The organism is Rhodococcus sp. HM1 (genome assembly GCF_023218075.1).
Classification (GTDB): domain Bacteria; phylum Actinomycetota; class Actinomycetes; order Mycobacteriales; family Mycobacteriaceae; genus Rhodococcus.
Genome location: NZ_JALPTB010000006.1, coordinates 1 through 57671 on the forward strand (window position 1 = coordinate 1; position 57671 = coordinate 57671).

The 57671-nt window shown below is 68.7% G+C and carries 48 protein-coding genes (1 of these 48 running past the window's edge); 25 read left to right on the top strand and 23 right to left on the bottom strand.

Features of this window, described 5'->3' with window-relative positions; translation table 11 throughout:
- Window positions 1–183 precede the first annotated feature (183 nt).
- Window positions 184–1926, bottom strand: coding sequence for a proline--tRNA ligase (locus M1M07_RS05120; protein ID WP_248673486.1), 1743 nt, complete (start codon window positions 1924–1926; stop codon window positions 184–186).
- A 53-nt stretch (window positions 1927–1979) separates the two neighbouring features.
- Between M1M07_RS05120 and yaaA the strand changes: the two genes are divergently transcribed.
- The 3 genes from yaaA to M1M07_RS05135 all read left to right on the top strand — a co-directional run bounded on the left by yaaA (window position 1980) and on the right by M1M07_RS05135 (window position 6493).
- On the top strand, window positions 1980–2723 hold the full coding sequence (yaaA, locus tag M1M07_RS05125) for a peroxide stress protein YaaA (protein ID WP_197255447.1): 744 nt from the start codon (window positions 1980–1982) through the stop codon (window positions 2721–2723).
- A 66-nt stretch (window positions 2724–2789) separates the two neighbouring features.
- Window positions 2790–3671, top strand: a complete 882-nt coding sequence (gene ppk2 / locus M1M07_RS05130; protein ID WP_197255449.1) for a polyphosphate kinase 2 — start codon at window positions 2790–2792, stop codon at window positions 3669–3671.
- A gap of 35 nt (window positions 3672–3706) precedes the next feature.
- Complete coding sequence (locus M1M07_RS05135; RefSeq protein WP_248673487.1) at window positions 3707–6493, top strand: cation-translocating P-type ATPase; 2787 nt, start codon at window positions 3707–3709, stop codon at window positions 6491–6493.
- Between the two features lie 12 nt (window positions 6494–6505).
- On the opposite strand, the gene M1M07_RS05140 is transcribed toward M1M07_RS05135, so the two are convergent.
- From M1M07_RS05140 to mqo, 3 genes are all read right to left on the bottom strand, one after another.
- Window positions 6506–7927 (bottom strand): MFS transporter, encoded by a 1422-nt coding sequence (locus tag M1M07_RS05140; RefSeq protein WP_231611331.1) that lies wholly within the window; start codon window positions 7925–7927, stop codon window positions 6506–6508.
- An 83-nt stretch (window positions 7928–8010) separates the two neighbouring features.
- A complete protein-coding gene (gene cobA, locus M1M07_RS05145) occupies window positions 8011–9261 on the bottom strand; it encodes a uroporphyrinogen-III C-methyltransferase (protein WP_197255454.1) in 1251 nt (416 codons plus the stop codon).
- 90 nt (window positions 9262–9351) lie between these two features.
- Window positions 9352–10881, bottom strand: coding sequence for a malate dehydrogenase (quinone) (gene mqo, locus M1M07_RS05150; protein ID WP_308200776.1), 1530 nt, complete (start codon window positions 10879–10881; stop codon window positions 9352–9354).
- Between the two features lie 240 nt (window positions 10882–11121).
- On the opposite strand from mqo, the gene M1M07_RS05155 reads away from it, so the two are divergent.
- Together M1M07_RS05155 and mtr are read left to right on the top strand one after the other, a co-directional pair.
- Window positions 11122–12168: an alpha/beta hydrolase gene (locus M1M07_RS05155; RefSeq protein WP_248673488.1), complete on the top strand. Its 1047-nt coding sequence runs from the start codon at window positions 11122–11124 to the stop codon at window positions 12166–12168.
- Window positions 12165–13538, top strand: a complete 1374-nt coding sequence (gene mtr / locus M1M07_RS05160; RefSeq protein ID WP_197255458.1) for a mycothione reductase — start codon at window positions 12165–12167, stop codon at window positions 13536–13538. The genes M1M07_RS05155 and mtr overlap by 4 nt, the downstream gene beginning before the upstream one ends.
- Window positions 13539–13583: 45 nt before the next feature.
- On the opposite strand, the gene M1M07_RS05165 is transcribed toward mtr, so the two are convergent.
- The 3 genes from M1M07_RS05165 to M1M07_RS05175 all read right to left on the bottom strand — a co-directional run bounded on the left by M1M07_RS05165 (window position 13584) and on the right by M1M07_RS05175 (window position 16726).
- A complete protein-coding gene (locus M1M07_RS05165) occupies window positions 13584–14150 on the bottom strand; it encodes an alpha/beta fold hydrolase (protein WP_248673489.1) in 567 nt (188 codons plus the stop codon).
- A 27-nt stretch (window positions 14151–14177) separates the two neighbouring features.
- Entirely contained in the window at window positions 14178–15035 is an 858-nt protein-coding gene (gene map, locus M1M07_RS05170; protein ID WP_248673490.1) for a type I methionyl aminopeptidase, read from the bottom strand.
- 65 nt (window positions 15036–15100) lie between these two features.
- On the bottom strand, window positions 15101–16726 hold the full coding sequence (locus tag M1M07_RS05175) for an AMP-binding protein (RefSeq protein WP_197255464.1): 1626 nt from the start codon (window positions 16724–16726) through the stop codon (window positions 15101–15103).
- Window positions 16727–16881: 155 nt separating this feature from the next.
- Between M1M07_RS05175 and M1M07_RS05180 the strand changes: the two genes are divergently transcribed.
- On the top strand, window positions 16882–17757 hold the full coding sequence (locus tag M1M07_RS05180; protein ID WP_248673559.1) for a LuxR C-terminal-related transcriptional regulator: 876 nt from the start codon (window positions 16882–16884) through the stop codon (window positions 17755–17757).
- Window positions 17758–17790: 33 nt separating this feature from the next.
- Window positions 17791–19170 (top strand): APC family permease, encoded by a 1380-nt coding sequence (locus tag M1M07_RS05185; protein ID WP_248673491.1) that lies wholly within the window; start codon window positions 17791–17793, stop codon window positions 19168–19170.
- Between the two features lie 21 nt (window positions 19171–19191).
- Here the strand turns inward: M1M07_RS05185 and M1M07_RS05190 are convergent, their stop codons facing one another.
- The 5 genes from M1M07_RS05190 to dxr form a co-directional block, all read right to left on the bottom strand.
- Entirely contained in the window at window positions 19192–21030 is a 1839-nt protein-coding gene (locus tag M1M07_RS05190; RefSeq protein WP_197255468.1) for a penicillin-binding transpeptidase domain-containing protein, read from the bottom strand.
- Window positions 21031–21112: 82 nt separating this feature from the next.
- Window positions 21113–21949 carry a GNAT family N-acetyltransferase gene (locus M1M07_RS05195; protein WP_197255470.1) on the bottom strand — a complete coding sequence of 279 codons (837 nt, stop codon included), beginning with the start codon at window positions 21947–21949 and terminating at the stop codon, window positions 21113–21115.
- 93 nt (window positions 21950–22042) lie between these two features.
- The gene (ispG, locus tag M1M07_RS05200) at window positions 22043–23197 is read right to left on the bottom strand and encodes a flavodoxin-dependent (E)-4-hydroxy-3-methylbut-2-enyl-diphosphate synthase (protein ID WP_197255472.1); all 1155 of its coding nucleotides are present in this window, start codon (window positions 23195–23197) and stop codon (window positions 22043–22045) included.
- Window positions 23198–23242: 45 nt separating this feature from the next.
- On the bottom strand, window positions 23243–24463 hold the full coding sequence (locus M1M07_RS05205; RefSeq protein ID WP_248673492.1) for an RIP metalloprotease: 1221 nt from the start codon (window positions 24461–24463) through the stop codon (window positions 23243–23245).
- A gap of 15 nt (window positions 24464–24478) precedes the next feature.
- Complete coding sequence (gene dxr / locus M1M07_RS05210) at window positions 24479–25642, bottom strand: 1-deoxy-D-xylulose-5-phosphate reductoisomerase (RefSeq protein WP_248673493.1); 1164 nt, start codon at window positions 25640–25642, stop codon at window positions 24479–24481.
- 147 nt (window positions 25643–25789) lie between these two features.
- Here dxr and M1M07_RS05215 point away from each other — a divergent pair, with 147 nt between their 5' ends.
- A complete protein-coding gene (locus tag M1M07_RS05215) occupies window positions 25790–26035 on the top strand; it encodes a DUF2631 domain-containing protein (RefSeq protein WP_197255478.1) in 246 nt (81 codons plus the stop codon).
- Window positions 26036–26102: 67 nt separating this feature from the next.
- On the opposite strand, the gene M1M07_RS05220 is transcribed toward M1M07_RS05215, so the two are convergent.
- The 5 genes from M1M07_RS05220 to M1M07_RS05240 all read right to left on the bottom strand — a co-directional run bounded on the left by M1M07_RS05220 (window position 26103) and on the right by M1M07_RS05240 (window position 31135).
- The gene (locus tag M1M07_RS05220) at window positions 26103–26537 is read right to left on the bottom strand and encodes an HD domain-containing protein (protein ID WP_248673494.1); all 435 of its coding nucleotides are present in this window, start codon (window positions 26535–26537) and stop codon (window positions 26103–26105) included.
- A 103-nt stretch (window positions 26538–26640) separates the two neighbouring features.
- On the bottom strand, window positions 26641–27771 hold the full coding sequence (locus M1M07_RS05225) for a glutamate--cysteine ligase (RefSeq protein ID WP_197255482.1): 1131 nt from the start codon (window positions 27769–27771) through the stop codon (window positions 26641–26643).
- A gap of 126 nt (window positions 27772–27897) precedes the next feature.
- Entirely contained in the window at window positions 27898–28665 is a 768-nt protein-coding gene (locus M1M07_RS05230) for an enoyl-CoA hydratase/isomerase family protein (protein WP_197255484.1), read from the bottom strand.
- Window positions 28666–28682: 17 nt separating this feature from the next.
- Window positions 28683–29927 carry an acetyl-CoA hydrolase/transferase C-terminal domain-containing protein gene (locus M1M07_RS05235; RefSeq protein WP_248673495.1) on the bottom strand — a complete coding sequence of 415 codons (1245 nt, stop codon included), beginning with the start codon at window positions 29925–29927 and terminating at the stop codon, window positions 28683–28685.
- 38 nt (window positions 29928–29965) lie between these two features.
- Window positions 29966–31135, bottom strand: coding sequence for a CaiB/BaiF CoA-transferase family protein (locus M1M07_RS05240; protein ID WP_197255488.1), 1170 nt, complete (start codon window positions 31133–31135; stop codon window positions 29966–29968).
- A 111-nt stretch (window positions 31136–31246) separates the two neighbouring features.
- Here M1M07_RS05240 and M1M07_RS05245 point away from each other — a divergent pair, with 111 nt between their 5' ends.
- From M1M07_RS05245 to M1M07_RS05265, 5 genes are all read left to right on the top strand, one after another.
- Window positions 31247–32830: a class I adenylate-forming enzyme family protein gene (locus tag M1M07_RS05245; RefSeq protein ID WP_248673496.1), complete on the top strand. Its 1584-nt coding sequence runs from the start codon at window positions 31247–31249 to the stop codon at window positions 32828–32830.
- Window positions 32831–32918: 88 nt separating this feature from the next.
- Window positions 32919–33665 carry an SDR family NAD(P)-dependent oxidoreductase gene (locus M1M07_RS05250; RefSeq protein ID WP_197255526.1) on the top strand — a complete coding sequence of 249 codons (747 nt, stop codon included), beginning with the start codon at window positions 32919–32921 and terminating at the stop codon, window positions 33663–33665.
- A 157-nt stretch (window positions 33666–33822) separates the two neighbouring features.
- Window positions 33823–34806, top strand: coding sequence for an MDR family oxidoreductase (locus M1M07_RS05255; protein ID WP_197255490.1), 984 nt, complete (start codon window positions 33823–33825; stop codon window positions 34804–34806).
- 13 nt (window positions 34807–34819) lie between these two features.
- Window positions 34820–36016, top strand: a complete 1197-nt coding sequence (locus M1M07_RS05260; protein WP_248673497.1) for a MaoC family dehydratase N-terminal domain-containing protein — start codon at window positions 34820–34822, stop codon at window positions 36014–36016.
- A gap of 25 nt (window positions 36017–36041) precedes the next feature.
- Window positions 36042–37745 (top strand): class I adenylate-forming enzyme family protein, encoded by a 1704-nt coding sequence (locus tag M1M07_RS05265; protein ID WP_248673498.1) that lies wholly within the window; start codon window positions 36042–36044, stop codon window positions 37743–37745.
- A gap of 23 nt (window positions 37746–37768) precedes the next feature.
- Here M1M07_RS05265 and M1M07_RS05270 read toward each other — a convergent pair whose 3' ends face one another.
- The 5 genes from M1M07_RS05270 to M1M07_RS05290 are packed head-to-tail and all read right to left on the bottom strand — an operon-like array spanning window position 37769 to window position 42984.
- The gene (locus tag M1M07_RS05270; RefSeq protein ID WP_248673499.1) at window positions 37769–38866 is read right to left on the bottom strand and encodes an acyl-CoA dehydrogenase; all 1098 of its coding nucleotides are present in this window, start codon (window positions 38864–38866) and stop codon (window positions 37769–37771) included.
- Window positions 38863–40059 (bottom strand): acyl-CoA dehydrogenase family protein, encoded by a 1197-nt coding sequence (locus tag M1M07_RS05275; RefSeq protein WP_248673500.1) that lies wholly within the window; start codon window positions 40057–40059, stop codon window positions 38863–38865. Before M1M07_RS05275 ends, M1M07_RS05270 begins: the two co-directional genes overlap by 4 nt.
- Entirely contained in the window at window positions 40056–40865 is an 810-nt protein-coding gene (locus M1M07_RS05280; protein WP_248673501.1) for an enoyl-CoA hydratase/isomerase family protein, read from the bottom strand. The genes M1M07_RS05275 and M1M07_RS05280 overlap by 4 nt, the downstream gene beginning before the upstream one ends.
- The gene (locus M1M07_RS05285; RefSeq protein ID WP_248673502.1) at window positions 40862–41815 is read right to left on the bottom strand and encodes an acyl-CoA dehydrogenase family protein; all 954 of its coding nucleotides are present in this window, start codon (window positions 41813–41815) and stop codon (window positions 40862–40864) included. The genes M1M07_RS05280 and M1M07_RS05285 overlap by 4 nt, the downstream gene beginning before the upstream one ends.
- Window positions 41812–42984 carry an acyl-CoA dehydrogenase family protein gene (locus M1M07_RS05290; protein ID WP_248673503.1) on the bottom strand — a complete coding sequence of 391 codons (1173 nt, stop codon included), beginning with the start codon at window positions 42982–42984 and terminating at the stop codon, window positions 41812–41814. Before M1M07_RS05290 ends, M1M07_RS05285 begins: the two co-directional genes overlap by 4 nt.
- Window positions 42985–43105: 121 nt before the next feature.
- Here M1M07_RS05290 and M1M07_RS05295 point away from each other — a divergent pair, with 121 nt between their 5' ends.
- The 11 genes from M1M07_RS05295 (at window position 43106) to M1M07_RS05345 (ending at window position 56416) form a co-directional block, all read left to right on the top strand.
- Window positions 43106–43900 (top strand): FCD domain-containing protein, encoded by a 795-nt coding sequence (locus tag M1M07_RS05295; protein WP_197255506.1) that lies wholly within the window; start codon window positions 43106–43108, stop codon window positions 43898–43900.
- A gap of 338 nt (window positions 43901–44238) precedes the next feature.
- Window positions 44239–45828 carry an SMP-30/gluconolactonase/LRE family protein gene (locus M1M07_RS05300; RefSeq protein ID WP_248673504.1) on the top strand — a complete coding sequence of 530 codons (1590 nt, stop codon included), beginning with the start codon at window positions 44239–44241 and terminating at the stop codon, window positions 45826–45828.
- A gap of 5 nt (window positions 45829–45833) precedes the next feature.
- Window positions 45834–46679: an SDR family oxidoreductase gene (locus M1M07_RS05305; RefSeq protein WP_248673505.1), complete on the top strand. Its 846-nt coding sequence runs from the start codon at window positions 45834–45836 to the stop codon at window positions 46677–46679.
- A gap of 29 nt (window positions 46680–46708) precedes the next feature.
- Window positions 46709–48088, top strand: coding sequence for an SRPBCC family protein (locus M1M07_RS05310; RefSeq protein ID WP_248673506.1), 1380 nt, complete (start codon window positions 46709–46711; stop codon window positions 48086–48088).
- 32 nt (window positions 48089–48120) lie between these two features.
- Window positions 48121–49947 carry an NAD(P)/FAD-dependent oxidoreductase gene (locus M1M07_RS05315; protein WP_248673507.1) on the top strand — a complete coding sequence of 609 codons (1827 nt, stop codon included), beginning with the start codon at window positions 48121–48123 and terminating at the stop codon, window positions 49945–49947.
- A 39-nt stretch (window positions 49948–49986) separates the two neighbouring features.
- Window positions 49987–50937: an SDR family NAD(P)-dependent oxidoreductase gene (locus M1M07_RS05320; protein WP_248673508.1), complete on the top strand. Its 951-nt coding sequence runs from the start codon at window positions 49987–49989 to the stop codon at window positions 50935–50937.
- Window positions 50927–52633: a thiamine pyrophosphate-binding protein gene (locus M1M07_RS05325; RefSeq protein WP_197255518.1), complete on the top strand. Its 1707-nt coding sequence runs from the start codon at window positions 50927–50929 to the stop codon at window positions 52631–52633. Before M1M07_RS05320 ends, M1M07_RS05325 begins: the two co-directional genes overlap by 11 nt.
- A gap of 81 nt (window positions 52634–52714) precedes the next feature.
- The gene (locus tag M1M07_RS05330; RefSeq protein ID WP_248673509.1) at window positions 52715–54145 is read left to right on the top strand and encodes an aldehyde dehydrogenase family protein; all 1431 of its coding nucleotides are present in this window, start codon (window positions 52715–52717) and stop codon (window positions 54143–54145) included.
- A gap of 45 nt (window positions 54146–54190) precedes the next feature.
- Complete coding sequence (locus M1M07_RS05335) at window positions 54191–55018, top strand: TauD/TfdA family dioxygenase (RefSeq protein WP_248673510.1); 828 nt, start codon at window positions 54191–54193, stop codon at window positions 55016–55018.
- On the top strand, window positions 55015–55758 hold the full coding sequence (locus M1M07_RS05340) for an SDR family NAD(P)-dependent oxidoreductase (RefSeq protein WP_248673511.1): 744 nt from the start codon (window positions 55015–55017) through the stop codon (window positions 55756–55758). The genes M1M07_RS05335 and M1M07_RS05340 overlap by 4 nt, the downstream gene beginning before the upstream one ends.
- The gene (locus M1M07_RS05345) at window positions 55742–56416 is read left to right on the top strand and encodes a carboxymuconolactone decarboxylase family protein (protein ID WP_248673512.1); all 675 of its coding nucleotides are present in this window, start codon (window positions 55742–55744) and stop codon (window positions 56414–56416) included. Before M1M07_RS05340 ends, M1M07_RS05345 begins: the two co-directional genes overlap by 17 nt.
- A 34-nt stretch (window positions 56417–56450) precedes the next feature.
- Here M1M07_RS05345 and dapA read toward each other — a convergent pair whose 3' ends face one another.
- Window positions 56451–57395 (bottom strand): 4-hydroxy-tetrahydrodipicolinate synthase, encoded by a 945-nt coding sequence (gene dapA / locus M1M07_RS05350; RefSeq protein ID WP_248673513.1) that lies wholly within the window; start codon window positions 57393–57395, stop codon window positions 56451–56453.
- 70 nt (window positions 57396–57465) lie between these two features.
- Between dapA and M1M07_RS05355 the strand changes: the two genes are divergently transcribed.
- Window positions 57466–57671 carry the 5' portion of a LysR family transcriptional regulator gene (locus M1M07_RS05355; RefSeq protein WP_197250263.1) on the top strand. The gene runs 691 nt beyond the window's last position, so 206 of the gene's 897 nt are visible here — the first part of the coding sequence; its start codon is at window positions 57466–57468; its stop codon lies off the right edge, out of view.

The following is a 57671-nucleotide window of genomic DNA, read 5'->3' on the forward strand; positions in this document are numbered from 1 at the left end:
CACCATGGTGGGTGGGGGCGGGTTGCCGGCCGTCGTGTGAAGCGGTGGTCCCGGGGCGGGAGACCCCGCCCCGGGACCGGCGCTGTGGTTCGCGGTCGCGGACCTTCGGCTATTTCGCAACAGCCCGTCAGCCGAGCGAACGGTACGTTCGCTCGGCTGAAGGCGAGAGCCGAAGGAGAGGGATCAGCCGCGCACGGCCGCGAGGATCTCCTGCAGCGCCGACTCGACCGGCACTTCGCGGGATTCGCCGGTGAAGCGGTCACGCAGCTCGACGTTGCCTTCGGCCCATCCGCGTCCGACGACGACGACGAGCGGCACACCCAGCAGTTCGGAGTCCTTGAACTTCACACCCGGCGACGCCTTGCGGTCGTCGAGCAGAACCTCGACGCCCGCCTTGTCGAGATCGGCGGCCAGGCCCTCGGCGCCCTCGCGGGCCGCGTCGTCCTTGTTCGCGATGACCAGGTGCACCCCGAACGGCGCGACCTCGGCAGGCCAGCGCAGGCCCTTGTCGTCGTGTTGCTGTTCGGCGATCACCGCGACCAGGCGGGAGACGCCGACGCCGTACGAGCCCATGGTGGGGCGCACCGGCTTGCCGTTCTCGCCGAGGACGTCGACCGCGAACGCGTCGGTGTACTTGCGGCCGAGCTGGAAGACGTGGCCGATTTCGATGCCGCGCGCCGAGACGAGCGGGCCGGCGCCGTCCGGCGACGGGTCCCCGTCGCGGACCTCTGCAGCCTCGATGGTGCCGTCGGGGGTGAAGTCGCGGCCGGCGACGAGCCCGAAGACGTGCTTTCCTTCTTCGTCGGCGCCGGTGATCCAGCTCGTGCCGTCCACCACGCGCGGGTCGACGAGGTAGCGAACACCGTTGTCCAGCAACGCCTTCGGGCCGATGTAGCCCTTGACGAGGAAGGGGTTGGCGGTGAAGTCGGACTCGCCGAGCAACTCGACCTCGGCGGGTTCGAGCGAGGCTTCCAGGCGCTTGTCGTCGACCTCCCGGTCGCCGGGGATGCCGATGCCGAGCAGTTCCCAATCGCCGCCCGGCTGCCGGACCTTCACGAGGATGTTCTTGAGGGTCTCGGCCGCGGTGACCTCACGCCCGAGGACTTGCGAGGCGGAGGCGACGAGGGATTCGATCGTCGGGGTGTCCGGGGTGTCGTGCACCACGGCGTCGGGCAGGCCGTCGAACGGGATCGGCTCCGGCGCGAGCGTCTTCACCGCCTCGACGTTCGCGGCGTAGCCGGATTCGAGGCAGCGCACGTAGGTGTCCTCACCGGCGTCGGACTCGGCGAGGAACTCTTCCGACGCGCTGCCGCCCATCGCCCCGGACGTCGCGGAGACGATCACGTACTTCACACCGAGCCGCGCGAAGATCCGCTCGTAGGCGTCGCGGTGGGCCTGGTAGGACCGGGTCAGCCCCTCGTCGGTGAGGTCGAAGCTGTAGGAGTCCTTCATGACGAATTCGCGGCCGCGCAGGATGCCGGCGCGGGGTCGTTCCTCGTCGCGGTACTTCGTCTGGATCTGGTACAGGGTGACCGGGAAGTCCTTGTAGGAGTTGTATTCGCCCTTGACGGTGAGCGCGAACATCTCCTCGTGGGTGGGTCCGAGCAGGTAGTCGCCGCCCTTGCGGTCCTGCAGCCGGAACAGGCCGTCGCCGTACTCGGTCCACCGGTTGGTGGTCTCGTAGGGATCGCGCGGCAGCAGCGCCGGCAGCGAGATCTCCTGCGCGCCGATGGCGTTCATCTCCTCGCGCACGACGCGCTCGACCTGCCGCAGCACCTTCAGGCCCAGCGGCAGCCACGAGTAGACGCCCGGCGCGATGCGCCGCACGTAGCCTGCGCGAACGAGCAGTTTGTGGCTGGCGACCTCGGCATCGGCCGGGTCGTCGCGGAGCGTGCGGAGAAACAGATGCGACATGCGGGTGATCACGGAGTGGCAGCCTACCCGCAGGCCCGGAACCGGCCTCGGTACGGTTACCGGTTGTGCTGGTGCTTCTGCCTCCTTCCGAAACCAAGTCCGACGGCGGCAACGGCGCGCCCCTCGATCTGGGCGAGCTGTCGATGCCTCAGCTCACCGACACGCGCGAGATGCTCGTCCAGGCGCTGGTGGATCTGGCCGCCGACAGCGAAGCGTCGATGCGGGCCCTCGGTCTCGGCGCCACCCAGGCCGACGAGATCGAACGCAACGCCAAGCTGTGGGTCTCGGCGACCCGGCCCGCGCTCGAGCGATACACCGGGGTGCTGTTCGATGCGCTCGACGCGTCGTCGTTCACCCGGGTGCAGCGCGAGAAGGCATACCGACGGCTCGCGATGGGGTCGGCGCTGTTCGGTGCGGTGCGCGCGGGCGATCCCATTCCCGCCTACCGGCTCTCGGGCGGCTCCAAGCTGCCGGGCTTCGGCACCCTTCAGGCGCTGTGGAAACCGGAACTGACCGACGCGCTGGTGGCCGAGGCCGCCGGCGATCTCGTCGTCGACCTGCGGTCGGGGGTCTACCAGCAGCTCGGTCCGGTGCCCGGCGCGGTGACCGCGACCGTGCTCACCGAACAGCCCGACGGCACCCGCAAGGTCGTGAGCCACTTCAACAAGCACCACAAGGGTCTGCTGGCCCGGGCGCTGGTACTCACCCGCGCGGAACCGTCCGACGTCAGGTCCGTGGCGCGGGTGGCCGCGAAAGCCGGTCTGCGGGTCGAGGTCGCGTCGCCCACCGAGCTGATCGTGCTGACCTGAGTTTTCCGCCGAAACCGCTGGTCCTGCCGTATAGTTCTGGTCTCGACGGCCGACCCGGGAGCGCCCATGGGGAAGAAGTCCAAGGGAAGCAAGGCAGGGCACGAGGCGGGGACCGATTCCCGCACCCACACGGGTGAACTGCGCCCACCGCCGACCGGTGGCGCTCCCGACCTACCGCCGATGAAGAACAAGGAGTACCGGCAGCACCTGAAGTCGCTGCACGCCGAACTCGTCGCGATGCAGGAATGGGTCAGATCAACCGGTGCGAAGGTGTGCATCCTGTTCGAGGGCCGGGACACCGCGGGGAAAGGCGGTGTCATCAAGGCGATCACGGAACGCGTGAGCCCCCGCGTCTTCCGCGTCGTGGCGCTGCCCGCCCCGACCGAGCGGGAGAAGTCGCAGATGTACTTCCAGCGGTACATGCCGCACCTGCCCGCGGCGGGTGAGGTCGTCATCTTCGACCGCAGCTGGTACAACCGCGCCGGCGTCGAGCCCGTCCTGGGGTTCTGCACCCAGGAGCAGACCGACCAGTTCCTGCAGCTCGTCCCGGCGGTCGAACGCGCGATCCAGCAGTCCGGGATCATCCTGATCAAGTACTGGCTCGAGGTGAGCCAGGAGCAGCAGACGTTGCGGCTGCAGAGCCGCATCGACGATCCGCGCAAGATCTGGAAGCTGTCGCCGATGGACCTCGAGTCGTACAGCCGCTGGTACGACTACTCGCGGGCCCGCGACGAGATGTTCCGGCTCACGCACACCGGATGGTCGCCGTGGCACGTCGCGATCAACGACGACAAGAAACGCGGCCGGCTCAACATCATCAGCCACCTGCTCAGCCGGGTGCCCTACGAGCCGCTGGAGCTTCCCGCCGTCACGCTGCCCGAACGACAGAAACCGGGCGGTTATCGCGATCCCGGCGTGGTCGTCGACTGGATTCCCACACCCTACTGACGATGCGCCGCACCGGAACGAGGAGGTCCGCGAGCATGCTCGGTCAAAGATCCGTATCCGGTGACACCCGGGCCCCCGACTCCCCCGACGACGCGCGCGCGTGGCACGCCCTGAGCCCCGCGGACGTGGTGGCGGCGCTGTCGACCGACGAGTCGTCCGGGCTGACCAGCGCCGCCGTGGAGGAGCGTCGCGCCCGCTACGGCGCCAACGTCATCGCCTCCGAACCCCCCCCGTCGATCTGGGCTGTCGCGCTTCTCCAGCTCACCGATCCGATGAATGTGATGCTGGTGGCGGTCGTCGTCGTCAGCGTGGTCATCGGCCAGATTCCCGTGGCGCTCACGGTCGCCGGCCTGGTGGTGCTCAACGTCGTGCTGGGGACCCGCCAGGAGTTGAAGGCCCGGGCCAGCGTGGATGCGCTGGCGAAGATGCAGGTGCCGCAGGCCCGGGTGACCCGCAACGGCACCCTGGCCGCGATCCCCTCCACCGAGCTCGTACCGGGCGACATCGTCAACCTGGAGGCCGGCGATCTGGTGCCGGCGGACGGACGGATCCTCGTCTCCGCCACGCTCGAGACCCAGGAAGCGGCGCTGACCGGGGAGAGTGCTCCCGTCGCGAAGGATGTGACGACCCTCGACTCCCCCGACGTGACGCTCGGCGACCGCAGCAACATGCTGTTCCAGAACACCTCGGTCACCCGCGGCACCGCGACGATGGTGGTGACCGAGACGGGGATGCAGACCCAGATGGGTCGCATCGCGTCGATGCTGTCGGCGGTGGCTCCGAAGAAGTCTCCGCTGCAGCGCGAACTGGGTTCGCTGACCAAGGTGCTGGGCATCGTCGCCTGGGGTGCGGTCGCGGTCATCGTGGTGATCGGGCTGCTGCGCGGCCAAAGCGTCACCACGGTTCTGCTGCTGGGCATCTCGATGGCCATCTCGGCCATCCCGACAGGCCTGCCGACGTTCGTGCAGTCGATGCTGTCGTACGGCGCCAAGCAACTGGCCGACGCAAAGGCCGTCGTCAAGAACCTCAACGACGTCGAGACGCTCGGCGCGACCAGCGCGATCAACTCCGACAAGACCGGCACCCTCACCATGAACCAGATGACGGTCCGGTCGCTGTACTTCCACGGGCGCTGGTTCACCGTCGAGGGCGAGGGCTACGCCAAGACAGGTGCGGTGCGGCACGTCGCCGGTGCGGAGGTTCCCGACTTCACGCGGCTGGCGTACGGGCTGTGCCTCGACAGCGACGCCACCGTGTCCGACAGCGGAGTCGTCGTCGGTGATCCCACCGAGGCGGCGCTGGTGGTGCTGGCCGCGAAGCTCGGCGTCGACGCGGAGGAGACCCGGCGCGCCTACCCGCGCGTCGCGGAGGTGCCGTTCGATTCGGCGTACAAGTTCATGGCGACCTTCCACCGGCTGCCGCTGGACGGCGGCGACACGTTCGTCGAACTGGTCAAGGGCGGGCCGGACGTGGTGCTGGCACGCTGCTCGACGGCGTTCACCGAGACCGGGCCGGAACCGATGGACGTGATGCGCGACCAGATCCTCGCGGCCAACCGCAGCATGTCGGAGAAGGGGCTGCGGGTGCTGGCGTTCGCGGCGCGCCTGCTGCCGGGCCGGGAGAGCGAGGTGATCGCCGATCCGATGTCGTTCGTCGAGGACCTGACGTTCGTCGGCATGGTGGGCATCATCGATCCGCTGCGGCCCGAGGCCGTGGAGGCCGTGCGCACCGCGCACGCCGCGGGCATCGAGGTGCGCATGATCACCGGCGACCATGCGATCACCGCGTCCGCGATCGGTGCCGAACTCGGCCTCGGTCCGGGCGCGATCAGCGGTCCGGAACTGCAGGCGCTGTCCGACGACGAACTGGCCGCGGCGCTGCCGAACCTTCACGTCTTCGGCCGGGTCACCCCGCAGGACAAGCTGCGCCTGGCCGAACTCATGCAGCGTGGCGGCGCGATCGTCGCGATGACCGGCGACGCCGTCAACGACGCGGCAGCCCTCAAGCAGGCCGACGTGGGTGTCGCGATGGGGTCGGGCAGCGAGGTCACGAAGCAGGCCGGGAACATGATCCTCACCGACGACAACTTCGGGACGCTGGTGACCGCGATCAGCCTCGGGCGCAGCATCTACGACAAGATCGTCGCGTTCATCCGCTGCCAGATGGCGAAACTGTTCTCGCTGATCCTGTTGTTCCTGGTCGCGAGCGTGTTCGATATCAACGACGGTGTCGCGCTCACGCCGCTGATGGTGCTGTTCCAGAACTTCTTCATCACCCTGTTCCCGGTCATCGTGATCATGCACGACCCCGCACCGCCGAACCTGATGAACAAGCCACCGCGCGACCCGGCCGTGCCGATCACCAATCCGCTCGCCGTGTGGCAGTGGGTCTTCTACGGCGCCGTCGAGTTCGCGGTCGCGCTGGCCGCGCTGTTGCTGGCGCCCGGTGAGATGAGTTCGACCGTCGCGAACGTGCCCATGACGATGGCGTTCGTGGTCATGTCGTTCGGGTCGATCCTCGGTGGGCTGGTGATGCGGCGTGATCCGGACACGGGCCTGGCAGCGCCCATTCTGGGAGCCGTGAAGATCCTGGCGATCCCGACGGTCATCACCGTGCTCGCCGTCGAACTCGACTTCCTGCAGCGGCTGCTGATGACGACCTCGCTGACCGGTGGCCAGTGGCTCGCGTGCATCGGACTGTCGGTCGTCGTGCCGATCGTGATCGAGGCCGAGAAGGCAATCCGGCGCCGCCGCGCCACGGGCCCGCAGGCGCCGATCCCGGCCTCCACCGCGGTGGAGCCGCAGCGGGCCCGCGTGGCGTGACGGCGGCCCGCCTCAGGCGTTCTGGGCGGCCTTCTCGGCTTCCTGTGCCTGCGCGACCTGCTGCGGGCTGAACCGGATGAACAGCGCGGCGATACCGGTGATCACCGCGCACACGGCGCAGCCGACCAGGGCGAACATGTAGCCGGCGCCCTGCGCGGACAGCTGCGCCTCGGTCATGTCGGCGACCGCACCGGACGTCCCGCCCAGCGACATGGTCCGCGACGTGGCCATCGCCCCGATCACGGCCAAGCCGATCGGACCGCCGAGGGTCTGCGCGACCTGGGCGATCGCCGACAGCGGCCCGATCTCGTGGGTACCGACCCCGGCGATCGCGCACAGTGGCAGCGGCACGGACGCCAGTCCGACGCCGAACCCGACGACGAGCACCAGCACGAACAGGGTCGGCAGGTACTGCACCGTCTCGTCCATGGTCGAGCCGAAGAGCAGGCTCACACTCATGATCAGCGCGCCCGCGACCACCAGCCAGCGCGGCTGCACCCGGACGACGAGCTTCGAGGCGACCGCTGCGGCACCGCCGAGACCGAACGCGAACGGCACGAACGCCAGACCCGCCTGCAGCGGGGTGTAACCGAGGATGTCCTGCACGAACAGCGCCACGAACGCGGCCAGCGAGAACATCACCGACCCCGCGAAGAAGATCGCCACGAAAGTGGCGACCCGGTCACGGTCGCGGAACAGCACGAACGGCAGCAGCGGGTTCTCGGCGCGCCGCTCCACGAGCAGGAACAGCCCGAGGACCACGACACCACCGATGAGCGCCCCGATCACGACCGGGCTGCCCCAGCCCATCTCGGGTCCCTCGCTCAGACCGAACACCACACCGGTGCAGCCGAGGGTTGCCAGCACCGCGCCGGGCACGTCGAGCGCGAGGCGCTCGGTCGCGGTTTCCCGCAGCACCAGGGTCGCGGCGACGGCGATGAGCACACCGATGGGAACGTTGATGAGGAAGATCCAGCGCCAGGACACCTGTGTGAGCGCGCCGCCGAGGATCAGTCCGGCGATCGAGCCGACGCCGGTCATCGCCGCGAACACCGCGATTGCGCGGTTGCGGGCGGGGCCCGGCGCGAACGTCGTCGCGACCAGGGCGAGCGCGGTCGGCGACGCGACTGCGGCGCCGACGCCCTGCAACGCGCGGGCCGCGATGAGCATGGCCTCGCCGGTCGCGAGGCCACACAGCAACGACGCGAGGGTGAACAGGCCGACCCCGGCGACGAACATGCGTTTGCGGCCGAAGCTGTCGCCCAGCCGGCCACCGAGCAGCATCAGACCGCCGAACGCCAGCGCGTACGAGGTGAGTACCCAGTTGCGCCCGGCGTCGGACAGTCCCAGGTCGGCCTGCAGCGGCGCGAGCGCCAGGTTCGCGACCGTGCCGTCGAGCACGACCATCAACTGCAGCCCGCTCAGGACGAGCATGGCCGCGCCGAGAGCCCGGGCGGTCGCGGAACGGGCGGCGTTCGAGGGGTCCGGCACGGCGTCGACGTTACCCAGCATCCGATTCACTCGGAATCCGCGGTGAGACCGGCGACCGGTCCGATCACGATGATCGCGGGCGGCCGGATCTGCTCGTCGCGCACTCGCGCCGCGACGGTCTGCAGCTCGGCGCGCAGAACGCGCTGGGTACGGCGCGTGCCTTCCTGCACGACGACGACCGGTGTGTCCGCGGGACGGCCCCCGGCGAGCAGGGCGTCGGCGAACTGCTGGATACGTTCGACTGCCATGAGCAGCACCAGCGTGCCGCGCAGCTTCGCAAGTGCCGACCAATCGGTCAGCGAGTCCGGATGGTCGGGGGCGACGTGTCCGCTGACCACCACGAATTCGTGCGTGACCCCGCGATGGGTGACGGGAACGCCGGCCGCCGACGGCACCGCGATCGCGCTGGTGATACCGGGAACGACCGTGACCGGGACGCCCGCGGCGGCACAGGCCTGCAGTTCCTCGAAGCCGCGGCCGAAGACGTACGGGTCGCCGCCCTTGAGGCGCACGACGAACTTGCCGGCCTTGGCCCGGTCGATCAGGGTTTCGTTGATGGCCTGCTGCGCCATCGCCCGGCCGTAGGGCAGCTTCGACGCGTCGATGACCTCGACGTGCGGGCCGAGTTCGTCGAGCAGTTCCTGCGGGGCCAGGTGGTCGGCGACGACCACGTCGGCGCGACCGAGCAGGCGGCGACCGCGCACGGTGATCAGATCCGGGTCGCCCGGGCCGCCGCCGACGAGCGCGACCCCGACCGGGGCCGGCGCGGTGTCGGCGACAGCGGCGCCCCCGGCGAGGGATTCCCGGATCGAGGTGCGCACCGCCGCGGACCGGCGGTGGTCGCCGCCGGCGAGGACACCGATGGACAGACCGTCGTAGGTCGCGGTGGCCGGGGTGACGGCGCTGCCGCGGCGGGCGTTGTCGGCGCGCACGCAGAAGATGCGGTTGCGTTCGGCTTCGGCGACGACCGCCGCGTTCGTCTCCGGCTCGTTCGTGCAGGCCATGGCGTACCAGGCGCCCTCGAGATCACCGTCGCGGTAGTCGCGCAGTTCCAGGGTGATGTGGCCCTTGGTGGCCATGCTCTCGACGGCGGGCGTCGCCTCACGGGTGACGACGTGCACCGCGGCACCCGATGCGACGAGCAGTCCGAGCCGCCGCTGGGCGACAGAACCTCCGCCGACCACGACGACCCGGCGACCGGACAGATTCAGGCCGACGAGGTAGCTGGACTCGTCTGCCCCGTTGGTGGACGACTCGTCTGCAGGATTGGTAGGCACCGGGTTCCCCACTTCTGGTTGGCCTCGTGACACAGGCCGGTCCGCGGCGTGCGGGCCGGCCTGTGACGGGGTCGGGTCGTGACGGTCGGATCAGACCGACGCGGGCTCGATCGGGGCGGTGGTCTCCGCCACGGAGGTGACGTCGAGCTGCAGCGACTTGGTGCTCCACTGCCACACCTTGTCGAACAGCGCCTGATCGTCGGACAGCTTCGTGCCGAGGGACGGCACCATCTCGTGAAGCTTGCCCTGCCAGCCGGTCCACTGCTTCGGGAAGCAGCGTTCGAGAACGTCGAGCATCGCGGGCACGGCGGTCGAGGCGCCCGGGGAGGCACCGAGCAGACCGGCGATGGTGCCGTCACCGGCGCTGACCACGGCGGTGCCGAACTCGAGGACACCGCCGATGCCCTTGCGCCGGATGACCTGGACGCGCTGACCGGCGACGATCAGCTCCCAGTCCTCGAGCTTGGCGTTGGGCGCGAACTCGGAGAGGGTGACGATCCGGTCGCGGGGCGACTGGGTGAGCTCGCCGACCAGGTACTTGACCAGGCCGAGTTCGGTGGCGCCGACGCCGAGCATCGACATGATGTTGTTGGGCTTGACCGACTTCGGCAGGTCCAGGACGCCGCCCTGCTTGAGGAACTTCGGCGACCAGCCGGCGTAGGGGCCGAACAGCAGGCCCTGCTTGCCGCCGATGACGCGGGTGTCGAGGTGCGGAACCGACATCGGGGGCGCACCCACGGCGGCCTTGCCGTACACCTTCGCGCTGTGCTGCGCGATGACGTCGGGGTTGGTGCAGCGCAGGAACGCACCGGAGACGGGGAAGCCGCCGAAGCCCTTGGCTTCGCTGATCCCCGACTTCTGCAGCAGGTGCAGGGCACCGCCGCCGGCGCCGACGAAGACGAACTTGGCGTTGACCTTGCGGCTCTCGCCCGTCCGGCGGTTGCGGACCTTGACGATCCAGCTGCCGTCGGACTGCTTCGACAGGTTGGTCACCTCGTGACCGAAGAACACCGTGCCCCCGGAGGCGGCGACGTTGTTGATGAGCTGCTTGGTGAGGGCACCGAAGTCGACGTCCGTACCGGTCGAGGTCCAGTTGAGGGCCACCGGGTCGGAGAAGTCACGGCCCGCGGCCATGAGCGGGAGACGCTCGGAGAACAGCTCGGGGCTCTCGGAGTACTCCATGCCCGCGAACAGCGGGTGGCCGGCCAGCGCGTCGTAGCGGGCGCGCAGGTACTTCACGTCGTCGGCGCCGTGCACGAAGCTGACGTGCGGAATCGGGTTGATGAAGTCCTTGGGGTCGGACAGGATCCCGTTGTCGACGGCGTAGGCCCAGAACTGGCGCGAGACCTGGAACTGCTCGTTGACGTTGATCGCCTTGGTGATGTCGACGGTGCCGTCGGCCTTGGCCGGGGTGTAGTTCAGCTCACACAGCGCGGAGTGGCCGGTACCGGCGTTGTTCCAGGGGTCGCTGCTCTCCGCGGCAGCGGCGTCGAGCCGCTCGAAAGCGGTGATCGACCAGTCGGGCTGCAACTGGCGGAGCAGCGCACCGAGGGTAGCGCTCATGATGCCCGCGCCGATGAGCACTACATCGGTCTTCGCCTCTAACACGTTGTCTGACACTGGAGGATCGACTTCCTTGTCTGTTCGCACGCGCCGCAGAATCCGCAGGGATCGCGTCGCGAGGGTGTCCCGTGCACGTCCGTGGTCCCGCTCCACTTCCGTTCGATCACGAACCGGATCTGGGAACCACCACAGCCGCGCCGACTGCGACGAATAGGTTACCCGCACGTCGCTCGGCGTTTCCTTCCCCCCAATTGTGCCCCGACCACGATCCGGCATGAACACCAATACAGTGTGATAGTGACTACTTGGCAGCCCGACATCCTCGGTGACGGCTATCAGCAGCTCGTTCTCCCCCTCGGCACCGATCCCGACGGGGAAGGTGAAATCAGCGCGACCCTGGTCCGCTATCAGCCCGCCGGCGACGCTCCGCGCCGAGCGGTGCTCTACGTGCACGGGTTCACCGACTACTTCTTCCAGCAGCACCTCGCGGAGCACTTCGCGGCGCAGGGGTACCGGTTCTTCGCGCTGGACCTGCGCAAATGCGGCCGTTCACGCGCCCCGGGCCACACTCCGCACTTCGTCACCGACCTCTCGTACTACGCCGCCGAGCTCGAGGAGGCGTTGCGGATCGTGCGGGCCGAGACCGGCGGGGATGTGCTGCTGGTCGCGCATTCGACGGGCGGGCTGGTGTTGCCGTTGTGGCTCGACCGGCTGAACAAGCGTCCAGGCGGTACCGCGGGCGCCGGAATCCGCGGGGTCGTCCTCAACAGCCCCTGGTTCGACCTGCAGGGACCGTCCTATCTGCGCAACGTCGGCACCCTCGCGATCGATCTCCTCGGGCGGATCCGGCCCAAGGACGTCATCCCACTGAAGAAGCTCGACACGTACGGGATGAGCCTGCGCACCGGCGGCTGGAACTACAACCTCGACTGGAAGCCGCTGACGGGATTCCCGCTCACGTTCGGCTGGCTACGGGCGGTCCGGCGCGGGCACGCGCAGCTGCATCGCGGCCTCGACATCGGGGTGCCGTCGCTGATCCTCCGGTCCACGGCGAGCCGGTCCGCACCGAAGTACGACCCCGCGATCGACACCGTCGACGCGGTCCTCGACGTGCGGCAGATCGCGCGCTGGGCGGGTTGCCTGGGCGACCGCACCACGATCGTGCCCATCGACGGAGCCCGCCACGACGTGTTCCTGTCCACCCCCGGTCCGCTCGCCGCGGCGTTCCGGGAATTGGACCGGTGGCTGGAGGGGTTGGACAACCACGACAGCAACGACGACACCGCCGACATCCGCACGGCCGCCGGCAACGTGCGGACACGAACCGCAGGAGACCCCGCGTGACCCATTACGACCTCGCGATCATCGGCACGGGATCGGGCAATTCGATCCTCGACGAACGCTACGACGGCAAGAAGGTGGCGATCCTCGAGGAGGGCACCTTCGGCGGCACCTGCCTCAACGTCGGCTGCATCCCGACGAAGATGTACGTGTACGCGGCCGAGGTCGCGCACACCGTCCGCACCGCGGCGAAATACGGCGTGGACGCGAGTGTCGACGGGGTGCGCTGGAACGACATCGTCGACCGGGTGTTCGGGCGGATCGACCCGATCGCGGCCGGCGGTGAACGGTACCGGCGCGAGGACTGCGCGAACGTCACGGTGTACGGCGGGCACGCGCGGTTCGTCGGCGAGCGCACTCTCGACACCGGCACGGGCGAGACGATCACCGCCGATCAGGTCGTCGTCGCGGCCGGATCCCGCCCGATCGTTCCGCAGGAGGTCCTCGACAGCGGCGTCAAATACCACACCAACGACGACGTGATGCGGCTGCCGAAGCTGCCCGAGTCGATGGTGATCCTCGGATCCGGGTTCATCGCGATGGAGTTCGCGCACGTGTTCTCCGCGCTCGGGGTGCGGGTCTCGATCCTCGCGCGCAGCAGCCGGCTTCTGCGTCACCTCGACACGGACATCGCCGAGCGGTTCACGCGGATCGCGCAGGAGAAGTGGGACGTGCATCTGTCGAATCCGGCCAAGGAGTTCCGCCCGGTCGGGGACGGCGTGGAGGTCGTGCTCTCCGACGGCACGGTCGTCGCGGGCGACGCGCTGCTGGTCGCGGTGGGACGGCAGCCCAACGGCGACCTGCTCGACGCGGCCGCCGGGGGCCTGGAACTGGACGAGCAGGGCCGCATCGTCGTCGACGAGTTCCAGCGCACCACCGCGCGCGATGTGTTCGCGCTCGGCGACGTGTCGTCGCCCTATCAGCTCAAGCACGTCGCCAATCACGAGATGCGGGTGGTGCAGCACAACCTGCTGCAGGATGCGTGGGGCGACGACACGTCGGCGCTGCGGCGCACCGATCACCGGTTCGTGCCGGCGGCGGTGTTCACCGACCCCCAGATCGCCGAGGTCGGGCTCACCGAGGAGCAGGCCCGCGCGCAGGGATACGACATCTCCGTGAAGATCCAGAACTACGGGGACGTCGCGTACGGCTGGGCGATGGAGGACACCGAGGGCATCTGCAAGCTGATCGCGGACAGGTCGACCGGTCTGCTGCTCGGCGCGCACGTCATGGGTGCGCAGGCGTCGACGGTGATCCAGCCGCTGATCCAGGCGATGAGTTTCGGTCTGACCGCCCGGGAGATGGCGACGGGCCAGTACTGGATCCATCCGGCGTTGCCAGAGGTCGTGGAGAACGCGCTGCTCGGACTGTGACAGCGTCGGCGGCGCCGTCCGGCCGGGACGGCGCCGCCGTGTCCGCTACCAGCTGCCGGTACGCAGGGCGATCGCCGAGGCGAACTCGGCCGGAGCCTGCGCCGGGACGTTCTCGATGCCGTCGAGTTCGACGACCCGGAACTCCCCGGTGACGTAGCGCATGGATGCGTCGGCCTCGGCGCGCCGCGCGCCGCTGCCGACCACGACGGTGGTGGGCACCTCGGCTGCAGGGGCCGACGCGTCGCGCACGGTGCCGTCGGCGTCGGGAACGGCCGGGTGACCGCGGTCGGCGACGACGAGACTCGCGAACCGGCCGAATCTGCCGGCTGCGACGGACCAGGCGAGTTCCGCGCCGGCACCGCTGCCGGCCAGGTGCACCCACGGCAGTTTCAGTTCGTCGAGCAGCGCGAATATCCCGGCCGCATCGAGGTTTTCGATGCTTTCCGCGACGACCGTCCGCAGGTCGGAATTGTGCAGGCGTTCGCACACCGCGTCGAACACGTCGGCGCTCTCCCCCGCTCCCGGCAGCAGCAGCACGGTGTGCCTGCTCTCTGGTCCGTCGATCCGTACCCGGACGGTGCCGCTCGCGGTGCTCACGTCAGTCGATTCCATGCCGCAGAACGGTACGCGATCACACGGTCACGGCAGTGTCAGGATCTCGCATCCGCTGTCGGTGACGACGATGGTGTGCTCGAACTGCGCGGTCCACTTGCGGTCCTTGGTGACGACCGTCCAGCCGTCGTCCCAGATCTCGTAGTCGGGCGTGCCCAGGTTGATCATCGGTTCGATGGTGAAGACCATGCCGGGCTCGATGACCGTCTCCACGGACGGCTGGTCGTAGTGCAGGATGACCAGGCCGTTGTGGAAGGTCTCGCCGATGCCGTGGCCGGTGAAGTCGCGGACGACGCCGTATCCGAACCGATTGGCGTACGCCTCGATGACCCGGCCGATGACGTTCAGGGCGCGGCCGGGCGCGACGGCCTTGATGGCCCGCTGGGTCGCCTCACGGGTGCGTTCGACGAGCAGGTGGTGCTCCTCCGAGACGTCACCCGCCAGGAACGTCGCGTTGGTGTCACCGTGCACCCCGTGGATGTAGGCGGTGACGTCGATGTTGACGATGTCGCCGTCCTCGATCACCGTCGAGTCGGGGATGCCGTGGCAGATCACCTCGTTGAGCGACGTGCAGCAGGACTTGGTGAAGCCCCGGTAGCCGAGGGTCGACGGGTAGGCGCCGTGGTCGCACATGTACTCGTGTGCGATGCGGTCGAGTTCGTCGGTGGTCACACCGGGGGCGACGGCCTCGCCGGCCACGGCGAGCGCCTGCGCGGCGATCCGGCACGCCTCGCGCATCTTCTCGATGGTCTCCGGGGTCTGCACCCACGGCTCGTTGCCTTCCTTTGCGGTCGGCTTCCACACGTACTCGGGTCGTTCGATGAGCTTGGGAACCGAACGGATGGGGGTGGGCGTGCCGGGAACGAGAGCTGTGCGCACAGACATGACGACCAGAATATGCCCACCGGCCCGCGGGCGATGCCTCCGAGGCATCACCCGCGGGACGCGGGTCAGCGCTGACGGAGGAGGAAGCGCTGGACCTTGCCGCTGGGGGTCTTCGGCAGGTGCGGCACGAAGTGCACCGCCCGCGGGTAGGCGTGCGCGGCGAACTTCTTCTTCACCAGCTGCTGCAACTCGGCCTCGAGTTCGTCGGTGCCCTCGACGCCCTCCCGCAGCACCACGAACGCCTCGAGCACCTCGCCGCGGAGCTCGTCGGGCAGACCGACGACCGCGGCCTCGACCACCTGCTCGTGCATCACGAGCACGCTCTCCACGTCGAACGGCCCGATCCGGTAGCCCGCCATGATGATCACGTCGTCGTCGCGGGAGGAGAAGAAGTAGAAGCCGTTCTCGTCGACGCGGCCCGCGTCGCCGGTCAGGTACCAGCGGCCGTCCTCGCTGAAGCGTTCGGCGGTCTTCTCCGGAGCGTCGACGTAGCCGGTGAACCACAGCAGCGGGCTGGCCTGGGTGTCGATCGCGACGCGGCCGACCTCGTTCGTGTCCGCGAGTTCGTCGCTGTCCTCCTTCAGCACCGCCACCGACCAGCCCGGCAGCGGCTTGCCCATCGAGAGCGGCGGCACGTCCTCGCGCAGTCCGTCGGCCCACGCGTTGACGACGAACATGCCGTGCTCGGTCTGCCCGTACTGGTCGTGGACGACGACACCGAACTTGTGCTCGGACCAGGTCAGCACGTCCGGGGTCAGCGGCTCACCGGCCGACGACGCGCGGCGCAGCGGGATCTGCGGTCCCTCGCCGGAGTCGGCCCGCAGGCTGCGGTACACCGTGGGTGCGGCGGCGAAGTTGGTGACGCCGAACTTCTCCATCACCTGCCAGGTCAGCGCCGGCGAGAACCCGGCGTGCAGCAGGATGCTGCGCCGGCCGGCGGCCATGGGACCGAGCAGCGCGTAGTACAGCCCGTACGCCCAGCCGGGGTCCGCGGCGTTCCAGAACACGTCGTCGGGGCGCACGTCGAGGCCGAAGTCCATGTACGCGTGGAACGAGGCGAGCGCCCGCACCGGAACCGGCACGCCCTTCGGGGTCCCGGTGGTGCCGGAGGTGAACAGCTGCACGAGGCCACCGGAGCCACCGACGGCGACCGCGGCACCGCGCGGATCGTCGCCGGTGTGGGCGGCGAGCAGGTCCGCGAAGTGCAGCCCGATCCCGGCGTCACCGGAGTCCCCCGCGACGACGATCTGCCACGGCGCGTCGGCCGGGATGTCCTCGCTGGGCGCCAGCTTGCCGAGCTGGTCGGCGTCGGAGACGACGACCTTCGCGCCGCTGGCCTGCAGCCGGAACGCGATGGCGGGCGGCGCGAACGCGGTGAACAGCGGCACGTGCACGGCGCCGCGCCGCCAGATGCCGAGCAGCGCGACGACCAGGTCGGCGGACTTGCCCATCAGCGTCGCGACATGGTCCCCGGGCTCGACACCGAGGTCGTTCAGCGCGGCCGCGAAGCGGGTCGACTGCTCGCGCAGGTACCCGTACGTCAGATCGGTCGAGGAGAGATCGGACTCGACGACGGTGAACGCGACAGCGTCGGCGGGATGGTCGTCGCACAAAAGGTTCGCAGCGCATCCGTCCGCGGTGTCGTAGCGGTCCAGCAGTTCGCGGACACGGGCAGCGAAATCGGCAGCCATCGATCCGTCCTCCTCGTCGAGCGTTCACAGGGTTGTCTGCATTCACAGGGGGTGTCTGGGCGGCACGCCGCGGGGATGCGCGTCACCCGAACGTACCGCCACCTCTATGATCCGAGTCACAGAATCTTCTCGATACCCCCGGAAAGGGGTGGGTGATCGTGCCGGCTTCCGGTCCCTCGTCTCTCCTCCGTCCCCGCGACGGCGACGCGCTGCGCGCCGAGTTGCGACGCACTGCCGCCGACGCGCAGGTCTCCGTCGTGTTCGCCGGGGAGGTCCGCAGCGGCCATCTACAGCTGAGCGAGTTCCTCGGTACCCGCACCAACGGGCTCGAGGGAGTGATCGTGCCGCCGAAGGCCGGGCTCGGTGGACTGGTCGTGGACCGGGCCAAGCCGCTCACGGTCGCGGACTACGGGCGGTCGTCGTCGATCACCCACCACTTCGATCGTCCGGTGCTCGGCGAGGGTCTGCGCTCGATCCTCGCGGTGCCGGTGCTCGTCGGCGGGGCCGCGCGGGCGGTGCTGTACGGGGCCATCCGCGAGTGTGCGCCGCTGGGTGATCGCGCGGTGGGGGCGTTCGTGCAGGCTGCGCGGCGTCTCTCCGACGAGATCACGGTGCGCGACGAGGTCGACCGGCGGCTCGCGCTGATGGCGCGGATGAGCCCCGTGGACCGCGATCCGCTGGCGACGGCGGAAGTCCGGGAAGTGCACGCCGAACTGCGCAGTCTCGCCCAGACGGTCGGCGACTCCGGTCTGCGGCAGCAGTTGCGGGCGCTGTCGGACCGACTCGCCGGGGCATGCGGTGGCACCACCACTCCGGCACCGGCACCGGCGACCGCGATCGTGCTGTCCCCGCGCGAGACCGACGTGCTCTCGCACGTGGCGCTGGGCTGCACCAACGTCGAGATCGCGCAACGCCTCTCGGTGACTCCGGAGACCGTGAAGAGCTATCTGCGCAGCGCGATGGGCAAGCTCGACGTGCACACCCGGCACGAGGCGGTCGTCGTCGCCCGGCGGCTGTCGCTGCTGCCCTGAGCAGTCCCGTTTCCGGGCCGGAGAGGATTCCCTATGTCGGACACGGCTTCGTCTCCGCAGCTGAAACGGGTCATGGGGCCGGGACTCCTGCTGCTCTTCATCGTCGGCGACATCCTCGGCACCGGCATCTACGCGCTGACCGGCAGGGTCGCGAACGAGGTGGGCGGCGCCGTGTGGCTGCCGTTCGTGCTCGCGTTCGTCGTCGCGGTGATCACGGCGTTCAGCTACCTGGAACTGGTCACCAAATACCCGCAGGCCGCGGGCGCCGCGCTGTACACGCACAAGGCCTTCGGGATCCACTTCCTGACGTACATGGTCACCTTCACGGTCATGGCGTCGGGTATCACCTCGGCGTCGACGGCGGCGCGGGCGTTCTCCGCGAACTTCGTCGAGGCGTTCGATCTCGATATCGGCGAGGGCATCGGCATCACGGCGTTGGGCCTGACGTTCATGCTGGTGGTGGCGCTGATCAACCTGCGCGGCGTCGGTGAGAGCGTCAAGACGAACATCGTCCTCACGTGTGTGGAGCTGTCCGGGCTGCTCATCATCATCCTGATCGGGATGTGGGCGCTCGGGATCGGCGAGGGCGACTTCTCGCGGGTGCTCGACGTCGACACCGGCGACCGCTCGGTCTTCGGCGCGGTCGTCGCCGGCACCGCACTCGCGTTCTTCGCGATGATCGGTTTCGAGGACTCGGTGAACATGGCCGAGGAGTGCAAGAACCCGACCCGGATCTTCCCCCGGGTGCTGCTCCTGGGACTCGGGATCACCGGCCTGATCTACGTGCTGGTGTCCGTCACCGCGATCGCGCTGGTCCCGGCCGTCGAACTCGGCACCGGGGACACTCCCCTGCTGAAGGTGGTCGAGGCGGGTGCGCCGGCGTTCCCGGTGGGGATCTTCGCGTTCATCACCATGTTCGCGGTGGCGAACACGGCCCTGATCAACATGCTCATGGCCAGCAGGCTGGTCTACGGGATCGCCCGCGAAGGCGTGCTGCCCGCGGCGCTCGGCAGGGTGCACCCGACGCGGCGCACGCCCTATGTCGCGATCGTGTTCACGACGCTGCTGGCGTTCGGGTTGGTCACCTTCGTCGGCGAGGTGCCGGAACTGGGCGGCACGACCGCGCTGTTGTTGCTGATGGTCTTCGCGATCGTCAACGTCAGCGTGCTGGTGCTGCGTCGCCGACCGATCGACCACCCGCACTTCCGGACGCCGACGGTCCTCCCCGTGCTCGGCGCCGCGAGCTGCATCTTCCTCGTGTCACCGCTGGTGGACCGCCCCGTGGTGCAGTACCGGATCGCGGCGGTCCTGCTCGGCCTCGGGGCCGTGCTGTGGCTGATCACCTGGCTCCTGGCCAAGCGCAGGGGTGGCCGCGGCCCCACGATCGACCCGGAACACCTGGTCGAGAAGTGAACCGCCGCGAGGCCCGGGCGGTCAGTAGCCCTCCGGCAGCGCCGCGAACATGTCCCGGGTGACGGCGACGGCGTTGTCGGAGCTGCCTCCCCGGACGACGAGCGTGGCGAACGCGAGGTCCCCGCGGTAGCCGACGAACCACGCGTGCGATCCGCCCTCGACCTCGGCCTCACCGGTCTTGCCGTAGACCTCGCCCTGGTCCCGGATGCGGTCGGCGGTGCCGCTGGTGATCACCAGCCGCATCATGCCGCGCAGCCCGTCGACCATCTCCGGGGTGATCGCCGGGCGGTCGCCCTCGACCGTCGTTTCGCGTCCCTTGATCAGATATGGGACCGGTGTCCGGCCGGCCGCGACGGTCGCGGCGGCGAGCGCCATCGCGAACGGGCTGACGACGACCTTGCCCTGCCCGAATCCGTCCTCGGCCCGCTGCACGACGTTCTCCGCGGGCGGGACCGATCCCGAGAACACCGGCAGCCCGACGACGTCGTACTCGGGTCCGATGCCGAATGCGGCGGCGGCGTTCGTGAGCGCATCGGCGGGCATCTCGGAGGCCAGCTTCGCGAAGGACGTGTTGCAGGAGCGGGCGAACGCCGTCGCCATCGACACCGTGCCGAGTTCGAACTCGTTGTAGTTGGGGACGCTGCGTTCCCCGATGGTGATCCGGCCCGGGCACGGCACCATCGTTTCTGGGGTGGCGAGACCGTTGGAGATCGCCGCACCCGACGTGATGATCTTGAACGTGGATCCGGGTGGGTAGTGTCCCGCGATCGCGACCGGTCCGTCCCGGTCGGCGGCCTTGTTCTGGGCGACGGCGAGGACCGCGCCGGTGGAGGCCTCGATCACGACCGTCATCGCCTGCTCGACGCGGGCGTCGACGGCGGCCTGTGCGGCCAGCTGGATCGGCCGGTCCAGGCTGATGGAGAACGACGGCGCCGGCTGCGGAGCCGTCTCCGTGAGGACACCGACGTCGACGCCGTACTGGTTCGTCACGACGACACTCCAACCGGCGACCCCGTCGACCTCGTCGATCACCGTCTTCTTGATCTGGCCGAGCAGGTCGGGGGCGAAGTTGCGGTCGGTGGCGACGAGATCGGCCTGTTCGACGACGCCGACGCCGGGGATGGCGTCGAGCGTGTCGGAGACGGTCGCGTAGTCGTCCGCGACGAGCCGGATGACGGCGAGCGGGCCGCTCGCCGCGGTCGCGGATTCGGCGATGGACTGGGCGGTGAGGGACGTGTCGAACCGCGTCAGAGCGGCGGACAGAGCGCGGGCCGCACCGAGGACATCCCTGTTCGCGGACGCGTCGAACGAGATGGAGTACACGGTCCCGGGCACCAGCACGTCCCCGCCCGAGTGTTCGTTGACGCGCGCCCGGGGCGCGGCCTTGGTGCGCAGGTGCATCGTCTGGCGGTCGCCGAGCTGCGGGTGCAGGTTCGAGCGGGTCCACCGCACGATCCAGTCGTCGCCGCTGCGTCCCATCTGCATCGTCCCGGTGTACTGCCAGATCCGGTCCTTCGGCAGGTGCCACTCGTAGGCGTAGTCGACGGTCGCGGCGTCGCCGTGGATCTGCACGCCCGTCGTCTCGGCGATCAGCGATTCGGCCTGCAGTCCGTCCCACGTCTCGGCGAGAGCTGCCTCGGCGTCCTGGGGCCGGTCGGTGTGGTCGGCGGCGGTCGCGAAGTCCTGCTCGGAGAACGCCGAGAGGAATGCCTGGGCCGCCGACTCGGGTCCGGCGGGTTTCGGTGTGCAGGCCACGACGCCGCCGAGGACCGCGACCGCGGCGAGCGAGGCCGCCACGATCCGGACGAGGACACGGCGGGGGGCGGGCGAGGTCGCCCGGGGAACTGAGCTGGCTTTCATCGCCCGTCATCGTAGGAGGCCGATGCCCGGACATCGGGGAGGCGCAACGGACGTGGTGGGCGTCTCCGTTGTGCGGAGTCGTTCAGTCGAGCAGGACGGTGGAGAACGTGGCGACCTGCCGGAAGCCGATACGCGCGTACGCGGCGCGGGCCCGCATGTTGAAGCTGTTGACGTACAGGCTCGGCAACCTGCCGCCCGCGGTGATCGCAGCGGCGACCGCCGCGGTGCCGGCCGATCCGATTCCGGCGTTGCGCATGGCCGGGCTCACCCAGACGCCCTGGATCTGACCGACCGTCGACGACTGCGATCCCACCTCGGCCTTGAACACGACCTCGCCGTTCTCGAACCGAGCCCAGGCGCGGCCGGTCGCGATGAGGCTGGCGACGCGACGGCGGTAGCTCACTCCCCCGTCGCCCGCACGCGGGTCGATGCCGACCTCTTCGATGAACATGGCCACCGCGGCGGGCAGGTAGGCGTCGATCTCCTCGGGCCGCACCCGGCGGACGAGCGGGTCGGGCGTCACGAGCGGTTCGCGGTCCAGGACGAGCAGCGGCTGTTCGGCGCGCACCTCCCGGGCGGGTCCCCACGCGTTCTCGAGCAGCTCCCACATGGGCATGGCGAGTTCGGCACGGCCGACGACCGACGAGCACAGGCGCGGTCCACGGGCAGCACGTTCGGCGAAGGCCTGCAGGTCGTCGGGAGACCCGAGCAGCGGGATCAGGTTGGCTCCGGAGAAGCACAGCGAGGTCTCCGCCCCGCCGCGGCTCCACATCTCACCGCCGACCGAGCGGCCGGCGATGCCGTACTCCTCGACACGGCCGGTGACCATGCACGTCGCCACCGGGTCTCGGGCGAGGACGCGCAACACCGCGGCGGTGTCCCGTCCACCGAGCGACCGGACCCCAAGAAGCTTGAGCACGTGCCCACCACCTGTCGACTGCCGATACCGACCAGATTGCCATGAGCTACGGCCCGACGGAAACCCACTCCCGAATCGGGAGTGTCGGAAGGTTCAGCCGACCGAAACGGTGGGTGTGCCGCTGCCGGCGTCGCCCTCCATCTCCTCGGCGATGCGCATCGCTTCCTCGATGAGGGTTTCGACGATCTGCGCCTCCGGGACGGTCTTGATGACCTGCCCCTTGACGAAGATCTGTCCCTTGCCGTTGCCGGAGGCGACTCCGAGGTCGGCTTCGCGCGCTTCGCCCGGACCGTTGACGACACAGCCCATCACGGCGACGCGCAGCGGCACCTCCATGCCCTCGAGACCGGCGGACACCTCGTTGGCCAGGGTGTAGACGTCGACCTGAGCGCGGCCGCACGACGGGCACGAGACGATCTCGAGCTTGCGGGGACGCAGATTCAGCGACTGCAGGATCTGCGTGCCGACCTTGATCTCCTCGGCCGGCGGCGCGGACAGCGACACGCGGATGGTGTCGCCGATGCCCTCCGAGAGCAGCGCACCGAACGCGACCGCGGACTTGATCGTGCCCTGGAAGGCCGGTCCGGCTTCCGTGACGCCGAGGTGCAGCGGGTAGTCGCACTGCGCGGCGAGCTGCCGGTACGCCTCGACCATCACGACCGGGTCGTTGTGCTTGACGGAGATCTTGATGTCGCCGAAGCCGTGTTCCTCGAACAGGCTCGCCTCCCACAGCGCGGACTCGACGAGCGCTTCGGGGGTGGCCTTGCCGTACTTCTTCAGCAGCCGCGGGTCGAGGGAACCGGCGTTGACGCCGATCCGGATCGGGATGCCGGCGTCCCCGGCCGCCTGCGCGACCTCCTTGACGCGGCCGTCGAACTCCTTGATGTTGCCGGGGTTGACGCGCACCGCGGCGCAACCGGCGTCGATCGCCGCGAAGATGTATCGCGGCTGGAAGTGGATGTCGGCGATGACCGGGATCTTGCTCTTCTTCGCGATGGTCGCCAGTGCGTCGGCGTCCTCCTGCCGCGGGCACGCGACACGGACGATGTCGCAGCCGGAGGCGGTGAGTTCGGCGATCTGCTGGAGGGTCGCGTTGACGTCGTGCGTCTTGGTGGTGCACATCGATTGCACCGACACCGGATAGTCGCTGCCGACACCGACATTTCCGACCATCAACTGGCGGGTCTTGCGTCGCGGTGCGAGGACCGCAGGTACTTCGGGCATGCCCAAACCGATGGGGCTGGTCACGTTTCGCCTTCTTTCGTTGCTACCGGCCGATTCTAGCGGCGCAGGTCAGAGCAGCTTGATGGGGTTGACGATGTCCGCGGTGAGCGTCAGCAGCATGTAGGCACCGCCGACGACCACGGCCACGTAGGTGAGGGGAAGCAGCTTCATGTAGTCCACCGGCGGTCCGTCGGCGAGACCACGCAGGTTGCGCACCCAGTTGCGGAGGCGCTCGTAGATCGCGACCGCCATGTGCCCGCCGTCGAGCGGCAGGAGCGGCAGCAGGTTGAACGCGCCGAGGAAGAAGTTCAGCTGCGCGAGCAGCAGCACGAAAGACTGCCAGATGCCGGCTTCCGCGAACTGGCCGCCGATGACGCTGGCGCCGACGACGCTGACGGGCGTGTCGACGGCCCGTTCCCCGCCGGTCACCGCGGTCCACAGGTCCGACACCTTCGACGGCAACTGCACGAGCGCCTCGGCGGTGCGGGCCGCGAGATATCCGGTGAACTCGAACGTCGCCGGGACCGCCGTCACCGGTGTGTACTCGAGAACGCGCGGTTCCCCGCCGACACCGATGGCACCGACCTCCCGGGAGACGGGTTGGGCGTCGGGGTCGTCGCTCTCGTACACCCAGCGCTGCACCTGCTGGATCGCGACCGGGAACGTGAGGGTCTCGTCGCCGCGTTCGACCGTGAAGTCGACCGTGCCGGACAGCGGCTGGGTGGCCTGAACCAGTTGACCGAACGTCTCGACGCGGGTGTCGCCGACCGCGACGATGACGTCGCCCGGTTGGATACCCGCGGCCTGAGCCGGACCGGTGCCCTCGCATTCGGCGGGCGCGTAGCCGCCTTCCGCGCCGGCCTGGGTCGGAGCCGCGCACCCGACGGTGCCGACGACGGCGCGGGTGTCCGTGTTCGGCAGACCCGACGTCACGGCGAGGGCGTAGACCAGCACGATGCCGATCAGGAAATTCATCGCGATGCCGCCGGACATGACGACCAGGCGTTTCCAGGTCTTCTGCTTGTACATCGCGCGGTCGTACTCGTCGGGTGCGAGCTCGTCGAGCGCGGTCATCCCGGCGATGTCGCAGAATCCGCCTGCGGGCAGCGCCTTGAGGCCGTACTCGGTCTCGCCGCGGCGGAACGAGAAGATCCGCGGGCCGAACCCGATGTAGTACCGCCGCACCTTCATGCCGAGCTTCTGCGCGGTCCACATGTGACCGGCCTCGTGCAGCGCGACGGAGGCGGTGATGCCGAGGGCGAAGAGCACCACGCCCAGCACGAACATCATCTGTAGCCGCTCCTCCTATTTCACGAGCGCGCGGGCTCGGTCCCGAGCCCAGCCGTCGGCGGCGAGCACGTCTTCCACGGTAGCGGGTTCTGCGGACCACTCGTGTGCGTCGTTCAGCACTGTCTCGACGGTGCGGACGATGCCGGGGAACGGCAGCGCACCCGCCAGGAACGCCTCTGCGGCGATCTCGTTCGCCGCGTTGTACACGGCGGTGAGGCTGCCGCCGGCGCGTCCCGCGGCGCGGGCGAGTTCGATCGCCGGGAAGACGACGTTGTCGACGGGCTCGAACTCCCAGGTCGACGCCGTCGCGAAGTCGAGAGCGGGAGCCGCCTCGGGCACCCGGTCCGGCCACGCGAGGGCCAGCGCGATCGGCAGCTTCATCGACGGCGGCGACGCCTGCGCGAGCGTCGACCCGTCGGCGAACGTCACCATCGAATGCACGATGGACTGCGGGTGCACGGTGACGTCGATGCGGTCGTAGTCGATGCCGAACAGCAGGTGCGCCTCGATGAGCTCGAGTCCCTTGTTGACCAGGGTCGCCGAGTTGAGGGTGTTCATCGGCCCCATCGACCAGGTCGGATGCGCACCGGCTTGCTCGGGCGTGACGTCCTCGAGCTGCTCGGCGCTCCACCCGCGGAACGGGCCACCCGAGGCCGTGAGCACCAGACGCGCGACCTCGGCCGCGGAGCCGCCGCGCAGGCACTGCGCCAGCGCCGAATGCTCCGAGTCGACGGGCACGATCTGACCGGGCGCGGCCGCGGCGGTGACGAGCGCGCCCCCGGCCACGAGTGACTCCTTGTTCGCGAGCGCGAGCCGCGCGCCCGTCGCGAGGGCCGCGAGCGTCGGCTCGAGACCGAGCGAGCCGACGAGCGCATTGAGAACGACATCCGCTTCCGTCTCGCGCACGAGCTCCGTGACGGCGGACGGGCCGCTGCGGACCGTCACCCCGGGCAACTCCAGCCGCGCCGCGGCGTCCGGGTTCGCGACCGCGACGTCGGTGACACCCGTCGTGCGGATCTGCTCGGCGAGCAGCTCGAGGTTGCCGCCGCCCGCGGCGAGGCCGACTACCTCGAACTTGTCGGGGTTGGCGTCGATGACCTCGAGCGCCTGGGTGCCGATCGATCCGGTGCTGCCGAGCAGCAGGACGCGGGTGCGGGAGCGGGATTGAGTGTCGACCACGCGACCATTGTTCCTGATGCACCTGAGGTGTCCCTGAATCGGTCGCGACCACCGGCGACGCGCGGGCACCGCCCCCACTTCATACGACAGGCGGTCGTATGTCACGATTAGCCCAACAGCGCGATCTTTCGAGCAGGAGGAACAACCGTGGCCGGTACCGAGTTGCAGTCCACCAAGGTCGACACGGCCGAGGTGCCCTCGGCGGAGTGGGGTTGGAGCGGTGAAGCTCCCAAGCTGTACCGCACCATGGGCATCATCGGGGCGATCTTCCTGCTGTTCATGCTCATCGGCAACCACGCCGGTCACGTCGAGGACCTGTACCTCATCGGTTTCGCCGTGCTCCTCGTACTCATCCTCGTGGTCGACGCCATCCGGCGCCGCCGCCCGCGGTAGAGCCGCACAGATTTCGTCGGGCCCGTCCGGAAGTTCCGGGCGGGCCCGACGCGTCTCCACGGACGGGTCAACCGCAGGATGTCAGCTCGGCGCGCGCGTGAGCGTATTTCGCCGCCAGTCGTTCACGGCTCGCATCGTCCAGACTGGCCAGTCGCTCCGGGTCGCTGTTGTCCGCGAGATCCGCGAGCTTGACCGTCAACGCCAGCGGGACCCGGCGCACCCGTGCGTAATACTCGTCCGGTTCCTCACCGCCCCGGCGGGTCAACGCGTCGACCGCAGCGACGACCTCTGGCGGGAACTGTTCCCCGAGGTCCGCGAGCGTCACCGTCGTGTCCTCGACGACGTCGTGCAGCCAGGCAACCGCGACAGCGTGATCGTCGCCGGCCACCCGGGCCGCGACTCGGGCCGGATGCGTGATGTACGGGCGCCCGGCCTTGTCGACCTGACCGGCGTGCGCGACCGTCGCGATCCGCTGCGCCGCCCGTGTGATCGAAGATTCCAACTACTCCCCCGAGTGTGATCGTGACCGGTCGCGGCGCCGGCGCCGAACACGCACCGGAACTTCCGCGTCGATCCAGAGTTACCAGCAGGATCCGACAGGTTTTTCACGACATGTCCGGTTCGGGAGCGCAGGTCACGAGCCGGACGACGTCGGCGAGCGTGCCGGCCTCGAGGGTCGCTCGCTGCCGGGCGGCGCCGTTCCCGGTGGCCAGGATGCGCTGCACGGCCTCCCGGGCGGCGCAATAGTCGCCGGTGCGTTCGAGAGCGGGCCGAACATGCTCGAGGAGTCGGAAGATCGGGTGCGCGGCATGCACGAGCTGCCCGGAGACGGTGTCGACCGCGCGCCCTGTGACGCCGTCCCGCGAAGCTCGCCAGTATGCGGCGCGCAGAACCTCCGGCTCCACGTCGAGTTCCTCACCCTGCCGGGTGGAATCGAGTGCCGTGACGACCAGGCCGCGCACCAGGGTCGCGAGCAGGACCGCCTCGTCCACGGTGGCCTGGGTGTCGCCGATACGGATCTCGATCGTGGGCAGATGCGCCGACAGGCGCATGTCCCAGTAGAGCATCGCCTTGTCGAGGATGACCTCGCGCTCGAGCATGGTCGCGATCACCGTGTCGTAGTGCTCCGCGGATTCGAAGACGGGCGGCGGCCCGGCATTGGGCCACCGCGTCCACAACACATGACGCCAACTGGCGTATCCGGTGTCGCGCCCGGCCGCGATGGGCGAGTTCGCGGTCAGCGCCAGCAGGACCGGCAACCAGGGCCGCAGATGATTGCTGACCCGCACCCCGGCGTCCCGGTCGGGGATGGCGACGTGGACGTGACAGCCACAGATGACCTGCTCGCCGAGCAGCCCGAAGTTCCCGAGCAGGCTGTGATATCGCTCCTGGTCGGTGATCAGGCGCGGCGGTGGACCGGCCGGTGGAACCGCGGTGGCCAGCAGCACCGCGCCCGCGCACGCGGCGGCCGCGGCGGCACGAGATCTCGTCCGCCGCAGTTGCGTCCGCAACTGTTCGATGCTCGTGCACACCGGGGTGGCGGTTTCGATCTGGCATCGGGACAGTTCCAGTTGCAGGTCGATGCCGAGTTCGCGCCCGGCGGCGGCGACGGCGACGTTGTCGAGCCACGGTGCCCCGGTCTCGGGATCGGCGAGGACGAATTCCTCCTCCACCCCGATGGTCGGACCCGAACCTTCGGCGGCGGGGTCGGCAACGCGGGATGGGGATGAGGTCATCGTCACTCCTGCCCCGGCCAGCGTTCTCGGCCGCTGCATTCAGGCTGTCACGTCCGCGACCGGCCCGGGGACGGAACCGGAGCCTCAATACTCCGGTCGGCAGTGAGTACCCACGTCACACCGGAATCAGCGGCCCCGCCACTGTGGAGCCCGCTTCTCGGCGAACGCGCGCGGCCCCTCCTGCGCGTCGTGACTGTTGTAGCAGGATTCCGACGCGTGCCGGGCCGCCCGCAACGCAGCGGACCGTCCCATCTCCGTGGAGATCATCACGGTCTCACGCGCGGCGCGGACCGACAGCGGTGCCCCGGCGAGGATGTCCCCGGCCAGCTCGAGCGCCGACGCGAGCAACTCGGCGGGTTCGGCAATTCTGTTGACCAGGCCGATCTCGTACGCGCGCTGCGCGGTGATCGGCTTTCCGGTGAGCAGGATCTCCATCATGATGCGCTGCGGAATCATGTGGATCAGCGGCGACGCCCACGGGGAACTGCGGCCCACCTTGACCTCGGTGACGGCGAAGGTCGCGGTCGTGCTCGCCACGCACAGGTCGCAGCTCTGGGCAATCAGCCAGCCGCCTGCGAACGCGGCACCGTTGACCGCGGCGATCGTCGGCTTCGACAGTTCGACGGTGTCGTACGGGACGGGAATCAGATCGCGCGGCGGCACCCGCATGCCGATCTCGACCATTTCCTTCAGGTCACCACCCGCACAGAACGCCTTCTCCCCCGCCCCGGTCAGAACCGCCACGCGCAGGTCCGGGTCGTGCTCGAAGCGCTCCCACGCGTCGTAGAGCCCCCGGCGGATCTCCGCGGTCAGGCAGTTGCGGGTCTCGGGCCGGTTCAGCGTGACGACTGCGATGCCGTCGTCGCGGGCATCGAACAGTACGGCCTCGCTCATCCGCCGGTCCTCGCTCACTAGAAACCTCGCTGCTCGATGATGCGGGCCTGCCGTTCCAGGTCCTCCCGGAAGGCCGGGTGCGCGATCGCGACCAGCCGCCGCGCGCGTTCACGCAGGGTGCGGCCCCGCAGTTCCGCCGCGCCGAACTCGGTGACGACTACGTCCACGTCGGAGCGCGCGGTGGTCACCGGCCCGGACAGGGCCGCGGTGATCCGGCTGACCGTGCCGCCCTTCGCGGTCGCGGGTAGTGCCGTGATCGCGTGTCCACCGGGCGACCGCGCGCCGGCCCGCACGAAGTCGACCTGCCCGCCGGTGCCGCCGAAATACGACGCGCCACTCTGTTCGGCGTTGACCTGCCCGGTCAGATCGATCTCCATCGCCGAGTTGATCGTGACGAGATCGTCGAGTTGCGCGAGGACGCCCGCGTCGTGCGTGTAGGCCGTGGTGCACATGCGGATCTGCGGGTTGCGATGGGCGAATCCGTAGAGCCGCGCGGTTCCGATCAGCGCTCCGGTGATCGAGACGCCCCGGTCGATTCGCTTGCGCGCGTTGGTGATCACACCCGATTCGATGAGATCGACGAGCCCGTCGCCGATCATCCCGGAATGCACACCGAGGTCCACCCGGTCGTGCAGGAGCCGCAGAATTGCGTCGGGCACGGCGCCGACCCCGGTCTGGATGACCGATCCGTCGTCGATGTAGGCGGCGGCGTGGTGCGCGATGGCCGCGTCGACCTCCCCGATCGCCGCCGGCGGGACCTCGACCGGCGACCGCGAAACATGCACCGCGCAATCGATTTTCGAGGACGGGAGAGATTCGCCGAGGGTGACGGGAACCCGGTCGTTGATCTCGGCGACCACCACCCGGGCCGTCGCGACGGCGGACTGGACGTAGTCGCTGACGAGACCGAAGCTGTGGTATCCGTCCGCGTCCGCGGGAGCGACCTGGACGAATGCGACGTCGCACCGGATGGTTCCGGCTTCGATCATCGGTCCGATCCGGCTGACGTGGCAGGGAATCACATCGAGTTCGTGGGCCTTGCTCAGCGCCCGCAGCGCGCCGATCGCGCCCATGCTCGACATCGCGAAACTGCCGGTCCGGCCGGGTGTGAAGATCCCGGAGAAACTCGTGGCGACGAACACCGTGAGTCCGCCGATGTCGCGGCCCTGCTCGATCAACGCTTCGATCAGGGTGGTCGGTTCACCGCACGCCTGCCCGATGACGATGTGATCTCCGGGCCGCAGATACTCGGCCAGATCCACGGTGGGCGTGCATGTTCCGCGGTGGGAACTCGACCCGATCACGACTCGGTGCCGTTCGCTCGCGCGCCGGCGGCGTGCAGTTCGTCGAGCACTTCGCGGGTGTGTTCCCCGAGCCGGGGTGCAGCTCCGGCGACGCGGCCGGGTGTTCGTGACAGCCACGTCGGGGGCCCGGGGAATCGGACGTTGCCGTACGGGGTCTCGACCTCCTGGAAGAAGCCGACGTCGTCGAGGTGATCGTTGTCGAACAGTTCGTCGAGGCTGCGGACCGGCGCAGCGGGGATGTCGAGGCTGCGCAGGAGGTCGAGCCACTCGGCGGTGGTCCGTTCGAGGAAGGTCTCCCCGAGGCGCGCGTAGACGGTGTCGATGTCGCGGGCTCGTTGCTCGAGCGTCGCGTAATGCGGTCCGGCCCAATGTGGTTTGACGGCTTCGACGAACGCGGTCCACTGTTTGTCGTTGTACACCAGTGCCGAGATCCGGCCGTCCTCGGTCCGGTACGGCCTGCGGTTGGGGGCGACCGCGCGGGGGTAGACCGCCGGCCCCACGGCGGGGTGGAACATCGCACCGTTGGCGTGTTCGACGAGCATGAACGACGCCATGGTCTCGAACATGGCGACCTCGACCTCCTGGCCCTCGCCGGTCCGTTCCCGGTGGAACAGCGCCATCACCGTGGCGTACACGGCGGTCAGGCCAGCCACCTTGTCGGCGATGATGGTGCCGACATAGCCGGCGTCACCGGTGAGTTGTTCCTGGGCGGAGAGCAGTCCGCATTCGGCCTGGATCGTGTCGTCGTAGGCGGTGAGGTCGGCGTCGGATCCGCCGCGGCCGTATCCGTAGCAGTTGGTGTAGACGATCGCCGGGTTCAGCGCGGAGACGTCGTCGTAACCGAATCCGAGTTTCGCGATCGCCTTCGCGCGCATCGAATGGATGAACACGTCGGCGCCGGTGACGAGTTCGCGCAGCACCGCCCGGTCCTCGTCGGCACGCAGGTCCAGCACGACGCTGCGCTTGCCGCGGTTCACGTTGACGAAGACCCCACTCATGCCCGGTTCGGGTCCGGCGGAGATGTAGCGGGTGTTGTCCCCGGCAGGCGGTTCGATCTTGATCACCTCGGCACCCATGTCCGCCATGATCTGCGTGCAGTACGGGCCCATCACCATGGCCGTCAGGTCGACGACCCGCACGCCGGACAGCGGACCTGTGTGTTCCATCCTGCTCACCCTCACTGCGTTCTGTCGGATCGGTGACGCACTTTCGAATCCCTCCCGGGCGGCGTCACATTATCAGGTGAATCCTTACAAGGATAGTGGTATGACTATGGGGTGGAAACGAATTCCGGCGACCGCGCCCGTGTGCCTTTGTGGCGCCCGGGGCCGCCACAAAGGCACACCACCGTCAACTTCGTCCTCGACACCGCACTCGCCGAGCGACCGGACGCGCCCGCCATCGACGCCGCGTCGGGCGTGTGGACCTACGCGGAACTCGACGAACAGGCGCGACGCGCGGCCGGCGCCCTGTGGTCACTGGGCGTCCGCCCCGGCGACCGTGTCGCCGCGTGCCTGCCCAACGACCTCGACATCGTCGCGGCGTTCCACGGCGCCGTGCGCATCGGCGCGATCTGGGCGGGAATCGGCGAGGCGCTCACGGAAGCCGAGCAGCGGAACCTGTTCGACCTGTGCGCGCCGACGGTCGTGCTCGCCGGGGACCACTGCGCGCTGGACACCCCCGAGTGCGTGCGCCCCGACCGGTGGTCGGACCTGCTGACCCACACCGACGACGCGCCCCCGGTCGACGTCGAGCCGGACTCCCCCGCCGGAATCGCCTTCACCAGCGGCACTTCCGGAAGCCCGAAGGTGGTCGTGCACAGCCACCGCAATCTGCTGCTGCCCGGCGCGACGCTCGTCGCCACCCGCGGCTGGGGACCGGATCTGCGCAAGGGCGACAGCTTCCCGCTGACGATCCTGAATCTGATGGTCCTGTCCACGCTTCTCACCGCGCAGGCCGGAGGATGCGCGGTCGTGATGAACCGCCGCGACCTCGACGGTGTCGCCGAATGGATCACCACCCGGAAGGTCACGGTGTGGAACGGCGCTCCGGCACAGTTGTTCGACCTGGCCCGCCGCCCGGACATCGACCTCGGGTCGCTGCGCGAGGTGTGGAGCGGCGGCGGCGACACCCCCGACGCACTGCGCCGCGCCTTCGCCGAGACGCACGGGCTGGTTCCCCGCGTCACCTACGGGCTGACGGAGGCGCCGACGGTCGTGTCCATCGATCCGGCCGATGACGAATGGCGCCCCGGGACCAGCGGACGGGTCCTACCGCAATACGACGTCGCCGCATACGACGACGACGGCCGTCGGCTCCCCGACGGCGAACTCGGCGAACTGAAACTCGCCGGCACCGGTGAGGGCCCGTGGGCGAACGCGTGGACGCCGATGCTCGGCTACTGGGAGAACGGGCGCATCCGACCACCCGAGCCCGGCCCGATCCCCACCGGCGACGTCGGAACCGTCGACGGCGAGGGATGGCTGACCGTCCTCGACCGCAAGAAACTCGTCATCATCCGCGGCGGCGCCAACGTCTACCCCCTCGAGGTCGAACGCGTGCTCGCCACCCACCCGGACATCACCAAGGCCGCCGTGTACCCCATCCCCGACGACCGCCTCGGCCAGCGTGTCGCGGCGGTCGTCGAGAGTGACCGTCCCGAACCGGATTTCGACGCGATCACCGCGCTGTGCCGACGCGCGCTCGCGTCGTACAAGGTTCCGGAGATCTGGACCCGCGTCGACGCGCTGCCGGTCAATGCGATGGGCAAGATCCAGCGCGCCGGCCTCGCCGAATTCGTCGCCGCCCACGGTGTCACCGAACAGCGTGTCACCGAACGCCGCGATGCCGGGCGTGCATAGTCCCGGCGCAGCCGTCCGATCCGTGCGAGGATCGAGCCCCTGTCGAGAGGAGAGCCCTGTGGCGCCCATCGGTGACGCCGCCGCGAGGATGTTCGACCTGGATGGACGGGTCGCGATCGTGACCGGGGCGTCGTCCGGTCTGGGTGCAGCCGTCGCCGAGGCCCTGGCGTCGCTGGGCGCGAAGGTCGCGCTCGTCGCACGGCGCCGCGACCGGCTCGCCGACCTGGCACAGCGGATCGACGGACTGCCCGTGGCCTGCGACCTGTCCGACCTGGACCGGGTCGCCGAGGTCGTACCGGCGGTGCTCGAGCACCTCGGACCCCCGGAGATCCTGGTGAACGCCGCGGGGAGCATGTTCACCGAGGAACGCGCCGAGTCGGAGCCGCTCGGCGCGATGCGGCGCACGCTCGATCTGAACCTGCTCGCGCCGTTCCGGCTCGCGCAGGACGTGTTTCCGTACATGCGGGCGGCCGGTCGCGGATCGATCGTCAACATCTCGTCCATCAGCGGCCGGGTGGGGGTCCCGGGCATCCCGCAGGCGTCCTATGCCGCGAGCAAGCTCGGCCTGTCGGGTCTGACCTCCGAACTCGCGGTGCAGTGGGCACGGCACTCGATCCGGGTGAACACCGTGGCGCCCGGCTTCTTCCGCAGCGAGATCACCGGTCCGCTCTACGAGAGCGAACGGGCCACCGAGTATCTGCGCCGCAACACGCCGCTCCCGAAGGAGGGCACCGCGGACGACATCGTCGGTGCGGTCGTGTGGCTCGCCGGCGACGCCGGCGGCTACGTCACCGGACAGACGATCGTCGTCGACGGTGGCTGGACCGCACGCTGAGGCCGGCTCCTATGATTCATAGCATTGTCATCCTTACAAGGATTGAAGTAATGTCCGCTGCACAGGCCTCGGCGACACCGCTTCCGCACACGGCGCCCGGTCCGACGAATGCACGTCCGATATCGCTCGACGGCTCGAGGAAGGAATTGCTTCGACCATGTTTTCCGCTTTGGTGATCGAGAAGGACGAAACCGGACAGACGGTGACGCGCAAGATCCTGGAGGACACCGACCTGCCCGACGGGAACGTCACCGTCGATGTGGAGTACTCGACCCTCAATTTCAAGGACGCTCTCGCCATCACCGGTAGGTCCCCGGTCGTGCGCAGGTTCCCCATGGTGCCCGGGATCGATATCGCAGGCGTCGTCGCCGGCAGTTCGCACGAGCGGTGGTCGGAGGGTGACCGCGTGGTGCTCAACGGCTGGGGCGTCGGCGAAACCCATTGGGGCGGACTGGCACAACGCGCCCGGATCGACGGCGACTGGCTGGTCCCGCTGCCCGATGCGTTCACCACGCGGCAGGCCATGGCGATCGGGACCGCCGGCTACACCGCGAGCCTGTGCGTCGACGCTCTCGTCGACTTCGGTGTCACCCCCGACCAGGGCGACATCCTGGTGACGGGCGCGACCGGCGGCGTCGGCAGCGTCGCCATCGCCCTGCTCGCCAAGGCCGGATTCTCCGTCACTGCGGCGACCGGAAAAACTTCGGAGGCAGAGTATCTCACCTCGCTGGGTGCGAGGAACGTCCTCGATCGGGCCGAACTGTCCGCGGCCGGCAAACCGCTGCAGAAGGAACACTGGGCCGGCGTCGTCGACACCGCGGGTAGCCACACCCTCGCCAATGCGTGCGCCCAGACCCGTTACGGCGGCGCGGTCGCAGCGTGCGGTCTCGCCCAGGGCATGGATTTCCCGGCCTCGGTCGCACCCTTCATCCTGCGCGGCGTCTCGCTCCTCGGCATCGACAGCGTGATGGCCCCGCACCCCCGGCGCACCGCCGCGTGGGAACGGCTGGCCCGAGATCTCGACGCGAGCGCGCTGGACGCGATCACCCACGAGATCGGGCTGGAGGAAGCGATCGGTGCCGCCGAAAAGCTCATGGACGGCACCGTGCGCGGTCGCATCGTCGTCGACGTCAATCGATGATCGAGGAGTAGACGTGAGCAAGAAATCGAATCCGGCCGAGGTCACCGAACTCGACCTGTCCGACGTCGATCATCGCGTCGGCAAGCCCGTCGGCGGCGGCCAGCTGTGGGACCCGTGCAGCGGCTCCGACATCCGGCGCTGGGTGATGGCCATGGACTATCCGAACCCGCTCCACTGGGACGAGGAGTTCGCGCGCGAATCGCGCTTCGGCGGCATCGTCGCACCGCAGTCGATCGCGGTGGCTCTCGACTACGGCCACGGCGCGCAACCCGCCTGCGTGGGCCGCATTCCCGGCAGCCACCTGATCTTCGGAGGCGAGGAATGGTGGTTCTACGGCACACCGGTCCGCCCCGGTGACAAGCTCTTCCAGGATCGTCGTTTCCACGACTACAAGGTGGTGGAGACCAAGTTCGCCGGTCCGACGATGTTCTCGCGTGGCGACACCGTCCATCGCAATCAGCACGGTGCGCTCGTCGCGAAGGAGCGGTCCACCGCGATCCGCTACCTGTCGTCCGAGGCGACCAAGCGCGGCATGTACGAGAACCAGCTCGGGGAGATCAAGCGGTGGACCGCCGAGGAACTCACCGAGATCGAATCGCTGCGCCACGAGTGGATCCTGTCCAACAGGCTCGGTGTCTCGCCGCATTTCGACGAGGTCAAGGTCGGCGACACCCTGCCGCGGCGCGTGATCGGCCCGCACAGCATCGCGACGTTCACCACCGAATACCGAGCGTTCCTGTTCAACATCTGGGGCACCTTCCACTGGACCGCGCCGGAAGGTCTCGAAGATCCGTGGATCAACCAAGATCCCGGCTGGGTCGAAGGATTCGGCTTCGACGAGGACGGCGCCCGGATCGATCCACGCAAGCGGGACGGGCTCTACGTCGGCCCGTCGCGTGGGCACATCGACGCAGACAAGGCCAGTGAGGTCGGAATGGCCCGCGCCTACGGCTACGGCGCGACGATGGGCGCATGGTGCACCGACTACCTGTCCTACTGGGCCGGCAACGAGGGCATGGTCCGTCACACCAAGGCCGACTTCCGCGGTCCCGCGTTCGAGGGTGATGTCACCTACTTCGACGCCGAGGTGATCGACAAGCAGACCGACACCCCGTGGGGCGTGCCCCTCGTCCAGGTGAAACTGCGCCTGACCAACCAGGATTCCGCCGTCCTGGTCGACTGCACCGCCGAGATCGAACTGCCGTACTGAACGCATCGAGCACACGAGGGCAGACATGACGACCGTAGAGAATGCTGTATCGGCACAACCGCTTTCGATCGTCTCGGGACCACCACTCGCCGAGGAGCCCGGCCTCGGGACGTTGACGCTGCCCGGCTTCCTGCGCGAGGTCACCACGGCGTACGCCGACCGTGAGGCCCTCGTGATGCACGAAGCCGGCGCCGTCACCCGCTGGAGCTACTCCGAACTCTGGGAACGCGCGATCGAGGTTGCGAAAGCATTGCGCGCGTTGGGGATCGGGAAGGACGGCCGGGTCGGGGTGTTGATGACCAACCGGCCCGAGTGGCTCGCGGCGACCTTCGGCGCGTCGCTCGCCGGCGGTGTCGCGGTCGCGCTGAGCACGTTCTCGGCCCCCGCCGAACTCGACTTCCTCATCGAGACCTCCGGGATCTCGGTGCTGCTGTTCGAACGCACCGTCGCGAACCGGGACCTGGCCCAGGCGCTCGTCGAACTCGAACCGGAGATCGGCCGGTCCTCCCCCGGCGATCTGCGGTCGGCGCGCTATCCGCACCTGCGGTACCTCGCCACGGTCGGGGAGGCACCCGACGGTGCGATCGAGTCGTGGGACACGTTCCTCACACGAGGCCGAGACGTGCCCAGGCGACTCGTCGAGGCGACCGCCGCTGCGGTCAGGCCGAGCGACACCGCCGTCCTGTTCTTCTCCTCGGGCACCACGAGCAAGCCGAAAGGCATCCTCAGCGCCCACCGGGGGGTGAGCATCCAGTCGTGGCGGTTCGGGCGGATGTACGGCTTCGAGCCCGCGGACGACGTGCGCTGCTGGTCGGCGAACGGCTTCTTCTGGTCGGGCAATTTCGGGATGGCGCTCGGCGCGACCCTGTCGAAGGGCGGCTCGCTCGTCCTCCAGTCCGTGTTCGACGCCGCCGAAGCGCTCGATCTCATGGAACGCGAGCGGGTGAACTTCCCGGTCGCGTGGCCGCACCAGTGGGCGCAACTCGAAGCCGCTCCGAACTGGGCGGACGCGGACCTGAGCGCGATGCGGTTCGTGGACAACAGCACTCCGATCGCGCGACATCCCTCGGTGTCGGTCGACTACCGCGAACCCGGCCACGCCTACGGCAACACCGAGACATTCACGATCTCGACGGCCTACCCGGCGAACACTCCCGACGAGGTGACCGCCGGCAGCAGCGGGGTGCCGTTGCCGGGCGTCACCGTAAAGGTCGTCGAACCGCTGTCCGGCGTCCCGGTCCCGGTCGGGGCCAGCGGTGAGATCTGCGTCAAGGGGCCGACATTGATGCTCGGTTACCTCGGAATCCCGTTGTCCGACACGCTCGACGCCGACGGCTTCTTCCACACCGGCGACGGTGGGCACCTCGACGACGAGGGCCGGCTGTTCTGGGAGGGCCGGCTCAACGACATCATCAAGACCGGTGGCGCGAACGTCTCCCCGCTCGAGGTCGACGAGGCACTGATCGGTCTCCCGGGAGTCAAGGTCGCCCGCACCGTCGGGGTACCGCACGAGACGCTCGGCGAAGTCGTCGTCGCGTGCATCGTGCCGCACGCCGACGCGAACCTCGAGGCGAAGAAGATCCGCAGTCACCTCCGGGAACAGCTGGCGAGCTACAAGGTCCCGCGCCATGTGCTGTTCTTCGACGAGGGCGAGATCTCGCTGACCGGCAGCGCGAAGATCAAGACCGACGAGGTCCGCAAGCTCGCGGTCGCACGGCTGCAGGGCTGACGCCCGGTGTGCCGTTGTGGCGGTCAGGGCCGCCACAAAGGCACACCGGGCGCGTAGCGCCGCGCCAGCCGACGGCGGTGCTCGGTGGGCGACCCGAACAGCGACCGGTTCAGCGTCGCGCGTTTGAGGTACACGTGGATGCCGCTCTCCCACGTGTAGCCCATGCCGCCGTGCAATTGCATTGCCTTGCCTGCGATGTCGACGGCCGCGGCGCACACGTGCGACTTCGCCATCGAAACCGACACCCCTGCGTCCGGTGCGTCCTGCGCGACGTTCCGCACCGCGGCGTCGACGAGACGCCGGGACACGCTGATCGAGACGAGCATGTCGGCACACGCGTGCTTGACGGCCTGGAACGAGCCGATCTTTCGTCCGAACTGCTCGCGTACCCCGACATACGCGACGGTGGTGTCGAGCATGGCATCGGCGAGGCCGAGGCTGTCGCACGCGACCGCGACGGCCGCCCGGTCGGCCAGATGCCGCAGGGCGGACTCGCCACCGTGGAACGGGTGAACGGCGTCGTCGGCGACCACGGTCCCCTCCGCGACCACCCTGCCGAAGGAACGGGTGGCATCGAGCACCGGTTGGTCCGTGACCTCGACACCACCGGCGCCGGGATCCACGTCGACGAGGACGACGGTGCCGTCGGGTCTCGTCGCCGGCACGAGCAGCCGGTCGGCGCCGGGCGCGTCGAGCACGAACGAGGCCTCCCCGCGCAGCACCGGCCCCTCCACGCCGGAGTCGAGGCGAAACGGCGTCACCCCGAAAGTCCCGCCGCCGAGCACGACGACCGGGACGGTCGCACCTGCAACGGCCTCGCGCAGCAGCCGGTCCTGCGCCGGACCGGGGGCGACGAGTCCGAGGGCCGGCACCGCGAGGGCAGCGACGGCGGGAAGTGGTCCCCGGGCTGCGGCCCGTCCGTATTCACGCAGAACGACGGCCGTCTCGGCGAATCCTGCTCCGGCACCGCCGAATTCCTCGCCTGCCTCGAGTCCGAGCCATCCCGAGTCGGCGACGCGACTCCAGGACGGTGCGCTGTCCGGGTCCGCGGCGGCGAGCACGCTCCGTGCGACGGCTCCGAGTTCGTCGTGGAACTCGGTGAGATCGAGGGTGCCGGTCATGTCGCGCTCCTCGGTTCGTGCGGCAGGCCCAGTGCGCGTTCACCAATGATGGTGCGCTGGATCTCGCTGGTACCTCCGGGGATCGTCCATTCCCACGAGCCGATGAAATCAAGGACCCACGGGCCCGATTCCCAGCTGCTCGACAGCGGTTTGCGCAATTCGGTCTGGGCGGCGAGACCGGCGACGTCTGCACCGAAATCGGTGGTGCGCTGGAGCAGTTCGCTGTAGTACAGCTTGACGATGGACGCGTCCGCGGGCCCGGGCCGGTCGTCGGCGACGAAATCGGCGCAGAGCGCGCGCAGTCCGGTGATCTCGGTTTCGAGTGCGGCGAGCCGGTCGGCGACGACCGATTCGTCCAGCGGTACGCTCCCGTCGGGCCGGGGTCGTGCGCACAGTTCGACGAGCCGGCGGAATCCGCCGGTGCCGAGCCGTTCCGCGAGTTCGAGCATCGTCATGCCGCGCTCGGCGCCGAGGGTTTCCTGCGCGACCGTCCACCCCTCGTTCTCCGGCCCGACGCGGTTGGCCTCGGGTACCATGACGCCGTCGAGGAAGATCTCGCAGAAGTGCGATTCGCCGGTGGCCTGCCGGATCGGCCGGACCTCGACGCCGGACGTGCGCATGTCCATCAGGAAGTAGGAGATGCCGCGCCGTTTCGGCGCGTGAGGGTCGGTGCGGGCCAGCAGCAGGCACCAGTCCGCGTGCACTGCGCCGCTCGCCCACAGTTTCTGCCCGTCGACGACGTAGGTGTCACCGTCCCTACGGGCCGTCGTCGCGAGTGCTGCCATGTCGGATCCGGCACCGGGTTCGGAGAAGCCCTGGCACCAGATCTCGCCGTCGAGGATCGCGGGCAGGTGACGCCGGCATTGTTCGTCGGTGCCGGCGGCGAGCAGCGTGGAGGCCGCGTGGTGGATGGAGACGAACGGCAGCACGAGCCGCGGAGCGTCGTGGGCGGCCAGTTCCTGGTAGAGGACCACCTGTTCGGCGACGGACATGCCGCCGCCCCATTCCTTCGGCCAGTGCGGCACGGCGTATCCGGCGTCGCGCAGTGTCCGGAACCATTCCTTCTGGAAGGCGACGAACTCGTCGTCGGAGGCACCGGTCTGCGCCGAACGCCACTGTGTGGGAACGTGATCGCGGCACCACGCGCGTACCTCGGTGCGGAACTCGTCGAGCGCGGGCGGTGCCGGGCTCATCTCGCGGGCTCCTTCCGTCTGCCGGTCTGCCGGTCGGTGTTCTCCCGTAACGCCAGGAGGCGGTCCCGATGCTCCGGCGTCTGCATCGTGTGGACCTCCGCGGAGAAGCCGGCCTGCATCGGCCCCGCCAGCGCCTGGGACAGGTACATGTTGACGATGCGCTTGGTGCCCTGCAAGGCCTGCGGCGGCTGCGCGGCGAGCCGCGCCGCGAGCAGCCGGGCCTCGGGAAGCAGGTCGTCGGGGGCGGTGACGCGGCTGGCGAGGCCGAGCTCGACGGCGGTGGCAGCGGGGATGCGGTCGCCGGTGTACAGGTACTCCCGCGACCGCAGGATCGGGGTGAGCAGCGGCCAGAAGGCTGCGCCGCCGTCACCGGCGACCAGCCCGACGGCGACGTGCGGGTCGGCCAGGTATGCGCGCTCGGACATGAGCACGATGTCGCACAGCACGGCGATGCTGGCCCCGAGCCCGACCGCGGGACCGTTGACGGCGGCGATCACCGGCAACGGGAATCGCAGCAGTTCCTCGACGATCTCGGCGCCCTCGCGGATGCTCTCGTCGCGCGCGACCGGGTCGTCGAGGAACGACGTGATCCAGTCGAGGTCGCCGCCGGCGCTGAACGCCCGGCCCGCACCGGTGAGCACGACGACGGCGGCATCCCGGTCCGCCGCGAGCCGGCGCCACACGTTCGCCAGCGCCCAGTGCAGTTCCTTGTTCACGGCGTTGAGTTCGTCGGGGCGGTTGACGGTGACGATCCGGACGGGTCCATCGGATTCGACGGTGAGCACGTCGGGGAGGTTGCCGTTCACAGCAGCGCCGCCTCGGCGGTCGGACTGAACAGGCCGGTCAGGCCCCGCCGGCCGACGGTGCACGTCAGGGCGTCGAGCGTGCCGGACGGGCCCCACGGGATGCGCCGCAAGGGGATGCTGTAGCGGGAGATCCACGACACCGTCGTCTCGTCGCAGAAGCCACCGGCCCCGTGCAGTTGGTGGGCGATGCGGAACACGACCTGTGCTGCCTCGACGGCCGCGAGCCGCAACGCGAGCGCGTCGTCGAGTGCCTCGGCGTTGCCTGCCTGGACGCTCCACAGCGTGTACTTGGCGAGCACATCGAGCCCGCTGCGTTCGACCTCGGCCTCGGTGAGCTGGAACTGCACGCCCTGCAGACGTGCGAGCGGCGCACCGAACTGTTCCCGGAGCAGGACGTGGGACCGCGTGAGATCCATTGCCCGATCGAGCATTCCGAGAAGCGTCCAGCACGGCAGGGTCAGCGCGAGGGCGAGATCGCCGAGGCCGTCGTCGTCGATCGACTGCAGATCGAGTTGCGCCGCGAACGCGGACATGCGGGGCGGCGTGCTCGGCGGGCGCGCGATCGCACGGCTGCGCTGTCCGTCGAGTGCGACTGCGGCCCAACGCAGATCGAGGTTCGCGATGGGTGCCTTGGGATCGGAATCGGCGACGACGACGAGTCCGTCGACGTCGAGATCCGCCGGACGGGACAGGCGTTCGGCGACCGGATAGGGCACCGCCCAGTAGCCGACGCTGCGGCACAGCGCGGCGGCCGCCTCGAGTTCGTCGGCGTCGCCACGCGGATCGAGATCCCACGCGCCGAGCTCGGCGAGGACGGGCGCGACGATGTCCTGCCGGAGCGCCGGGTCTCCCTCGACTCGCCGGACGAGTTCGTCACCGCCGGCCGCTTCGAGTGCCCGCAGCGCCTCCTTCCCGTAGTCCGTTGCTTCCGGGCTCAATTCGATGTTCATGATGCCGCCAGGAGGGCTCGGGCGAGAAGAATGCGCTGCATCTCGATGCTGCCCGACGCGACGGTCGCCGCCTGGGAGTACCGCCAGTGGTCCTCCACCGCCCGGCGGAACCACAGGGCCGTCGCATTGTCGAATTCTTCCGCGCTGTCGTCGGGGGGTGTTGCGTACACGGCGATCTCGGTGAGCACCTCGGCGCTGCCCTGATCGAGGGTGGTGACCGCGATCCGGTAGGCCGCGGCGTCGCCGGGGTGGACGGTGCCGGTCTCCTGCAGTGACACCACGCGATACGCGAGCAGCCGCGCGCGCCGGCAGTGGGTGAGCATGCGCGCCCAGCGAGCTTTCAGTTCCGCAGGCACGTCGTCCCAGCGGTCGCCGAGCACCGAGGGCGCGGCCTGCAGCAGCCGCTCGCAGCGCGCGTACCGGGCGATACCGACCCGCTCGTAGGACAGGACCTCCTGCACGACGGACCAGCCGTTGTCGACCTCGCCGAGCACGTCGGCCTCGGTGACGCGCACGTCGTCGAAGAAGACCTCGTTGAGGTGGTGCGGTCCGAGCATGGACCGGATGGGCCGGACCTCGATTCCCGGTGCGGACATGGGAACGAGAAAGACCGTGAGCCCCTGCTGTTTCCGCTCCCCGGTCGACGTTCGGGCCAGCAGGAAACACCATTGCGCCATGGTCGCGTAGGACGTCCAGATCTTCTGGCCCGAAATCAGCCAGCCGTCGCCGTCTCGGCGGGCCGCGGTGCGCAGCGACGCGAGATCGGAGCCGGCCTCGGGTTCGCTGAAGCCCTGACACCAGATCACCTCGCCGCGCGCGATGGGCGGCAGGTGTCTTTCCTGCTGGTGGGGGGTTCCGTGCCGCATGATGGTGGGCCCGACCCAGTTCACGCCCATGTACTGCGCGCCCCGCGGTTCGTGATGCGCCCACATCTCCTCTCGGACGACGGTCTGTTCCCAGATCGTGGCTCCACGGCCGCCGAACTCCTCCGGCCAGGCCGCGCACAGCAGACCGCGGTCGGCGAGAAGCCGGCAGAACGCTTGTGCCGCTTCGAGATCGGCCGGATCGTCGGTGAATGCTCCGAGGAAGTGCTCGGGGACGTGGTCCTGCACCAGCCTGCGAAGTTCGCGCCGCAACTCCGGAGCTTCTCCACCCATCGTGAAGTCCATGAGCGGACACTACGTCAATCCTAATAAGGATAGCAATGCTTGATGTTATAAGACTGTCAATAATTGGAAGTATGACTCGACCTACGGATAGACTGACGCGCATGGATGAAAGGCGCACTTCGTGACGACCCCGCGGCGCGGCCGAGTTCCCCAGCGGCGCATAGCGGAAACGGTCGCCGCCGAGCTTCGCGACCACATCCTCTCGGACGACAGCTACCGACTGCCCACGCAGGACCAGCTGGTCAAGGATTTCGGCGTCAGTTACCCCTCGATCCGGGAGGCACTGCGCATCCTCGAGACCGAGGGCCTGGTCACGGTGCGTCGCGGCAACGTCGGCGGCGCCGAGGTGCACCGGCCGGACGAGTTCTCCGCCGCCTACCACCTGGGCCTGGCACTCCAGGGCGCTCGCGTCACCCTCGGCGATCTCGCCGCCGGCCTGCAGAAACTCGAACCGATGTGCGCGGCCGAACTCGCCCGCCGCCCCGACCGCGCCGAGGTGATCGTTCCGACCCTCGAAGCGAACGTGAACGCGTGCGCCGAGGTGGTCGACGACGGCGTCGCATTCACCCGGATCGCGCGCGAATTCCACGATCTGGTGGTCTCGTTCACGCCGAACGTCACCATGCGGTACGTCGTCAGCAGCCTGGTGGCGCTGTGGTCCGCGCAGGAGATGGCCTGGGCCGAGGTGCTCACCCGCCGCGGCGAGTACCCGTCCGAGAAGGAGGCCGAAGACGCGGTGCGCGTCCATCGCCGGATCGTCGACGAGATCGCCGCCGGCCGCGACGACGAGGCCGAACGCATCGCCCGCGCGCACCTGGCCGCGACGCAGGCACTCCTGCTCGACCGCTTCGACGACGGCGTCGTGAACGCGTCGTCCGCGATGGCCCGGCAGGCCGGTCAGCGTCCCCGGATCTAGTCCCCCGGATCCGATCCCCCAGTCGAGACACTCCGGTTGCGGATCCCGCATCCGGAGTTTCGTGTGTTTTCGACACGTAATCAACTGTCCCGCAACGTGACCGGGTCCGACGGACCGCGTGCACCCGGCACGGCAACCCTTCCCATGTGGCTATCCTTATAAAGATAGTAATACTTGTAAAGCTCGCAGTCTCGTGTCTACACTCACCCTCGATGAAAGTGGCCTGCGTCACTCAACCTGGATACGCAGCGCACCGTCGCGACAAGCCTCACACGAAACGCACTACCGAGTTCCACACTTCGGAGAATCAGGTTCTCATCACGGGAGGGGACCCCACCTTGACATCAGGGGCGCGCTACACCGGAACATCGACAAGTCTCATCGAGGGATGGGGACTGGAACGACTCACACCGCCGAGCCGGCTCTTCGGCGCGAACGGTCTCCGCAGCGGCCCGGACGGCCGCATCTACGTCGCACAGGTCGCAGGCAGCCAGATCAGCGCATTCGACCCCGTTACCGGCGCGCTCGAAACGATCAGCCCCAAGGGCAGCGACATCGTCGCCCCCGACGACGTCGCGTTCGACAGCCGCGGCGACATGTACATCACCGAGTACTACGACGGGCGCGTCAGCATCCGCGGCGCCGACGGCAGCACCCGTCTGCTGCGCGACGACCTGCCCGGCGCCAACGGCATCACGATCCACCAGGACCGGCTGTTCGTGAACGAGTGCCGGGTCGGTGGCCGCCTCATGGAACTGAACCCGGCCGGCGGCGCCCCCAAGGTTCTCCTCGACGAACTCCCGATGCCCAACGGCATGGAGGTCGGTCCGGACGGCAAGCTCTACTACCCGCTGCTCGGCACGAACGACATCTGGCGCATCGATCCCGACGGTGGCGAGCCCGAACGCGTCGCCGGCGACCTCGGCGTCCCGGACGCGGTCAAGTTCGACTCCGACGGTTTCATCGTCTCCACCCAGGTTGCCTCCGGCCAGGTGCTGCGGATCAACCCGCGCAACGGCGACCGCACGGTCCTGGCCCAGCTGAATCCCGGACTCGACAACCTCACCTTCCTCGGCGACCGGCTGTTCGTGTCGAGCTTCACCGGCAAGGTGACCGAGATCCTCGCCGGCGGCGAGACCCGCGAAGCCCTGTCGGACGGCTTGACCTGGCCACTGGACCTGACCGTCGGACCCGACGGCACCGTCTATATCGCCGACGGCACCTTCCTGCTCGCGCTCGAGCCGGGCGGCGGAACCCGCACTCTCGGAATGCTGTTCAGTCCCGGCTGGCCCGGCTACATCCGCGGCGTGACCGCCGTCGGCAACGGCGAATTCATCGTCACCGGCGACGGCATCGTCTCCCGATACAACCCGGCTGCCGCCGAGAGCGAGGTCCTCGCCGACGGACTCGAAGCGCTCTACGGAGTGGCGGTGTCCCACAGTGGAACCGTCGTCGCCGCCGACCTCGGCGCCGGCAAGGTCTACGCAGTCGCGTCCGGTGAAGCCCGGGTGGTCGCCGACGGGCTGGCCGAGCCGATCGGCGTCGCGTTCGCGTCGAACGGCACGGCCCTGGTCTCCGAAGCCGGGGCCGGACGGATCCTCTCGATCACCGCCTCCGGTGTCGACACCCTGATCGACGGCCTCGAACGACCGGAGGGCATCGTCGTACACGACGGCACGCTGTTCATCGTCGACGTCGACGCGAAAACCCTGATCGGCGTCGATCTCGAAACCAAGGCTCAGCAAGTCATCGCGCGAAACCTCCCGGTCGGCGCGCCCGAGGGTGTGACACCGAAGCCGCTGCTCGGCCTGCCCCCGTTCTCCGGGCCGCAAGGTCCGTTCGCGGGTATCGCCGCCGGACCGGACGGCACCCTCTACGTGTCGGCCGACGCCGAAGGCAGCGTCCTCGCGATCCGCAAGGTCCGGTGAGCGCCGTGAGCAACGAATTCGTCGGACTCGAGGGTCGCATCGTCGTCGTCTCCGGTGCCGCCGGTGGCGGCATCGGGACCTCGGTCACCCGGATGGTCGCGCAGGCCGGCGCCACCGTGATCGCGGTGAGCCGGTCCGAGGACAATCTCAACAAGCACATCGAACCCCTTGTCGCCGAAGGGCTCCAAGTGGTTCCCCTCGCGGCGGACGCATCGACCGACGAGGGCGTCGCCTCGGTGATCGAGACGGCACACAGCACCGAGGGCGACCTGTACGGGCTCGTCAACGTCGCCGGGGGCGCGGCGCCCGCCACGTGGATGCCGGCCACCCGCGTCACCCGCGAGGACTGGCGTGCGCTGTTCACCCAGAACCTCGAAACGATGTTCTTCATGAGCCAGGCCGTCGCCGCCGAGATCAAATCGCGGGGCAATCCCGGTTCGATCGTTTCGATCTCGTCGATCAGCGGCATGAACACCGCACCGTTCCACATCGGATACGGCACCGCGAAGGCCGCCCTGGTGGCCGCGACCCGCACGATGGCCGTGGAACTGGCCGTCGACGGCATCCGCGTCAACGCCATCGCTCCCGGCGTGACCGCGACACCGGCGTCCGGCACCTACGTCGACGAGGACCCCGAACGCGACCGGCGCGCCATCGCGATGGGCCGCCGCGGCCGACCCGAGGAGCAGGCCGGGGCGATCCTGTTCCTGCTCTCGGATCTGTCGAGTTACATCACCGGGCAGACGCTCCTCGTCGACGGCGGCCTGAATCTCAAGTGGACGCACATGGGCGCCGACCACACGTCGCTCTTCCTCAAAGACGAAACGTTCCGCACCGCCATCACCCGCTGACACGCACGTTGCACCAGGAGAAGGCTCACATGACCGACACAGTCGACAACATCCAGGAAACCTCCGAAGCAGCAGAACCACTCTCGACGCCCCTAACGATCGGTGTCGAGGCGTACCTGTCCGAGGACTACGCCCGCGCCGAAGGCGACCGACTGTGGGCGAAGGTGTGGCAGCAGGTGGGCCGTGTCGAGGAACTCGTCAAGGTCGGTGATTTCCTCACCTACGACATCCTCGACGACTCGATCATCGTCGTTCGGACCGGTCCCGACACCCTCCGCGCGTACCACAACGTGTGCTCGCACCGCGGACGCAAACTCGTCGACACCCCGGACGGTGCCCACGAGGCGCGCGGCTGCGCCAGGCAGTTCGTGTGCGGATTTCACGGCTGGCGTTACGACCTCGACGGCAACAACACGTTCGCGGCCGAGCGGGACGACTGGAAGGGGGCGCTCACCGACGAGCGGTCGCGACTGGTCGACGTCAAGGTCGACACGTGGGGCGGCTGGATCTGGATCAACATGGATCCCGACTGTGAACCATTGCGCGACTACCTGGAACCGGCGGCGTCGCTGCTCGAGCCGTTCGAACTTCACAACATGCGTTACCGCTGGCGCAAATGGCTTGTGTTCGAATGCAACTGGAAGGTCGCGCTCGAGGCCTTCATGGAGACCTACCATGTGCCGTACACCCACCCGGAGTTCATGAACTTCGGGAACTTCCTCGGGTGGTCGCGGGCGCAGGGCAAGCACAGCAACATCGGCTACGACGCCCCCAAGGGCATGGACGAACAGCAGGCGAAGCTGCGCGTGGGCAACGGCCCCGACGCCCGGAAGGCCACGATCGAGCTCCAGAACTTCACGTGGGAGAACGCCAACACCAACACCACCCGCACCCTCGTCGACGCCGCACAGCGGCTGCTCGACGAACTACCCGAGGGCACTCCCCCGGACCAGGTGCTGCGGCACTGGCTCGATTCGGCGCGCCGTGACGACGCGGCGCGCGGGGTGATCTGGCCGACGGTCGACCCCCAGACCGTCGCGAAGAGCGGAACCGCCTGGCAGATCTTCCCGAACTTCCAGATCGGGCACGCGGTCAACAACATGCTCTGCTACAGCGCACGCCCCTACGGCTACGATCCGAACAAGTGCATCTTCGAAGCCGCTGTGTACGAACTGTTTCCGGCCGGCGAGGAACCGGAGACCGAGTGGGAGTACACCCCCGCCGACGATTCGGGGTGGCGCACGGTGCTGCCGCAGGACTTCTCCAACATGGCCGCCGTCCAGCAGGGCATGAAGACGCGCGGCTTCTCGGGCCCGAAACCCAACCCGTATCGCGAGCGCAGCGTCGTCAACCTGCACCACAATCTCGCCACCTACATGGGCACCGGCGCACCCCGCGACCTCGCCTGACCACCGATTTCCCACCAACCGAGGACATTCACATGGAACCCTGCGCCCCTTCGCAGACACCCGAGGTCGATCAGGAAGCACTGCACCGGAAGTATCTCCTCGAGCGCGACAAGCGCCTTCGCTCCGACGGCCAGCAGCAATATCTCGAGGCAGACGGCGAGTTCGAAGAGTTCTACACGGGAGACCCACATCTCCCGGTCGAGCCCCGCGAGCCGATCGTCGGGGAGATCGAAGTGGTGATCCTCGGCGGCGGGTTCAGCGGCCTGATCGCCGCCCACCGGCTGAAGGAAGCCGGCGTCGAGGACTTCAGGATCATCGAACTCGGTGGCGACTTCGGTGGCGTCTGGTACTGGAACCGCTATCCGGGCATCCAGATCGATTCGGACGCTTACTGTTATCTTCCTCTGCTCGAGGAAACCGGCTACATGCCGAAGGAGAAGTTCTCCAAGGGCGACGAGTGCTTCGAGCACGCTCAGCGCATCGGAAACCACTTCGGGTTCTACGAGCACGCGATCTTCCACACCCTGATCCGGTCGCTGGAATGGGACGAGGAGATCAGGCGATGGCGGATCGGCACCAATCGCGGCGACGAGATCGCCGCCCGATTCGTCGTGATGTGCCAGGGCCCGTACAACCGCCCGAAACTCCCGGGGATCCCCGGCATCAAGGACTTCAAGGGGCACACCTTCCACACCGCCCGCTGGGACTACGAATACACCGGCGGTGACCTGCACGGTGGACTCGACAGGACCGGTGACAAGCGGATAGCCGTCATCGGCACGGGTTCCAGTGCAGTCCAAGCAATTCCGCACCTGGCCCGCGGAGCCAAGCACCTCACGGTCTTCCAGCGGACTCCGTCGTACATCTTCGAACGTGCCAACTACCCGACCGATCCGGAATGGGTGAAGAGCCTGAAGCCGGGCTGGCGGGCGGAGCGGCAGCGCAACTTCCACAACGCCGCGTTCGCGTTCTACAACCCGGGCGAGCCCGACCTCATCTGCGACGGCTGGACCGAGGTCGCACGCAATCTGGCCGCGAAGCTCAACGAGACCAACGGATGGGCCGCCCTCGCCGACCCCGTCAAGTTTCTCGAACTCAAGGAGATCGAGGACTACAAGGCGATGGAGCGGTTGCGTCAGCGAGTCGAATCGATCGTCGAGGACCCGGAAACGGCGGAGAAACTGAAGCCGTACTACCGCAACATGTGCAAACGGCCGGTCTTCAACGACGAATACCTGCCCACCTTCAACCGGCCGAACGTAACCCTGATCGACGTCTCCGAGACCAAGGGGGTCGAGCAGATCACCGAGAAGGGCATCATCGCGAACGGTGTCGAGCACGAATTCGACTGCATCGTCTTCGCCAGCGGATTCGAGATCACCACGGCCCTCGAGCGCCAGTTCGCCATCGCACCGTTCACCGGACGCCAGGGAACGTCGCTCTACGACCACTGGGGCAAGGGATTCCGCACACTGCACGGGATCATGGCGCACAACTTCCCGAACCACTTCGCAACCGGATTCGTCCAGGGCGGTGTCACCGCGGCCACGACGCTGATGTTCGAGCAGCAGGCCGACCACATCGCGTACATCATCAAACAGGCGCAGACCCGTGGTGTCACGCTCGTCGAGCCGACCGCGGAAGCCGAGGAGGGATGGGTCCAGACCATCCGTCAGTACTCGGTCGACAACAGCAAGTTCACGATGGAATGCACTCCCGGCTACTACAACAGCGAGGGCGAACCGAACGGACGGTCCTTCCTCGGAGATCCGTTCTGGGGCGGCTTCTACGAACTCACCGAACTGCTCGAGAACTGGCGTAGTACAGGTGAGCTGGAAGGCCTGGTGTTCGAGAAATGACCGGCCGACTCGACAGACCCGCCGTGAGAGGAGCGTGCGGTGCCTGATCTGCGATTCGATGGCCGCGTCGCGGTGGTCACCGGCGCCGGCCGGGGGCTGGGGCGTGCGTACGCACTGTTGCTCGCGTCGCTGGGCGCGAAGGTGGTCGTCAACGACACCGGTGCGGCGATCAGCGGTGAGCGCACCGACAACCGTCCCGCCGACGACGTCGTGCGCGAGATCGTCGCAGCCGGAGGCGAAGCCGTCGCCTCCACCGACACGGTCGCGACGGCCGAGGGCGGCAAGGCGATCGTCGATGCGGCCGTCGATCGGTACGGCCGCATCGACGTCCTGATCCACAACGCGGGCAACAACCGGTACGCGCCGCTCGCGGAGATGAGCTACGAGGACTTCGACGCCGTGCTCGACGTGCACCTGCGCGGTGCGTTCCACGTCGTACGCCCGGCGTTCCCGCTGATGTGCGAGGCCGGTTACGGGCGGATCGTGCTGACGTCGTCGATCGGCGGCCTGTACGGCAACCATCGGGTCGCCAACTACGCCGCTTCGAAGGCCGGCATCATCGGGTTGTCCAACGTCGCCGCGATCGAAGGCGCCGAGCGCGGCGTCAAGTCCAACGTCATCGTGCCGGCGGCTCTCACGCGGCTGGCCGAGGGCCTGGACACCTCGCAGTATCCGCCGATGGATCCAGAGCTGGCGGCGCCCGCCGTCGGCTGGCTCGCCCACGAATCCTGCTCGATCACAGGAGAAATGCTCGTTTCGATCGCGGGCCGGATCGCCCGGGCATTCGTCGCCGAGACACCCGGCGTGTACCGGCCGTCGTGGACGATCGAGGAGGTCGGCGAGCAGATCGACACGATCCGCGACACGGGTGATCCGTGGATCCTGCCGACCCTGTCCGGTCACGTCGACCACATCGTCAGAAGCTTTGCGACCGCCTCCGGCGTCGATGCCGGCGCAGGCGTACGGAAGGGAAACACGTATGTCGGTTAAGGTCTACGAACGCATCCTGGACCTGTTCGAAGCCGAAGGTATCAACACCATCTTCGGGATCCCGGACCCGAATTTCGTCCACCTGTTCCACACCGCCGAGGAGCGCGGTTGGAACGTCGTGGCCCCACATCACGAGGAGTCCGCAGGCTTCATGGCCGAAGCCGTCTCCCGCATGACCGGCAAGGCCGCGGTGTGCATCGGCACGCTCGGCCCCGGCATCGCGAACCTGGCCGGCGCCATCATGTGCGCCAAGGTCGAGAACTCCCCCGTGATCTTCCTCGGCGGGCAGCGCGCCCGCATCACCGAACAACGGGTACGCCGGGGACGCATCCAGTTCGTGCAGCAGGAAGCGCTGATCGAGAACTCCGTGAAGTACAGCGCCAGCATCGAATACGCCGACCAGACCGACGAAGTCATCCGTGAGGGTCTGCGCAAGGCGCTGTCGGGCACACCCGGTCCGGTGTACATCGAGTACCCGTCGCACATCATCCAGGAGGAGCTCGACGTCCCGCCTGTCCTACCGCCCGAACGGTATCGGCTGGTCGGCCAGACCGCAGGCGCGGACCGCATCACCGAGGCAGCCCAGCTGATCAGGGCCGCGAAGCAGCCGGTGCTGCTCGTCGGGCACGGCGTGCACACCGCCCGCGCCGGTGAGTCCGTGCGCCGCCTCGCGGACCTGATGGCGTGCCCGGTGATCCAGACGTCCGGCGGCACGTCGTACATCGAGGGACTCGAGGACCGCACCTTCCCGTACGGGTTCTCGCCGGCGGCGATCGAGGCCGTCGTCGAATCGGACCTGTGCCTGGCGATCGGAACCGAACTCGGCGAGCCGGTCCACTTCGGGCGCGGACGGCACTGGCTCGCGAACGAGGCGAACCGCAAGTGGCTCTACGTCGAGCAGGACCCGGCCGCGATCGGCGTGAACCGGCCCATCGACGTCCCCCTCGTCGGTGACCTGCGGGCGGTGGTCCCGCAGCTCGTCGACGCGCTGAAGGACACCCCGCGCACCGCGACGCCCGAGCTGGCCCGCTGGATCAGGCAGGACGCCGAGCGCCTCGCCGAGCTGGCCGAGACGGCGCCGTCCGGGCGGACGCCGGTGCATCCGGCGCGCCTGATCGTCGAGGCGACCAAGGACTTTCCGAAGGACGGCATCATGGTCCGCGACGGCGGCGCCACCACGATCTTCGGCTGGACGTACTCGCAGGCCAAACCGCACGACGTGATGTGGAACCAAAACTTCGGGCACCTGGGCACCGGCCTGCCGTATGCCGTCGGCGCGGGTGTCGCCGACGGCGGCAAGCGGCCGATGATGCTCATCACCGGCGACTCGTCGTTCCAGTTCCACATCGCAGAGCTGGAAACCGCAGCGCGACTGAACCTTCCGCTGGTGTGTGTCGTCGCGGTCGACTACGCGTGGGGCCTCGAGGTCGGCGTGTACAAGCGCACCTACGGGCACGGCTCGCTCGAGACCGGCGTGCACTGGAGCACCGAGACCCGCTTCGACAAGGTCGCCGAGGGGTTCGGCTGCTACGGCGAATACGTCGAGAAGGACGAGGACATCGCGCCCGCGATCAAACGGGCCTACGCGAGCGGCAAACCCGGCGTCATCCACGTGGTCGTCGACCCCAAGGCCAACTCCGAGGAGATGCCGAGCTACGACGAGTTCCGCACCTGGTACGCCGAAGGGCAACAGTGACAACTGCTCCGAACCACCGCACCCCGAACCCGCACACCCCGAACCACAGTGCCGAAACGACAACGGAAGGACCCGTCGGCCATGCGTGAGTACGACAAGTTCTACATCGGCGGACAGTGGGTCGCGCCCGCCGGCACCGCCCGGATCGACGTCGTCGACCCCGCGACCGAGCAGGTCGCCGGATCGGTGCCGGCCGGCACCGCCGCCGACGTCGACAAGGCCGTCGCGGCCGCGCGGCGAGCATTCCCGTCCTGGTCGGCCGCCGATCGCGACGACCGGATCGCCGTGCTGAAGCGGATCCTCGAAGTCTTCACCCGCCGGGTTCCCGATCTGGCGGCCGCGCTCACGCAGGAGATGGGCGCCCCGGCCGCACTCGCCGGGGGCTTCCAGATGAATCTCGGTCTCGGCCACCTGACCACCGCGATCGAGGTTCTCGAGAACTTCACCTTCGAGGAGCAGCGCGGAGCCACCCGGATCGTGAAGGAACCTATCGGGGTCTGCGCCCTGATCACGCCGTGGAACTGGCCGCTCAACCAGATCGCGGTCAAGGTCTTCCCCGCGCTGGCGACCGGCTGCACGATGGTCCTCAAGCCGTCCGAGCAATCGCCGTTCACGGGGCAGATCTTCGCGGAGATCATCGACGAGGCGGGCGTACCGGAGGGCGTGTTCAACCTGGTGCAGGGCGACGGACCCGGTGTGGGACGGGCACTGTCGGGCCACCCCGACGTCGATCTGGTCTCCTTCACGGGATCGACCCGGGCCGGCATCGACATCGCGATCAACGCGGCGCCCGGCGTCACGCGCGTGACCCAGGAACTCGGCGGCAAGGGCCCGAACATCATCCTCGACGACGCCGACTTCGCCGAGAACGTCGGCAAGGGCGTGGGCACCATGATGCTCAACTCCGGGCAGACGTGCAGCGCCCCGTCGCGCATGCTCGTTCCGGCCGAGCGCATGGCCGAGGCGATCGAGGTCGCGCGGGCGGCTGCCGAACAGGTCACGGTCGGAGATCCGAACGGCGATTTCGTAATCGGACCGGTCGTGTCGAAGGCACAGTTCGACAAGATCCAGAACCTGATCCGCACCGGCATCGACGAAGGCGCCACGCTCGTCGCGGGAGGTCCGGGCCGGCCGGACGGGCTCGAGGTCGGCTTCTACGTCAAGCCGACGGTGTTCGCAGACGTGAAGAACGACATGACGATCGCCCGCGAGGAGATCTTCGGCCCCGTCCTGACGATCATCGGGTACGACAGCATCGACCACGCCGTCGAGATCGCCAACGACACCGAGTACGGGCTGTCCGCGTTCGTCGCCGGCGCCGACCCGGAACTGGCCCGCTCGGTCGCGCGGCGGCTGCGGGCGGGATCCGTTGCCATCAACGACGCCTTCGACTTCTGCGCCCCGTTCGGCGGTTTCAAGAAGAGCGGCACCGGTCGCGAGTGGGGCGAATTCGGCTTCCACGACTACCTCGAAGTCAAGGCGATCCTCGGCTACGAGCCCCAGCAGACCTGATTCCGCCGGGCACGGCAACCCGGCGGCCCACGAGTGAGGACATCCATGCCCACCCTTGCCACGAAGAAACTCGCCGACACCATCGGCGTGGAGGTACTCGACGTCGACGTCGAGCGTCTGCTCACCGACGAGACCGTACCCGGTGCACTGCTCGACCTGCTCGAGCAGCACAGTGTGCTGCTGTTCCGGCAGTTGCACATCGACGACGACGCGCAGGTGAAGTTCTGCCGGCGCCTCGGCGAGCTCGCGTTGTTCCCGAAGTACCGGATCCCCGAGATCATGGAGATCAGCTTCGAACCCGACAACCCGAATAGGGAGTACTTCGCGAGCAACGACTACTGGCACATCGACGGGGCTCTCGACGAGATTCCGGCCAAGGCGTCGGTGCTCTCCGCCCGGGTCACCGCAGCGGAGGGCGGCGAAACCGAGTTCGCGAGCACCTACGCGGCCTACGACGCGCTGACCGACGAGGAGAAGGAGCGCTTCGCGACGCTGCGCGTGGTGCACACGTTCGAAGCCATCCAGCGTCTGACCTACCCGGATCCGACTCCGGAACAGATCCAGGAGTGGGCCTCGCGCGCGGTGCGGGAACTGCCCTTGGTGTGGGAGCACGATTCGGGGCGTCGTTCGCTGGTGTTCGGTGCGACCGCCTCGCACATCGTCGGCCTCGACGTCGACGAAGGGCGCAAGCTGCTCGCCGATCTCGAATCACGTGCCACTGCAGACGATCTGGTGTATCGGCACGAGTGGTCCGAAGGGGACATGGTCATCTGGGACAACACCGGGCTCGTGCATCGGGCGTGCCCGTTCGATCGGGGGAAGCCTCGGCGGATGCACCGATCGACGCTGCTGGGCACGGAGGCGATCAGTTGAGCGGGCGGACAGCGATCGTCACGGGCGGCGGATCCGGCATCGGCGAAGCGATCGCGCGACGCCTCGCCGCCGACGGCGACACCGTCGCGATCTTCGATCTCGATGCCGCCTCGGCCGACGCGGTGGCGGCGGGCATCGAGGACGACGGCGGCAAAGCCTTGGGGCTGCGCGTCGACGTCACCGACCGCGGAGCGATCGAGGCGGGGGTCTACGAGGTCCGCGCCCGCCTCGGCCGACCCACGATCCTGGTCAACAATGCCGGGCTCAGCCTGGATTCGCCGTTCCTCGACATCACCCCGGAACTGTGGGCGCGTTCGATCGCGATCAACCTGACCGGCACGTTCGACTGCTGCCAGGTCGTGCTGCAGGACATGATCGCAGAAGGCTGGGGACGCATCGTCAACATCTCGTCGTCGAGCGTGCACAGCGGCTCCCCGGGTCTGGCCGGGTACGTGTCCGCGAAGTCCGGAGTGGTGGGACTGACCAAGGTTCTCGCGCTCGAATTCGGCCGGCACGGCATCACCGTCAACACGATCCCACCCGGGTTCATCGATACCCCGATGCTGCGCCGAACCGTCGAGAAGGGGTTCGTCGACCTGGACGCTCAGACCGCGAGGACGCCGGTCGGACGGATCGGCCGGCCGTCCGATGTCGCTGCGGCCTGCGCGTTCCTCGTCGGCGAGGAGGCCGGATACATCACGGGCCAGGTGTTCGGAGTCAACGGTGGCCGCAACACCTGACGAACCGGTGTGCCTTTCCGGCGGTCCTGACCGCCACAAAGACACACCGGCCGGAACCGCGCGCATTCCCGCTGCCGCTGTAGCGGACTGGGCTCCCGAATTCGTGCAGTACGTCCGGGCGTTCCGCTCGTCCGTCGCGAGCGCCCCGACCGAGGAGGGACGTGCCTCCGGCTCGAATCTTCTCGGCACCCTCGCCCGCCATCCCGGCCTGGCCACCGCGTTCCTCGGCTTCAACAATCACCTGTTGCGCGGGACATCCCTCTCCCCCCGGTGGCGTGAGCTGCTCGTGCTGCGGGTCGCGCACCGTCGCAACTCGGACTACGAGTGGGCTCAGCACGTGCTGCTGGCCCGCAAGGCCGGGATCACCGAGGCCGAAATCTCCCTGGTTGCGGACGATGGCGGTGCGGAACCCCTCATCCCGCTGGAACGGTCGATGCTCACCGCAGTCGACGAACTGCTCGACGACGGCGCGATCGGCAGCCGGACGTGGGCGATCCTGTCCGCAGAGCTCGACGAACATCAGCTGATGGATCTCGTCTTCACCGTCGGCGCCTACTCGACGCTGGCAATGGCGTTGCGCTCGTTCGGGATCGAGCCCGAGGACGAACTGCTCCCCCACCTGCCGTCCGCAACCGACGGCGGGGGCGTGCCCCGCTGATCCGCGGCGTTCATCCTGGCACCGCGCCGCCGACCTACCTGCTACCCTGCCCTGTTTTCCGAGCGAATGTATCGCTCAGTCGATTGAAGGAGACGAACGGTACATTCGCTCGGAAACGGTGGATCGCTGCGGTGTCCTCGAACGGCAGCAGCGGCAGTCGGACGCACGGCGTGGAAATCCTTCCCTGCGCGTGGAGCACCGCCTTGATGACGGTCGGGTTGGGGCCGGACATGAGCGCCGATACGGGACCGACGAGCCGGTTGCCCAGGTCCCGCGCCTGCTCGACCCGCCCGGCGCGCCACAGCCGGAACAGGTCGGCGAATTCGGCCGCGTAGACGTTGGCGGTCGCCGCGATCGCTCCCGCTGCCCCCATCGCGAACAACGGTGAAACCAGGGTGTCTTCACCGGCGAGAACCGAGAACGGATCCGGACGCTCGGCGAGCAGGCGCGCGGTATCGGTATCGACCGCACCGACGGCCTGTTTGATGCCGACGATCCGCGGATGTTCCGCCAGCCGCACGATCGACTCGCAGCCGAGTTGCTGCCCGGTGCGATACGGCACGTTGTACAGGACGATCGGCACCGGGCTGCGGTCGGCGACGTGCTCGAAGTGCGCGACGACACCGGCCTCGGTCGGGCGCGTGTAGTACGGCACCACCACCAGCGCGGCTGTGACATCGGGCTGCTCCCCCAGCTCGTCGAGGGCGCGCACGGTGCCGGCCGTGTCGTTGGTTCCGGCGCCGACGAGCAGCGGTACCCGCCGCTCGCGGCACACCGCGGCGCAGATCCGCACCACCTCGCGGCGTTCCTGCGGACTCAGCGACGCCGCCTCGGCCGTAGTGCCCAGTGCGACGAGTCCGGCGGCGCCGTCGTCGATCACGATGTGCGCGAGGCGCTCCAGATCCGCGAGGGCGATCTCGCCGGTGTCGGTGAACGGGGTCACGAGCGGGACGAGCATTCCCGAGGGGTGGTAGGTCATGTGCCCAGCCTCGGCCCACAAAGGCTGTAGGTCCAGTTACTCTTCATGACGCAATACGTAAGCTGAACTGATGCTCGATATCCGCAAACTCCGTCTGCTGCGCGAACTCGCCCACCGCGGCACCATCGCGGCGGTCGCGGAAGCGCTGTCCTACACCCCGTCGGCGGTCTCGCAGCAACTGTCCGCCCTCGAACGCGAAGCCGGCCGTCCGCTGCTGATCCGCACCGGTCGTCGCGTGCGCCTGACCGCGGCGGGAACGGTTCTCGTCGAGCACAC

Excerpts from the sequence above, each read along its gene's own strand:
- M1M07_RS05185 (WP_248673491.1), top strand. The coding sequence starts at position 17,791 with ATGTCGGACACGGCTTCGTCTCCGCAGCTGAAACGGGTCATGGGGCCG.
- M1M07_RS05205 (WP_248673492.1), bottom strand. The coding sequence starts at position 24,463 with ATGATGTTCGTGCTGGGCGTGGTGCTCTTCGCCCTCGGCATCACCGCC.
- M1M07_RS05140 (WP_231611331.1), bottom strand. The coding sequence starts at position 7,927 with ATGCTCGTCCTGAGCGGGCTGCAGTTGATGGTCGTGCTCGACGGCACG.
- M1M07_RS05335 (WP_248673510.1), top strand. The coding sequence starts at position 54,191 with ATGCCCACCCTTGCCACGAAGAAACTCGCCGACACCATCGGCGTGGAG.
- M1M07_RS05135 (WP_248673487.1), top strand. The coding sequence starts at position 3,707 with ATGCTCGGTCAAAGATCCGTATCCGGTGACACCCGGGCCCCCGACTCC.
- M1M07_RS05285 (WP_248673502.1), bottom strand. The coding sequence starts at position 41,815 with ATGAACATCGAATTGAGCCCGGAAGCAACGGACTACGGGAAGGAGGCG.
- map (WP_248673490.1), bottom strand. The coding sequence starts at position 15,035 with ATGTCTGTGCGCACAGCTCTCGTTCCCGGCACGCCCACCCCCATCCGT.
- dapA (WP_248673513.1), bottom strand. The coding sequence starts at position 57,395 with ATGACCTACCACCCCTCGGGAATGCTCGTCCCGCTCGTGACCCCGTTC.
- M1M07_RS05225 (WP_197255482.1), bottom strand. The coding sequence starts at position 27,771 with ATGACCTCATCCCCATCCCGCGTTGCCGACCCCGCCGCCGAAGGTTCG.
- M1M07_RS05265 (WP_248673498.1), top strand. The coding sequence starts at position 36,042 with ATGACGACCGTAGAGAATGCTGTATCGGCACAACCGCTTTCGATCGTC.
- M1M07_RS05230 (WP_197255484.1), bottom strand. The coding sequence starts at position 28,665 with ATGAGCGAGGCCGTACTGTTCGATGCCCGCGACGACGGCATCGCAGTC.
- M1M07_RS05240 (WP_197255488.1), bottom strand. The coding sequence starts at position 31,135 with ATGGAACACACAGGTCCGCTGTCCGGCGTGCGGGTCGTCGACCTGACG.
- M1M07_RS05190 (WP_197255468.1), bottom strand. The coding sequence starts at position 21,030 with ATGAAAGCCAGCTCAGTTCCCCGGGCGACCTCGCCCGCCCCCCGCCGT.
- M1M07_RS05290 (WP_248673503.1), bottom strand. The coding sequence starts at position 42,984 with ATGGACTTCACGATGGGTGGAGAAGCTCCGGAGTTGCGGCGCGAACTT.
- M1M07_RS05270 (WP_248673499.1), bottom strand. The coding sequence starts at position 38,866 with ATGACCGGCACCCTCGATCTCACCGAGTTCCACGACGAACTCGGAGCC.
- M1M07_RS05315 (WP_248673507.1), top strand. The coding sequence starts at position 48,121 with ATGGAACCCTGCGCCCCTTCGCAGACACCCGAGGTCGATCAGGAAGCA.
- M1M07_RS05310 (WP_248673506.1), top strand. The coding sequence starts at position 46,709 with ATGACCGACACAGTCGACAACATCCAGGAAACCTCCGAAGCAGCAGAA.
- ppk2 (WP_197255449.1), top strand. The coding sequence starts at position 2,790 with ATGGGGAAGAAGTCCAAGGGAAGCAAGGCAGGGCACGAGGCGGGGACC.
- M1M07_RS05250 (WP_197255526.1), top strand. The coding sequence starts at position 32,919 with ATGTTCGACCTGGATGGACGGGTCGCGATCGTGACCGGGGCGTCGTCC.
- M1M07_RS05325 (WP_197255518.1), top strand. The coding sequence starts at position 50,927 with ATGTCGGTTAAGGTCTACGAACGCATCCTGGACCTGTTCGAAGCCGAA.
- M1M07_RS05175 (WP_197255464.1), bottom strand. The coding sequence starts at position 16,726 with ATGGCTGCCGATTTCGCTGCCCGTGTCCGCGAACTGCTGGACCGCTAC.
- M1M07_RS05165 (WP_248673489.1), bottom strand. The coding sequence starts at position 14,150 with ATGGAATCGACTGACGTGAGCACCGCGAGCGGCACCGTCCGGGTACGG.
- M1M07_RS05330 (WP_248673509.1), top strand. The coding sequence starts at position 52,715 with ATGCGTGAGTACGACAAGTTCTACATCGGCGGACAGTGGGTCGCGCCC.
- M1M07_RS05255 (WP_197255490.1), top strand. The coding sequence starts at position 33,823 with ATGTTTTCCGCTTTGGTGATCGAGAAGGACGAAACCGGACAGACGGTG.
- M1M07_RS05275 (WP_248673500.1), bottom strand. The coding sequence starts at position 40,059 with ATGAGCCCGGCACCGCCCGCGCTCGACGAGTTCCGCACCGAGGTACGC.